General features: G+C 71.5%; 51 protein-coding genes, 1 tRNA gene and 1 pseudogene. 13 read left to right on the top strand and 40 right to left on the bottom strand.

All coding sequences use genetic code 11. The annotated features are described in order from the left end of the window. Window positions 1-182: 182 nt before the first annotated feature. The 7 genes from KUM38_RS19855 to clpS all read right to left on the bottom strand — a co-directional run bounded on the left by KUM38_RS19855 (window position 183) and on the right by clpS (window position 5,099). Window positions 183-1,133: a PLP-dependent cysteine synthase family protein gene (locus KUM38_RS19855; protein WP_217130745.1), complete on the bottom strand. Its 951-nt coding sequence runs from the start codon at window positions 1,131-1,133 to the stop codon at window positions 183-185. 6 nt (window positions 1,134-1,139) lie between these two features. After that, entirely contained in the window at window positions 1,140-1,418 is a 279-nt protein-coding gene (locus tag KUM38_RS19860; protein WP_073931626.1) for a MoaD/ThiS family protein, read from the bottom strand. Between the two features lie 102 nt (window positions 1,419-1,520). After that, window positions 1,521-1,616: a putative leader peptide gene (locus KUM38_RS43615; protein WP_366814419.1), complete on the bottom strand. Its 96-nt coding sequence runs from the start codon at window positions 1,614-1,616 to the stop codon at window positions 1,521-1,523. 98 nt (window positions 1,617-1,714) lie between these two features. After that, window positions 1,715-2,137, bottom strand: coding sequence for a Mov34/MPN/PAD-1 family protein (locus tag KUM38_RS19865; protein ID WP_217130746.1), 423 nt, complete (start codon window positions 2,135-2,137; stop codon window positions 1,715-1,717). A gap of 144 nt (window positions 2,138-2,281) precedes the next feature. Next, entirely contained in the window at window positions 2,282-3,706 is a 1,425-nt protein-coding gene (locus tag KUM38_RS19870; RefSeq protein ID WP_217130747.1) for an amino acid permease, read from the bottom strand. Window positions 3,707-4,095: 389 nt separating this feature from the next. Next, a complete protein-coding gene (locus KUM38_RS19875; protein ID WP_217130786.1) occupies window positions 4,096-4,698 on the bottom strand; it encodes a DUF2017 domain-containing protein in 603 nt (200 codons plus the stop codon). A gap of 83 nt (window positions 4,699-4,781) precedes the next feature. Next, window positions 4,782-5,099: an ATP-dependent Clp protease adapter ClpS gene (gene clpS, locus KUM38_RS19880; protein WP_073931623.1), complete on the bottom strand. Its 318-nt coding sequence runs from the start codon at window positions 5,097-5,099 to the stop codon at window positions 4,782-4,784. 98 nt (window positions 5,100-5,197) lie between these two features. Here clpS and KUM38_RS19885 point away from each other — a divergent pair, with 98 nt between their 5' ends. Then, window positions 5,198-6,544, top strand: a complete 1,347-nt coding sequence (locus tag KUM38_RS19885) for a nicotinate phosphoribosyltransferase (protein ID WP_217130748.1) — start codon at window positions 5,198-5,200, stop codon at window positions 6,542-6,544. Between the two features lie 160 nt (window positions 6,545-6,704). Next, window positions 6,705-7,292, top strand: coding sequence for a nicotinamidase (locus KUM38_RS19890; RefSeq protein WP_217130749.1), 588 nt, complete (start codon window positions 6,705-6,707; stop codon window positions 7,290-7,292). Window positions 7,293-7,406: 114 nt separating this feature from the next. On the opposite strand, the gene KUM38_RS19895 is transcribed toward KUM38_RS19890, so the two are convergent. Next, on the bottom strand, window positions 7,407-7,724 hold the full coding sequence (locus tag KUM38_RS19895; RefSeq protein ID WP_217130750.1) for a hypothetical protein: 318 nt from the start codon (window positions 7,722-7,724) through the stop codon (window positions 7,407-7,409). 122 nt (window positions 7,725-7,846) lie between these two features. Then, window positions 7,847-10,204: an immune inhibitor A domain-containing protein gene (locus tag KUM38_RS19900; RefSeq protein ID WP_217130751.1), complete on the bottom strand. Its 2,358-nt coding sequence runs from the start codon at window positions 10,202-10,204 to the stop codon at window positions 7,847-7,849. A gap of 389 nt (window positions 10,205-10,593) precedes the next feature. Between KUM38_RS19900 and KUM38_RS19905 the strand changes: the two genes are divergently transcribed. Continuing rightward, window positions 10,594-10,893, top strand: coding sequence for a hypothetical protein (locus KUM38_RS19905; protein WP_374227061.1), 300 nt, complete (start codon window positions 10,594-10,596; stop codon window positions 10,891-10,893). A 13-nt stretch (window positions 10,894-10,906) separates the two neighbouring features. On the opposite strand, the gene KUM38_RS19910 is transcribed toward KUM38_RS19905, so the two are convergent. From KUM38_RS19910 to KUM38_RS19920, 3 genes are all read right to left on the bottom strand, one after another. Continuing rightward, complete coding sequence (locus KUM38_RS19910; RefSeq protein ID WP_217130753.1) at window positions 10,907-11,599, bottom strand: RDD family protein; 693 nt, start codon at window positions 11,597-11,599, stop codon at window positions 10,907-10,909. A gap of 100 nt (window positions 11,600-11,699) precedes the next feature. Then, on the bottom strand, window positions 11,700-13,130 hold the full coding sequence (locus KUM38_RS19915; protein WP_217130754.1) for an RDD family protein: 1,431 nt from the start codon (window positions 13,128-13,130) through the stop codon (window positions 11,700-11,702). Window positions 13,131-13,245: 115 nt separating this feature from the next. Then, a complete protein-coding gene (locus tag KUM38_RS19920; protein WP_217130755.1) occupies window positions 13,246-14,661 on the bottom strand; it encodes an FAD-binding oxidoreductase in 1,416 nt (471 codons plus the stop codon). A 104-nt stretch (window positions 14,662-14,765) separates the two neighbouring features. Here KUM38_RS19920 and KUM38_RS19925 point away from each other — a divergent pair, with 104 nt between their 5' ends. Continuing rightward, window positions 14,766-16,178 carry a lipopolysaccharide assembly protein LapB gene (locus tag KUM38_RS19925; RefSeq protein ID WP_217130756.1) on the top strand — a complete coding sequence of 471 codons (1,413 nt, stop codon included), beginning with the start codon at window positions 14,766-14,768 and terminating at the stop codon, window positions 16,176-16,178. A gap of 11 nt (window positions 16,179-16,189) precedes the next feature. Here KUM38_RS19925 and hppD read toward each other — a convergent pair whose 3' ends face one another. After that, entirely contained in the window at window positions 16,190-17,335 is a 1,146-nt protein-coding gene (gene hppD, locus KUM38_RS19930) for a 4-hydroxyphenylpyruvate dioxygenase (RefSeq protein ID WP_217130757.1), read from the bottom strand. Window positions 17,336-17,457: 122 nt separating this feature from the next. On the opposite strand from hppD, the gene KUM38_RS19935 reads away from it, so the two are divergent. The 5 genes from KUM38_RS19935 to KUM38_RS19955 all read left to right on the top strand — a co-directional run bounded on the left by KUM38_RS19935 (window position 17,458) and on the right by KUM38_RS19955 (window position 21,776). Then, window positions 17,458-17,928, top strand: coding sequence for an Lrp/AsnC family transcriptional regulator (locus KUM38_RS19935; RefSeq protein WP_217130758.1), 471 nt, complete (start codon window positions 17,458-17,460; stop codon window positions 17,926-17,928). Between the two features lie 30 nt (window positions 17,929-17,958). Further along, window positions 17,959-18,606 carry an ABC transporter permease gene (locus KUM38_RS19940; protein WP_217130759.1) on the top strand — a complete coding sequence of 216 codons (648 nt, stop codon included), beginning with the start codon at window positions 17,959-17,961 and terminating at the stop codon, window positions 18,604-18,606. Window positions 18,607-18,625: 19 nt separating this feature from the next. Then, window positions 18,626-19,894, top strand: coding sequence for a betaine/proline/choline family ABC transporter ATP-binding protein (locus tag KUM38_RS19945; RefSeq protein ID WP_217130787.1), 1,269 nt, complete (start codon window positions 18,626-18,628; stop codon window positions 19,892-19,894). 95 nt (window positions 19,895-19,989) lie between these two features. Further along, window positions 19,990-20,811, top strand: coding sequence for an ABC transporter permease (locus KUM38_RS19950; protein WP_217130760.1), 822 nt, complete (start codon window positions 19,990-19,992; stop codon window positions 20,809-20,811). After that, window positions 20,808-21,776 carry a glycine betaine ABC transporter substrate-binding protein gene (locus KUM38_RS19955; RefSeq protein WP_217130761.1) on the top strand — a complete coding sequence of 323 codons (969 nt, stop codon included), beginning with the start codon at window positions 20,808-20,810 and terminating at the stop codon, window positions 21,774-21,776. Before KUM38_RS19950 ends, KUM38_RS19955 begins: the two co-directional genes overlap by 4 nt. On the opposite strand, the gene KUM38_RS19960 is transcribed toward KUM38_RS19955, so the two are convergent. From KUM38_RS19960 to KUM38_RS19985, 6 genes are all read right to left on the bottom strand, one after another. After that, complete coding sequence (locus KUM38_RS19960) at window positions 21,773-22,564, bottom strand: S16 family serine protease (RefSeq protein ID WP_217130762.1); 792 nt, start codon at window positions 22,562-22,564, stop codon at window positions 21,773-21,775. The two genes, KUM38_RS19955 and KUM38_RS19960, sit on opposite strands and share 4 nt — an antisense overlap. 107 nt (window positions 22,565-22,671) lie before the next feature. After that, on the bottom strand, window positions 22,672-23,313 hold the full coding sequence (locus KUM38_RS19965; RefSeq protein ID WP_217130763.1) for an IclR family transcriptional regulator: 642 nt from the start codon (window positions 23,311-23,313) through the stop codon (window positions 22,672-22,674). A 276-nt stretch (window positions 23,314-23,589) separates the two neighbouring features. After that, window positions 23,590-25,386, bottom strand: coding sequence for a DEAD/DEAH box helicase (locus KUM38_RS19970; protein WP_217130788.1), 1,797 nt, complete (start codon window positions 25,384-25,386; stop codon window positions 23,590-23,592). Window positions 25,387-25,492: 106 nt separating this feature from the next. Further along, entirely contained in the window at window positions 25,493-25,867 is a 375-nt protein-coding gene (locus KUM38_RS19975; protein WP_217130764.1) for a type II toxin-antitoxin system death-on-curing family toxin, read from the bottom strand. Continuing rightward, window positions 25,864-26,064: a hypothetical protein gene (locus KUM38_RS19980; protein WP_217130765.1), complete on the bottom strand. Its 201-nt coding sequence runs from the start codon at window positions 26,062-26,064 to the stop codon at window positions 25,864-25,866. The genes KUM38_RS19975 and KUM38_RS19980 overlap by 4 nt, the downstream gene beginning before the upstream one ends. A 41-nt stretch (window positions 26,065-26,105) precedes the next feature. Next, a complete protein-coding gene (locus KUM38_RS19985) occupies window positions 26,106-27,566 on the bottom strand; it encodes an MFS transporter (RefSeq protein ID WP_217130766.1) in 1,461 nt (486 codons plus the stop codon). A 220-nt stretch (window positions 27,567-27,786) separates the two neighbouring features. Between KUM38_RS19985 and KUM38_RS19990 the strand changes: the two genes are divergently transcribed. Further along, window positions 27,787-27,858, top strand: a tRNA-Cys gene (locus KUM38_RS19990). A 104-nt stretch (window positions 27,859-27,962) separates the two neighbouring features. On the opposite strand, the gene KUM38_RS19995 is transcribed toward KUM38_RS19990, so the two are convergent. The 10 genes from KUM38_RS19995 to KUM38_RS20040 form a co-directional block, all read right to left on the bottom strand. Then, a complete protein-coding gene (locus KUM38_RS19995) occupies window positions 27,963-29,138 on the bottom strand; it encodes an SUKH-4 family immunity protein (RefSeq protein ID WP_217130767.1) in 1,176 nt (391 codons plus the stop codon). 228 nt (window positions 29,139-29,366) lie between these two features. Then, window positions 29,367-31,682, bottom strand: a complete 2,316-nt coding sequence (locus KUM38_RS20000; RefSeq protein WP_217130768.1) for a molybdopterin cofactor-binding domain-containing protein — start codon at window positions 31,680-31,682, stop codon at window positions 29,367-29,369. Continuing rightward, window positions 31,679-33,859 (bottom strand): 2Fe-2S iron-sulfur cluster-binding protein, encoded by a 2,181-nt coding sequence (locus tag KUM38_RS20005; protein WP_217130769.1) that lies wholly within the window; start codon window positions 33,857-33,859, stop codon window positions 31,679-31,681. Before KUM38_RS20005 ends, KUM38_RS20000 begins: the two co-directional genes overlap by 4 nt. Continuing rightward, complete coding sequence (locus KUM38_RS20010; RefSeq protein ID WP_217130770.1) at window positions 33,856-34,749, bottom strand: xanthine dehydrogenase family protein subunit M; 894 nt, start codon at window positions 34,747-34,749, stop codon at window positions 33,856-33,858. Before KUM38_RS20010 ends, KUM38_RS20005 begins: the two co-directional genes overlap by 4 nt. A gap of 322 nt (window positions 34,750-35,071) precedes the next feature. Then, window positions 35,072-36,715, bottom strand: a complete 1,644-nt coding sequence (locus tag KUM38_RS20015) for a beta-N-acetylhexosaminidase (protein WP_217130771.1) — start codon at window positions 36,713-36,715, stop codon at window positions 35,072-35,074. Between the two features lies 1 nt (window position 36,716). Further along, entirely contained in the window at window positions 36,717-37,565 is an 849-nt protein-coding gene (locus tag KUM38_RS20020) for a carbohydrate ABC transporter permease (RefSeq protein ID WP_217130789.1), read from the bottom strand. A gap of 38 nt (window positions 37,566-37,603) precedes the next feature. Next, entirely contained in the window at window positions 37,604-38,590 is a 987-nt protein-coding gene (locus KUM38_RS20025; protein WP_217130772.1) for a carbohydrate ABC transporter permease, read from the bottom strand. Continuing rightward, window positions 38,587-39,879, bottom strand: a complete 1,293-nt coding sequence (locus KUM38_RS20030) for an extracellular solute-binding protein (protein WP_217130773.1) — start codon at window positions 39,877-39,879, stop codon at window positions 38,587-38,589. The genes KUM38_RS20025 and KUM38_RS20030 overlap by 4 nt, the downstream gene beginning before the upstream one ends. A 225-nt stretch (window positions 39,880-40,104) precedes the next feature. Beyond that, window positions 40,105-40,386 carry a DUF3039 domain-containing protein gene (locus KUM38_RS20035; protein WP_073931595.1) on the bottom strand — a complete coding sequence of 94 codons (282 nt, stop codon included), beginning with the start codon at window positions 40,384-40,386 and terminating at the stop codon, window positions 40,105-40,107. A 30-nt stretch (window positions 40,387-40,416) separates the two neighbouring features. Next, on the bottom strand, window positions 40,417-40,989 hold the full coding sequence (locus KUM38_RS20040) for a YqgE/AlgH family protein (RefSeq protein WP_217130774.1): 573 nt from the start codon (window positions 40,987-40,989) through the stop codon (window positions 40,417-40,419). Between the two features lie 254 nt (window positions 40,990-41,243). On the opposite strand from KUM38_RS20040, the gene murA reads away from it, so the two are divergent. Next, window positions 41,244-42,590: a UDP-N-acetylglucosamine 1-carboxyvinyltransferase gene (murA, locus tag KUM38_RS20045; protein ID WP_217130775.1), complete on the top strand. Its 1,347-nt coding sequence runs from the start codon at window positions 41,244-41,246 to the stop codon at window positions 42,588-42,590. A gap of 295 nt (window positions 42,591-42,885) precedes the next feature. On the opposite strand, the gene KUM38_RS20050 is transcribed toward murA, so the two are convergent. The 10 genes and pseudogenes from KUM38_RS20050 to KUM38_RS20095 all read right to left on the bottom strand — a co-directional run bounded on the left by KUM38_RS20050 (window position 42,886) and on the right by KUM38_RS20095 (window position 54,408). Then, entirely contained in the window at window positions 42,886-43,167 is a 282-nt protein-coding gene (locus tag KUM38_RS20050; RefSeq protein WP_004987462.1) for an HU family DNA-binding protein, read from the bottom strand. 336 nt (window positions 43,168-43,503) lie between these two features. After that, window positions 43,504-44,922: an NAD-dependent malic enzyme gene (locus KUM38_RS20055; RefSeq protein ID WP_217130776.1), complete on the bottom strand. Its 1,419-nt coding sequence runs from the start codon at window positions 44,920-44,922 to the stop codon at window positions 43,504-43,506. 367 nt (window positions 44,923-45,289) lie between these two features. Beyond that, window positions 45,290-47,587 (bottom strand): UvrD-helicase domain-containing protein, encoded by a 2,298-nt coding sequence (locus tag KUM38_RS20060; protein ID WP_217130777.1) that lies wholly within the window; start codon window positions 47,585-47,587, stop codon window positions 45,290-45,292. 60 nt (window positions 47,588-47,647) lie between these two features. Next, window positions 47,648-48,409 (bottom strand): zf-HC2 domain-containing protein, encoded by a 762-nt coding sequence (locus KUM38_RS20065; RefSeq protein WP_308408998.1) that lies wholly within the window; start codon window positions 48,407-48,409, stop codon window positions 47,648-47,650. Window positions 48,410-48,474: 65 nt separating this feature from the next. Continuing rightward, a complete protein-coding gene (locus KUM38_RS20070) occupies window positions 48,475-49,059 on the bottom strand; it encodes a sigma-70 family RNA polymerase sigma factor (RefSeq protein WP_004930798.1) in 585 nt (194 codons plus the stop codon). Between the two features lie 278 nt (window positions 49,060-49,337). Then, on the bottom strand, window positions 49,338-49,931 hold the full coding sequence (locus tag KUM38_RS20075; RefSeq protein WP_217130779.1) for an ABATE domain-containing protein: 594 nt from the start codon (window positions 49,929-49,931) through the stop codon (window positions 49,338-49,340). A gap of 288 nt (window positions 49,932-50,219) precedes the next feature. Beyond that, on the bottom strand, window positions 50,220-51,377 hold the full coding sequence (locus KUM38_RS20080; protein WP_217130780.1) for a uroporphyrinogen-III synthase: 1,158 nt from the start codon (window positions 51,375-51,377) through the stop codon (window positions 50,220-50,222). A gap of 129 nt (window positions 51,378-51,506) precedes the next feature. Further along, window positions 51,507-52,865: a NarK/NasA family nitrate transporter gene (locus KUM38_RS20085; protein ID WP_217130781.1), complete on the bottom strand. Its 1,359-nt coding sequence runs from the start codon at window positions 52,863-52,865 to the stop codon at window positions 51,507-51,509. Between the two features lie 175 nt (window positions 52,866-53,040). After that, window positions 53,041-53,911: pseudogene (locus KUM38_RS20090) on the bottom strand (hypothetical protein). Window positions 53,912-53,937: 26 nt separating this feature from the next. Continuing rightward, complete coding sequence (locus KUM38_RS20095) at window positions 53,938-54,408, bottom strand: ATP-binding protein (RefSeq protein ID WP_217130782.1); 471 nt, start codon at window positions 54,406-54,408, stop codon at window positions 53,938-53,940. A gap of 225 nt (window positions 54,409-54,633) precedes the next feature. On the opposite strand from KUM38_RS20095, the gene KUM38_RS20100 reads away from it, so the two are divergent. Further along, window positions 54,634-55,488, top strand: coding sequence for a helix-turn-helix transcriptional regulator (locus KUM38_RS20100; protein WP_217130783.1), 855 nt, complete (start codon window positions 54,634-54,636; stop codon window positions 55,486-55,488). 11 nt (window positions 55,489-55,499) lie between these two features. Further along, window positions 55,500-55,673 (top strand): DUF397 domain-containing protein, encoded by a 174-nt coding sequence (locus KUM38_RS20105; RefSeq protein ID WP_217130784.1) that lies wholly within the window; start codon window positions 55,500-55,502, stop codon window positions 55,671-55,673. Between the two features lie 370 nt (window positions 55,674-56,043). On the opposite strand, the gene KUM38_RS20110 is transcribed toward KUM38_RS20105, so the two are convergent. Beyond that, on the bottom strand, window positions 56,044-56,349 hold the full coding sequence (locus KUM38_RS20110) for a hypothetical protein (protein ID WP_217130785.1): 306 nt from the start codon (window positions 56,347-56,349) through the stop codon (window positions 56,044-56,046). Window positions 56,350-56,688: the final 339 nt, after the last annotated feature.

The following is a 56,688-nucleotide window of genomic DNA, read 5'->3' on the forward strand; positions in this document are numbered from 1 at the left end:
GAGCGTTACGGGGCCTCCGCTCTGGACGGCTGTGGATACTCGCCGGTACCTTTGATCTGAGCAAGCGCTTAGACATGCCCAGGTTCTGGAGGTGGCGGGGTGGCGAGCGGGGTGGCTCCGGGAACGCGTGAGGGCCGGAGACGCTGGTCTCCGGCCCCTTGTCGTGCGTGTGGCGTGACGCGTCACGCCCAGAGCTGGCCCTGGAGGGTGTCGATGGCCTCTTCCGTCGTCGCGGCGGTGTAGACGCCGGTCGACAGGTACTTCCAGCCGCCGTCGGCGACGACGAAGACGACGTCGGCGGAGTCACCGGCCTTCTGCGCCTTGGTCGCGACGCCGATCGCCGCGTGCAGGGCGGCGCCGGTGGAGACGCCGGCGAAGATGCCCTCCTGCTGGAGGAGTTCGCGGGTGCGGGTGACGGCGTCGGCGGAGCCGACGGAGAAGCGGGTGGTGAGGACGGAGGCGTCGTACAGCTCGGGGACGAAGCCCTCGTCGAGGTTGCGCAGACCGTAGACGAGGTCGTCGTACCGCGGTTCGGCGGCGACGATCTTGACGTCGGGCTTGTTCTCGCGCAGGTAGCGGCCGACGCCCATGAGGGTGCCGGTGGTGCCGAGGCCGGCCACGAAGTGGGTGATGGACGGCAGGTCGGCGAGGATCTCGGGGCCGGTGGTCGCGTAGTGGGCGCCGGCGTTGTCCGGGTTACCGTACTGGTAGAGCATCACCCAGTCGGGGTGCTCGACGGAGAGTTCCTTGGCGACGCGTACGGCGGTGTTGGAGCCGCCGGCGGCCGGGGAGGAGATGATCTCCGCGCCCCACATGCCGAGCAGGTCACGGCGTTCCTGCGAGGTGTTCTCGGGCATCACGCAGACCATGCGGTAGCCCTTGAGCTTGGCGGCCATGGCGAGGGAGATGCCGGTGTTGCCGCTGGTCGGCTCGAGGATGGTGCAGCCGGGGGTGAGGCGGCCGTCCTTCTCCGCCTGTTCGATCATGAACAGGGCGGGGCGGTCCTTGACCGAGCCGGTGGGGTTGCGGTCCTCCAGCTTCGCCCAGATCCGGACGTCGGCGGACGGCGACAGCCGCGGCAGGCGCACCAGGGGGGTGTTGCCCACCGCGGCCAGTGGGGAGTCGTAGCGCATCGCCGATCAGGCCATACCGCCGGCCACGGCCGGCAGGATCGTGACGTTGTCGCCGTCGGACAGCTTGGTGTTGATGCCGTCCAGGAAGCGGACGTCCTCGTCGTTGAGGTAGACGTTGACGAAGCGGCGCAGCTGCTCGCCGTCCACGATGCGGGCATGGATGCCCGTGTGCCGGGTCTCGAGGTCGGTGAAGAGCTCGGCGAGGGTGTCCCCGGTGCCCTCCACCGCCTTCTGACCGTCGGTGTACTGGCGGAGGATGGTCGGGATGCGGACCTCGATGGCCATGGCTGAGGGCTCCTGTCGGAAGTGTCTGTCGTGGGTTCGTCAGGGCGCGCGGCGGCGCGCGGCAGTTCGCCGCGGCTCACGGCCCACGGCGGCAGCGGAAGATCAACAGATGGCGCTGTTCAGCCTGCACAGGTCGACGTGCAACCGCGCCACGAGCAGGGCGCCCGGCGCTGTTTCGCTCACGTCTGGAAGAACCATGGGGTCATCGTATCGATTCCCGGACCGGCCTCCGGAGTGTGATCTCACCCTTCGGACATCTTTCTTCCGCCATACGGGACCGGGGTCTGTTCGCCCGGTCAGTAGGCCTCGACGACCTCGACCTCCTCCTCGGTGACCTCGCCCTCCAGGATGCGGAAGGAGCGGAACTGGAACTCGCCGGCGCCGTCGGTGTCGGCGGTGGAGACCAGGACGTAGTGGGCGCCGGGCTCGTTGGCGTAGGAGATGTCGGTGCGGGAGGGGTAGGCCTCGGTCGCGGTGTGGGAGTGGTAGATGACCACCGGCTCCTCGTCGTTGTCGTCCATCTCGCGGTACAGCTTCAGCAGGTCCTGGGAGTCGAACTCGTAGAAGGTGGGCGAGCGGGCCGCGTTCAGCATGGGGATGAAGCGCTCGGGGCGGCCGGCGCCCACCGGGCCCGCCACCACGCCGCACGCCTCGTCGGGGTGGTCCTCGCGGGCGTGGGCGACGATTCTGTCGTACAGGGCCTGGGTGATGGTCAGCATGGGGCTCAGGATAAGCAGACGGGCCGTTCCGTACCGAGGGGTGGTACGGAACGGCCCGTATGCCGGACGCCTTGAGCGGAGGGGCGCAGGGGGTGCCACGAGTACCCCCTGCGGCCCGGCGTCCCGGGGTGAGGTCTGCGGTGGTCAGCCGACCTTTTCGAACCGGCTGTCGTCGCGCCGGGTGACCTGCGGGTTGCGGCGCCTGAGGAAGAACCAGCCGATCCCCAGGGCGAGGGCCCAGCCGGCCATCACGTACAGGCAGATCCTGGAGTCCGCGTCGATTGCGATCAGGGCGGTGACGAAGAGCAGGAACGCGATGGCGATGTAGGAGCAGACCGAGCCGCCGGGCGCCGGGAAGGACGAGGCGGGCAGCCGGCCCGCGACGACCTTGCGGCGGTAGAGGACGTGGCTGATCAGGATCATCAGCCAGGTCCAGATGCCGGCCGCGGTGGCGACGGAGGTGACGTAGCCGAAGGCCTTCTCCGGGACGGTGTAGTTCAGGACGACGCCGATGCCCATGAAGATCACCGAGGTGAAGATGCCGAGCGCCGGGGTCTTGGTGGACGACAGCCGCTGGAAGACCTTCGGGGCCTCGCCGTTGTCGGCGAGGTTGCGCAGCATGCGGCCGGTGGAGTACATGCCGGAGTTGCAGGACGACAGGGCGGCGGTGAGGACGACGAAGTTGACGATGCCGGCGCCGGCCGGGATGCCGATGACCGCGAACGCCTTCACGAAGGGGCTGACCCCCTCGGAGAACTCGGTCCACTTGACCACGCACAGGATGACGGTGAGGGCGCCGACGTAGAAGAGGGCGATGCGCCAGGGCAGGGTGTTGATCGCCTTGGGCAGGGTCTTCTCGGGGTTCTCGGACTCGCCGGCCGTGACGCCGACGAGCTCGACGGCGAGGTAGGCGAACATGACGCCCTGCAGGGTCATCAGGGACGAGCCGATGCCCTTGGGGAAGAAGCCGTCGAAGGCCCAGAGGTTGGAGACGGCGGCGGTGTCACCGGCCTGGCTGAAGCCGAGGGTGAGCACGCCGAGACCGATCACGATCATGCCGATGATGGCGGTGACCTTGACCATGGAGAACCAGAACTCGATCTCGCCGAAGAGCTTCACCGAGATCAGGTTGGCGCCGAACAGGATGACCAGGAAGACCAGGGCCGAGGTCCACTGCGGGATCGCCGGGAACCAGTAGTTGATGTAGATGGCGGCGGCGGTGAGTTCCGCCATGCCGGTGACCACCCACATCAGCCAATACGTCCAGCCGGTGAAGTAGCCGAAGAACGGGCCGAGGAACTCGCGCGAGTATTCGGCGAACGAGCCCGAGACGGGACGGTAGAGCAGGAGCTCGCCGAGGGCCCGCATGATGAAGAAGATGATGACGCCGGCGAGGGCGTACATGACGATCAGGCTGGGGCCGGCCTTGGCGATGTTCGCCCCGGCTCCCAGGAAGAGCCCGACGCCGATGGCGCCGCCGATCGCGATCATCTGGACTTGGCGGCTGTTGAGGCCGCGCTCGTACCCCTCTTCGGGTACGGACTCCGTGTCGACCTGCGGTGAGGCCATGTGTGGTGCGCCTTTCTCCATGCCGACCCGGGCCGCTGTCGGCCTCGGATCGGGTCTCGATCCCCCCGGACTGATGGAGCTGGGCGGGCTCTGGGAGTCCGCCCGTGCCTGGCCGGCGGTCGCCGGCTCGGTGGCGCACCCGGCGGAACATACGGGTGGTGTTCGCCGGGCGGTCGTGAAGATTTATCACGGCCGCCATACTGATCACACGGACGGTTTGTGGTGTGCTTCACAAGGAGAAGCGGACAAAAGGCACCTGAAGAGCCCATAGGCGGCGGGCTCTTTGACGCGATCGTTATCCGGATTTGAGTGTCCTCTGAGCGAACGCGTCAGCGAACTTTTCCGGACATTCGACGCCGACTCATGGCATGAGGGTCACGGTGTGCGGGTCACGGCATGAGCGTCGAGACGAGGGTCTCCTGGAGTCCGCCGAGCCACAGGTACGCCATCACCATCGGCTTGCGCGGGTCCTCGGCGGGGAGGTGGAAGAGGAGGTCGCTGTCGTCCTCGTCGCTGATCTCCAGGCGGGAGCCGATCGCGAGGCGCAGGTCGTTGAGGGTGCCGAGCCACCGGCGGGACTCGTCCGGCGACAGTTCCAGCACCGCGCCGCCCTCGCCGGCCGGGGTGAGCGCGTCCAGGGAGCGGATCACCGCGAGGGCGTTGTCGCGCTTGCCGGCCCGCAGGTCGTTCTCGGTGTAGCGGCGGAACTCGGCGGAGTGGGCCCGCTGCTCCTCGGCCTCCTCGGCGCGCGGGGTGGCCTCGGGGTCGCCGTAGGCGTCCGGGAAGAGGCGGCGCAGCACGGGGTCGGAGGGGGGTTCGCTCGGCCCCTCGGTGAAGAGGCCGGCGAACGGGTCGCCGGAGGCGTCCTCGGCGGGTCCGGGGCCGATGAGCTCCGTCAGTTGTACGGCGAGGGACCGGATGATGGAGATCTCGACCTCGTCGAGGGCGACGGCCGCGCCGCCGCCGGGGAGCGGTTCGAAGGTTCCTGGCATGGCGGCGATTGGCTGCTTCCGGTCCTGCGGGCGGGGGCGGGGGTGGGGGCGGGTCATGTCCGGTTCGGTCATGTCCGGATCGGTCACTTCCGGTCGTGCTGGAGGGTGGCCCACAGTCCGTAGCCGTGCATGGCCTGGACGTCGCGTTCCATCTCCTCGCGGGTGCCGCTGGAGACGACCGCCCGGCCCTTGTGGTGGACGTCGAGCATGAGCTTGGTGGCCTTGTCCTTGCTGTAGCCGAAGTACGACTGGAAGACGTACGTCACGTAGCTCATGAGGTTGACCGGGTCGTTGTGGACGATGGTCACCCACGGGACGTCGGGCTCGGGTACGGCGAAGGCCTCCTCCGCCGATTCGGTGCGTTCGATCTCCAGGGGCGCGGGTGACGTCACACAGCCCATGCTGCCACCGCAGGGGGGTGGTCGCACAAACCGGCCCGCTGTTCCGGTACCCGGACCCGAAATCGTCAAAGTGACGAAATGGGGGTAGCATCCCTGCCATGAACACAGCGGACCTTGGGCTGCCGGTGGATGTCCCCTCGACGGCGCTCTTCACTGACCAGTACGAGCTGACGATGCTGCGGGCCGCGCTGAAGGCCGGCACGGCCGGGCGGCGCAGCGTGTTCGAGGTCTTCACCCGGCGGCTGCCCGACGGCCGCCGCTACGGCGTGGTGGCCGGCACCGGGCGGGTGCTGGACGCGGTGGAGAACTTCCGCTTCGACCCGGGCGTCCTCGGGTTCCTGCGCGAGAAGGACATCGTCGACGAGGAGACCCTGGACTGGCTGGCCGGCTACCGCTTCTCCGGTGACATCTGGGGCTACCCCGAGGGAGAGGTGTACTTCCCGGGCTCGCCGATCATGCGGGTCGAGGGCAGCTTCGCGGAGTGCGTGCTCCTGGAGACGGTGATCCTGTCGATCCTCAACCACGACTCCGCGATCGCCGCCGCGGCCTCCCGGATGTCGTCCGCCGCCGGCGACCGGCCGCTGATCGAGATGGGCGCCCGGCGCACCCACGAGCTGGCCGCGGTGGCCGCCGCCCGGGCCGCGTACGTCGGCGGCTTCGCCTCCACCTCCGACCTGGCGGCCGGCTTCCGCTACGGCATCCCCACCGTGGGCACCTCCGCCCACGCCTTCACCCTGCTGCACGACAGCGAGCGGGACGCCTTCCGAGCCCAGGTGGACTCCCTCGGCGGCGGTACGACGCTGCTGGTGGACACCTACGACGTGGCCGAGGCGGTCCGCACGGCCGTGGAGATCGCCGGTCCTGAGCTGGGCGCCGTACGGATCGACTCCGGGGACCTGCTGCTGGTGGCGCACCGGGTGCGGCAGCAGCTGGACGAGCTGGGCGCCACCGACACGAAGATCATCGTGACCTCGGACCTGGACGAGTACGCCATCGCCTCGCTGGCGGCGGCGCCCGTGGACGCGTACGGGGTGGGCACCCAGCTGGTGACCGGCTCGGGACACCCGACGGCCTCCATGGTGTACAAGCTGGTCGCCCGCGCGGAGTCCGCCGACCCGAAGGCGCCGCTGGTGCCGGTGGCGAAGAAGTCCACCGGCGGCAAGACCTCCGTCGGCGGCCGCAAGTGGGCCGCGCGGCGGCTGGACGAGCACGGGGTCGCCGAGGCCGAGGTGGTCGGCACCGGTGCGGTGCCGGGCGACCTGGCCGACCGGCAGCTCCTGGTGAAGCTGGTCGAGGGCGGCGGGGTGATCGCCCGGGAGCCGCTGGACGTGGTCCGCGACCGGCACGCGGCGGCCCGCGCGGGTCTGCCGCTGTCCGCCACACAGCTCTCCCGCGGGGAACCCGTCCTTCCGACGGAGTACGCGCACGGGCCGTCGGGTAGCTGAAAACGTGCCCCCCGTGCGCGGGGCGGGGCTTCCGGTACGCGGGTGGGGGCTCCCGCCCGCCCTGCCGTGCCCCTGTCCGCGTCGTCCGTAATTCAATAGGCTCGGAGGTTCACCCGGCCGGGCCGTCCCCACCCGACCCCATAGCCGAAGGACACCGACCATGCGCCGCGCACTGATCGTCGTCGACGTGCAGAACGACTTCTGCGAGGGGGGCAGCCTCGCCGTGGCCGGCGGTGCGGATGTGGCTGCCGCCATCACCGAGCTGATCGGGCAGGCCCCCGCCGGTTACCGGCATGTGGTGGCCACCCGGGACCACCACATCGCGCCCGGCGGACACTTCGCCGACAACCCCGACTACGTCCGGTCCTGGCCCGCGCACTGTGTCGCCGGGACGGAGGGGGTCGGGTTCCATCCGAACTTCGCCCCCGCGGTGACGTCGGGCGCGATCGACGCCGTGTTCGACAAGGGGGCGTACTCGGCCGCTTACAGCGGGTTCGAGGGGGCCGACGAGAACGGGACGTCGCTGGCGGAGTGGCTGCGGGAGCGGGGGGTCGACGAGGTGGACGTGGTGGGGATCGCCACGGATCACTGTGTGCGGGCCACTGCGCTGGACGCGGCGCGGGAGGGTTTCCGCACCCAGGTGCTGCTCGATCTCACGGCGGGGGTGGCGGCGGAGACCACTGAGCGGGCGCTGGAGGAGCTGCGCTCGGCGGGGGTGGAGTTGTCGGGGAAGCCGGTTGTGCAGTGAGCCCTGTGGGGGTGGCCCGGGGGGTGGTCAGCTCGCGGCGCTGAGCCGGTGCCGCTGCGCCCACCCGTGCCGCCCTGCGGCACGATTGCCCGCAGCTGCGCCGGCGGCTGCGTGTTACGCCCGCGTGGGGGGTCTGAGCAGGGCTCTTATGGGGTGCCAGAGTTCCAGGGTCAGGGTGTCGGTGGTGCGCCATATGAGGCCGTCGGGGTGGTGGAGGACCGCCGTGATCTCGTCGGGGGTGGGTGGGGCGGCGTTGCCCCGTAGGTAGATCGCTCGCAGGCCCAGGTTGCGGAGCCTGGTCAGGGCTCGGGCGCGGTTCTGGGCGTGGACGAGGACGCGGACTCCGGCCGGTGCGTCGGCGGCGGGGCTGGGCAGGTTCAGCGCCACCACCACCGTGCCGTTCGGCAGCTTGCAGAAACCTCCTGCGGCCATGTGGTCATACCCCCGTGTCAGCCGGTGTCAATAAGCGGGTCACAGGAGGCACCTAAACACGGATCGGCGGTGACCCGCCAGGGGGTCACCGCCGATCATGCTCTGACCTGCGAAGATGCTATTTACCTGCCCGCAGGGCCGACCTCGAGCTCGATCGTCGAGCCGTCCCTGGCCTCCTTGAGGATCTTGATCTTCGTGTTGGTGTCAGTGACCTTGACACCGGCGGTCGGGTTCGACTCGTCGTAGTAGGTGCTGGTGCGGTCGTTGAAGACCGACACGCCCTTCGACGACGGGATCCAGGTCGCCACGTCCGCCTTGTGCAGCGTCATGCCGTCGGTGCGGTACTTGCTGAACGGCGCGTCGTAGGTCTGGATGCGGTTGCGCATCAGCGTGCCGTCGGACCACTTCAGCGCGGTCGGGTGGGAGTCGACCGGGAGGACCAGACCGGTGCCCGGGTGCTGGCTGGTGTTGTTGTCCGCCTGGGAGGTGTCCCACTTCCAGATCAGCAGGCCGTTCTGGTACGCGTAGTGCTCGACCCAGTCCGGGCGGGACGTGAAGCCGAAGTTGTACGGGCCGACCTCGAGGGTCTTGTCGTACGACACGTACTGGCGGTTCTCGGCGATGTAGTACTGCGCGTAGTCCTTGGTGAAGGACGCGCCGACGCGGGAGAAGCCGGTCGCCGTCCAGGCGGCGTCCGCGCTCTCGGCGTTGTCCGAGAAGACCGGGGCGCCGTCCGCCGTCACGGTGATCGCGTCGGCCGTGAAGCCCTTGAGGGCCACGCCGCCGTCGCTCTGGTAGCGGAAGCGCAGGTCGATCTTCTGACCGGCGTAGGCGTCGAGGGAGTACGCGAACTTCTTGTAGCCGTCGAGCGTGCCGTGCAGGGCGGGCTTGTCGCTGCCGTCGCGCGGGACCGGCTGGCCGTCGACCGTGCCGTCGATGGCGGTCCAGTTGGCGCCGCCGTCGGTGGACACCTCGGTGTAGAGGTAGTCGTAGTTGGCCTCGATGTCGTACCAGCCGTCGAAGGTGAGGGCGGCGGACGTCTTGCCGGTCAGGTCGACCGAACGGCTCAGGGTGTTCTTGAGGTTGTCACCGCTGCCGCTCCACCACTGGGTGCTGCCCTCGGCCGGCGGGACGATCTCGGTGGTCACGGCCTTCTTCGGCAGCGTGACGACCAGCGCCTGCTTGTTCTTGGTGTTGTACTCGGCGACGCCCAGCTTGTGCCAGGAGTTGACGCCGGCCTTGGCCGTGTCGTAGTTCAGCCAGCCGAGCTGCAGCTTGTCCCAGGCGGTCATGTCGCCGGGCAGGTCACCGATCTCCTTCTTCCCGGTGCCGAGCCAGGAACCGGAGGACATCAGCGTCCAGAAGCCGGTGGAGTTCTCGCCGCCGGCGGTGTCGTAGTGGTCCGGCAGACCGAGGTCGTGGCCGTACTCGTGGGCGAAGACGCCGAGTCCGCCGTTCTCCGGCTGGACGGTGTAGTCGCCGACCCAGATGCCGGTGGAGCCGATCTGGGTGCCGCCGAGCTTGTTCTGCTCGGGGCCGGTGGCGCCGGCGTCGGTGCCGAAGGCGTACCAGCGGTGGGCCCAGATCGCGTCCTCGCCCTGGGCGCCGCCGCCGGCGGACTCGTCCTCGCCGGCGTGCACGATCTGGAAGTGGTCGATGTAGCCGTCGGGCTCGTTGAAGTCGCCGTCGCCGTCGAAGTCGTAGCGGTCCCACTCGTCGAACCGGGCCGCGTCCGCCTTGATCTGGGCGTCGGTGCGGCCGGCCGCCTTCTGCTGGGCGACCCAGGCGTTCAGGCCGTCGCTGACGACGTTCCACACGCTGGGGCAGTTGGTGTCGCCGCAGGCGTTGTTGCCGTAACGGGCCTCGTTGTACGGGACCTTGACCCAGTCGGAGACCTCGCCCTCGACCGAGTAACGGCCGGAGGACTGCTTCTCGTAGTAGGTCTTGACCGAGTCGACGCCCTTGCCGGACCCGAAGTACAGGTCCTCGAAGTGCTGCTGGTCGCAGTCCTCCTGCCAGGCCGTGGAGTTGTCCGTCGCACGGTCCGGCTCGGCTATCTGGTTGTGCAGCGGGCCGGCGTCGCCGCCGTAGCGGCTGTCGACCTTGTCGCCGAACTCGACCAGGATCGTGAAGATCTTGTCGGTCTTCTCGCGGCCGAGCTCTACGTACTTGCTGTCGCCCTTCTTGCTCTTCAGCTGGACGACCTTCGAACCCTCACGGTCCTTGACCGATGCCTTACCGGATATGACCTGGTTGAGGGCTTCCTCGCGCTGGGCCTCCTGCGTCTTGGTGAGCGGGCCCGCGAGGTCGTGCTCGACGTGGTCGTGCTCGGCCGGGTCGTGCCGGTCCACGGCGCCGGGGCGGTCGGCCTTGTCAGCCGGGTCGGCCTGGGCCACGGTGAACGCAGAGCAGGTGGCGGTGACCGCCGCGAGGGCCACGCCTGTCGCGGCCGCTCTGAACGTCCAGGGTCTACTGGTCACTTGAGATCCCCTCCCGCGTGCGTGCGCGCGGCCGAAGGAGGTTCCGTCTATGGAAGGTCCCGCACGCACGTGATCAACGCGTGTAGTCAAGTGACGACATTTGACTAGAGGTTCGCAAGAAAAAACAGTCCTTGACTTGAACAGTTCAATTGCATTATGCGGAGCCGACGTCCGCTTACCGGACACACCCGGGCGAAACCCCGCGGGCGCGCACGACCGTCCACTTGATGGACGCCATGAATCCGTGCGCCCCCTGTGCACCGGCCCTGTCGGTCAGGTCACGCTTACTGTCCGTTCCACTCGGGCACGCTCGCGGTTAGAGTCGTTTGGTAAAACCGCCCTGAACCGGTGGAAAGCCAGGCGGACAGCTCCCGACTCCCGAGGACACGATGGCCATGCCCCGTCCGACTGTCGCTCAGCTCGCTTACGGTTCGTGCACCGTGATCTTCTCGACGTTCGCCATGCTGCTGTTGTCCGGAGCGAGTTCGGGCGTGGGCGTCGCGATCGTCGCCGTCTCGGCGCTCGCCCTCGGACTGCTGGTGGCCATGACGGTTCCGTCCTCCGGGCCCCGGCGGCCCGCCGTGGCGGAACGGCCCGCGGCCCCGGAGCCGGTCCAGCCGGCACAGCCGGTACGGGCCACCGTCCCCCCTCCGGCCCGCGAGCCGGTGCGGGAGCGCGCGGCGTCCTGACAGTGCGTCGCTCTCATCCGGTGCTGACCACCACGGTCTTGGCCGCCTTGTCGTGCAGGCCCTGCTTGTAGGGCCGGTCGAAGAAGCTCCAGCCGCCCGCGATCACGGTCCACACGCAGGCGCAGCAGAACGCGAACGGCAGCCACAGCACGAGGGCGCGGATCAGCGCGGTCTGCACGGAGGGGGTGGAGCCGTCGGCGAGGTCGGCCACCCGCATGCGCAGCCATTTCTTGCCCAGGGTCTGGCCGCCTCGGGCGGTCATGAAGGTGTCGTAGGCGATGTAGAGGACCGCGGCGACGACGGACTGCGCGAAGGAGTTGCCGACGTTGATGTCGTTGCCGTCGACGTCGTACTCGCTGACCCCGAACGGCCAGGTGAGCAGCCAGACGACGATGCCGACGAGGACCATGTCGATGACGCGGGCGAGCGTGCGCCTGCCGCTGTCGGCGAGCGGGGGCATGCCGGCGAGGGGATCGGAGGGGCCGGGGGGACCTCCGTAGGGGCCACCGCCGCCACCGCCGTAGGGGCCACCGCCGCCACCGCCGTACGGCCCGTCACCGCCTCCGGGTGGCGGGGGCGGGCCGCCGGGGGTGTCGTACGGGGAGCCCGGCCCCGGGGTCTCGGGGCCGCCCGGCGGGGGGTGCTTCTTGAACGGGTCGTCGTCCGGCGGCTGCCGACCGGAGCCGGGGGGCGGTTCGGTGGTCATGCCCCCGAGTCGACCGTGAACCCTCCGGCCCCGCATCCGGCGAGCGGCCGTCCGGAGTAGCGGCGGTGGCGGCAGCAGCGGCGGTGCGGGTGACGCGGACTCAGCCGGCGGCGACGAACGTGTGCGCGGCCTTGTCGTGCCAGCACTGGCGCCAGGGCTTGTCGAACAGGCACCACAGGACGCCGACGACACCGACGACGAGCAGCCCGGGCACGCTGTAGACGAGCCAGCGGCGCAGGGCCGCGCCGAAGGACGGCGCCTCGTGCCCCTCGATGTCCCGCACCTCGATGCCCAGCAGCCTCTTGCCCAGGGTGCGGCCCCACTTGACGGTCGGCAGCACCTCGAGGAGGACACCGGCGAGGAGGAGGACGGCCAGGACGATGCCCAGGTGCACGGAGGTGGTGCCGTCGAGCAGCCAGACGGTGACGGTCTCGCCGGACAGCTTGGCCGCGTCGATCTTCGCGTCGATGTGGTCCATGGCCTTGATGCCGAGCGGCACGGCGGCCACCGCGGTGACGGCGCCGAGGACGACGGTGTCCAGCAGCCGGGCGGCCAGCCGCCTGCCGAGCGCGGCGGGGCGGGCCGCGGCCTGACGCCGGGCGGCGGCCTGGAACACGTCCTCGACCGGCGGCTTCCAGGGCGCGACGGGCGGCTCCTCGCCGCCGGCCAGCCGGTGCACCTGCTGCGCCCAGGAGGACTGGCCCCCGCCGGCACCGCTCGTCAGGGGCGCGGAGGCGGCAGCGGCCGGCGGGGGCACCGCGCCCGCCGCGTGCCCCGTCCCCGCCGGGCCCGCGGTCTGCGGGGGCACGGCCGGGGCGGCGGCCTGCTGGGGTCCGGACGGCGCCGTGGCGGCAGCCGCGGCGGCACGGGCGGCCGCCGCCTTGCCGGCCCCGAACCCGGGCCGCCCGGAGGCGGTGGAGCCCGCCTGCTGCCCCGCGGGGTCCTGTCCCGCGCGCGGGGTGACGGCGCGGAAGGTCATCGTGCCCTCGTCCGCGCGTTCCCCGTCGGGGGCCCCGGCCTCCTGCCGCGGCGTCGGCGCCGGCCTGCGGAACACGAAGGTGTTGCCCGAACCGGCCGCGGTCCGCTCGTCCGGGGCGTCCGCGCCCGCGGGCCCGCCCTCCGGCGCGGAGGGTGCGGAGGGCGCGGACGGCGGGGCCGTGTGCGGCACCCTCGGGTCGGCGCCCCAGGACACCTTGCGGTCCTGGTCGCCGCCGAAGCCGGTCTGGTGGGAGCGGTCGGCGCCCCACGCCGAGGCGGGCTCGGGCCGGCTGCCGTGCTGGGACTCGGCCTGGGACTGCTCCTCGAGGGGGTCCTCGTCGAAGAAGTGCGGTCCGGTCTCCTCGACGGAGGGCCGCGCCGGGCCCGCGCCGGGCGGTGGTGCGAGCGACTCGCCCTCCTTGGGCGCCGGACGGCTCGTGCCCGGTACCCAGGAGGCACCGTTCCAGTACCGGACATATCCGGGAATGGACGGGTCCGGGTAGTACCCTTCGCGGGGCCTGTCGTCGCCGGGGGCCGGGGTTGGGGCACTCATTCCGTCGTCCCGTATCTGCTCGGTGGGGTGGGTCGGGGGGAACCACATCTATCAGACGGGCGGGGACCTGACCGCCCGTCCGGTCCGACCCCACCCCTTTCGGGCATCTTCTCGTTCAGAAGAGCTTGCCCGGGTTGAGAATGCCCAGCGGGTCGAAGACCTGCTTGACGGCCCGCTGCATCTCCAGTCCCACGGGGCCGATCTCGCGCGCCAGCCACTCCTTCTTCAGCACGCCGACTCCGTGTTCGCCGGTGATGGTGCCGCCGAGTTCCAGGCCGAGCGCCATGATCTCGTCGAAGGACTCCCTCGCCCGCCGCGACTCCTCGGGGTCGGACGCGTCGAAGCAGACCGTCGGGTGGGTGTTGCCGTCGCCGGCGTGGGCGACGACGCCGATGGTGAGCCGGTGCTTCTCGGAGATCCGTTCGACGCCGTCGATGAGCTCGCCGAGCCGGGAGCGGGGCACGCACACGTCGTCGATCATCGTCGTGCCCTTGACCGCCTCGAGGGCGACCAGGGACGACCGCCGTGCCTGGAGCAGCAGTTCGGACTCGGCGGCGTCCTCGGCCGGCACGACCTGGGTGGCGCCGGCGGCCTCGCACAGCGCGCCGACGGCGGCGAGGTCGGCGGCCGGGTCGGTGGTGTCGAAGGCGGCGAGCAGCAGGGCCTCGGTGGACTCCGGGAGGCCCATGCGGGTCATGTCGTTGACGGCCTTGACCGTCGTACGGTCCATCAGTTCGAGGAGTGAGGGGACGTGCCCGCCGGCCATGATGCGGCACACGGCGTCGCAGGCGGCGGCGCCGGAGGAGAACTCGGCGGCCAGCACCAGCTGCCCGGGCGGTTTGGGCCGCAGGGCGAGGACCGCGCGGACGACGATGCCGAGGGAGCCCTCGGAGCCGACGAAGAGGCGGGTCAGGTCGTATCCGGCGACGCCCTTGGCGGTGCGGCGGCCGGTGGACATCAGGCGGCCGTCGGCCAGGACGACGTCCAGACCGAGGACGTACTCGGCCGTCACCCCGTACTTCACGCAGCACAGCCCGCCCGACGCGGTGCCGATGTTGCCGCCGATGGTGCACATCTCCCAGCTGGAGGGGTCCGGCGGGTAGGAGAGGCCGTGTTCGCCGACGGCGCGGGAGAGCGTGGCGTTGACGACGCCGGGTTCGACGACGGCGATCCGGTCGACCGGGTTGATCTCCAGGACGCGGTCCATCCTGGTCAGGGAGAGGACGATGCAGCCGTCGGTGGCGTTGGCGGCGCCGGACAGCCCGGTGCGGGCGCCCTGCGGGACGACGGGGACGCGCAGCTCGGTGGCGGTGCGCATGACGTGCTGGACCTGCTCGACCGTGCGCGGCAGGACCACCACCGCGGGGCTGCCGGCCGGGCAGAAGCTCGCCATGTCGGTGGCGTAGGAGGCCGTGACGTCGGGGTCGGTGAGGACGGCCTCGGGGGGCAGGCCGCCGAGCAGCCGGTCGACGAGGGGGCCGGCCGCCACCGTGTCTTCATCGCGTCGCGCTTCGATACGGCTCATGATCACAGCGTGACACCGGGGGCCATCGGTGTGAACCCCGCGTACGGCAGCCGCGTCACATCGGGGTGTGATCATCGTACGGACGTGGGGTGGGGCGCACAGTGTGCGCCATGACTGTGTGCGCCACGGACGACAAGCCACATGAGCCCCGGCGGCGGGTCCGCCGTCGGGCGCTGCTCGCCTCGGCCACCGCGTGTGCGGTGCTGGGCGGGGTGCTGGTGCTGCTGCCCCGGTGGCAGCAGGCACCGCCCGCACCGGATCCGGGGGCGCGGGCGCTGGTGGCGGTCACCAGCGGGGTGCCGGCCGCGCTGCCCGACCTGCAGGCGCTGGTCGAGGAGCGCGAGCGGCGGGTGCGGAGGCATCCGGGGGACGCGGAGTCCTGGGCGGTGCTCGGGGCGGCCCTGGTGGAGCAGGGGCTGCGGCTGGCGGACCCGACGTACTGGCCGCGGGCCGAGAAGGCGCTGCGCGCCTCGCTGAAGGTGCGGACGAAGGGGAACGCCCCGGCGCTGCGGGGGCTGGCCGCGCTGGCGAACGCGCGGCGGGACTTCGCCGGGGCGCGGAAGTGGGGTGAGGCGGCGCGGAGGCTGGAGCCGGAACGGTGGACGACGTATCCGCTGCTGCTCGAGGCGTCCGCCGGGCTCGGTGACGACGAGGAGACGGGGAAGCTGCTGGAGAAGCTGCAGGACCTGCGCTCCGGTCCCGCCGTGATGGCGCGGGCGGCGGCCGTGTACCGGGACCGGGGCTGGCGGGAGGACGCGGCGGCGAAGCTCGCCGACGCGGTGTCGGCCGCCGGGGAGCCGGCCGAGCGGGCGGCGTACCTGGAGCGGGCCGGGCAGCTCGCCTGGGAGCGCGGCGACCGTCAGGACGCGCTGCGGCACTTCCAGGAGGCGGTGCGGATCGACCCCGATCAGCGGGCGGCGCAGGCCGGGCAGGGCAGGGCGCTGGCGGCGCTGGGGCGGATGACGGAGGCGCTGAGCGCGTACCGGATGGCGCTGGCGAAGCAGCCCCGGCCGGAGTACGCGCTGGAGCTGGGGGAGCTGTACGAGTCGCTGGGGCTGGAGCGGGCGGCGGGGGTGCAGTACGGGGTGCTGCGGGAGCGGGTGCGGCTGGCCGCGGCGCACGGGGGTGACGAGGGGGTGGTGCTGGGGCGGTTCGAGGCGGATCACGGGGATGCGGAGAGTGCCGTGCGGCGGCTTCGGGCGGAGTGGGAGCGGCAGCCGTCGACGGAGGTGGCGGACGCGCTGGGGTGGGCGTTGCACCGGGCCGGGGAGGACGAGGAGGCGCTGCCCTTCGCGGTACGGGCGACCGAGGGGACGGAGGGGGGTGGGGTGCGCAGTGCGCTGTACGTGTTCCACCGGGGGGTGATCGAGCGGTCGCTGGAGCGGTACGGGGCGGCGCGGCGGCACTTGAAGGAGGCGCTTCGGATCAACCCGTGGTTCTCGCCGTTGTGGGTGCCGCGGGCGAAAGCGGCGCTGGCCCGCCTGGGTGAGCCTTCCGTCCAGGCGGGGCCTGAGTCCCGCTAGTCGCGGGGGACCTACAGGTTGCCGCGCTTGGCCTGCTCTCGTTCGATCGCCTCGAAGAGGGCCTTGAAGTTGCCCTTGCCGAAGCCCATCGAGCCGTGGCGTTCGATGAGTTCGAAGAAGACCGTCGGGCGGTCCTGGACCGGCTTGGTGAAGATCTGGAGCAGGTAGCCGTCCTCGTCGCGGTCGACGAGGATCTTCAGCTCGCGCAGCGTCTCGACCGGCACCCGGGTCTCGCCCGCCCACTCGCCGAGGGTGTCGTAGTACGAGTCGGGGGTGTCCAGGAACCGGACGCCGGACGCGCGCATCTGGCGGACCGTCTGCACGATGTCGTTGGTGTTCAGCGCGATGTGCTGGACGCCGGCGCCGCCGTAGAACTCCAGGTACTCGTCGATCTGGGACTTCTTCTTGGCGATGGCGGGCTCGTTGATCGGGAACTTGACCTTGAGCGTGCCGTCGGCCACCACCTTCGACATCAGCGCGCTGTACTCGGTGGCGATGTCGTCGCCCACGAACTCCTTCATGTTCGTGAAGCCCATGACCTTGTTGTAGAACTCCACCCACTCGTTCATCCGGCCGAGTTCGACGTTGCCGACGCAGTGGTCGATCGCCTGGAAGGTGCGCCGGGCCGGCGGCTCGACGATCGGGTCGGCGGCGACGTACCCGGGCAGGTAGGGGCCGTCGTAGCCGGAGCGCTCGACCAGCGTGTGGCGGGTCTTGCCGTAGGTGGCGATCGCGGCCAGGACGACGGTGCCGTGCTCGTCCTTGAGCTCGTACGGCTCGGCGACGGAGCGGGCGCCGTGCTCGACGGCGTAGGCGTACGCGGCGCGCGCGTCCGGGACCTCGATGGCGAGGTCGACGACGCCGTCGCCGTGCGCGGCCACGTGGTCGGCGAGGAAGGCGCCCCACTCGGTGGACTGCTTGATCACCGAGGTGAGGACGAAGCGGGCGGAGCCGCTCTCCAGGACGTACGCAGCGGTCTCGCGGTTGCCGTTCTCCGGTCCGGAGTAGGCGACCAGCTTCATGCCGAAGGCGGTGGAGTAGTAGTGCGCCGCCTGCTTGGCGTTGCCCACGGCGAAGACGACCGCGTCCATTCCCTTGACCGGGAAGGGGTCGGCCTGCCGGGCGGTGTCGGGAGCGTGGTGTGTGGTCTGCGTCATAGGGGCAGGGTGGTGCAGCCCTGCAAGGTGCGCAATAGTTCGCCTGTTCACTGGGCAATGTGTTCAGCCGTACGCCCGTACCGTCGGGCTTTCTGTACAGGATGACCACCGGGGAGGCCGGTATGGCGATCGATCATCTGGACGGGCGGATCATCCTGCTGCTGGCGCGGGAGCCGCGGATCGGGGTGCTGGAGATGTCGCGGCGGCTCGGGGTGGCGCGCGGGACCGCGCAGGCCCGCCTGGACCGGCTTCAGTCGAACGGAGTCATCCGCGGATTCGGCCCCCAGGTGGATCCGGCGGCCCTCGGCTACCCGGTCACGGCGTTCGCCACGCTGCAGATCCGGCAGGGTCAAGGAGCCGACGTACGGGCCCACTTGGCGACCGTGCCGGAGGTGCTGGAGCTGCACACCACCACCGGCACCGGGGACATGCTGTGCCGCCTCGTGGCGCGCTCCAACGCCGATCTCCAGCGGGTGATCGACCGCGTCGTCGGTTTTGATGGCATCGTCCGGGCCTCCACGGCGATCGTCATGGAGAACCCCGTTCCGCTGCGGATCATCCCGCTGGTGGAGCAGGCCGCGCTCGGCGAGTGAACCGACCTGGCCGAGCTGGGGTGAGCCGCTGTGAACTTCTGGGAGTACCTGGGGAGCCGGCACCAGCAGCTGCTCACCGACGCGTACCAGCACGCCAGTGTGGTCTTCCAGTGCATGGTGGTGGCGGCCCTGCTCGGTGTGCTGATCGGGGTGGCCACCTACCGCAGTGACTGGGCGGGCAGCCTGGCCACGACCGCCACCGCCACCCTGCTGACCATTCCGGCGCTGGCCATGATCGGTCTGCTGATCCCGGTCGTGGGGCTCGGGGTGCCGCCGACGGTGATCGCGCTGACGCTGTACGGGCTGCTGCCGATCGTGCGGAACGCGATCGTGGGGCTGCGCGGGGTCGACCCGTCGCTGGTGGACGCGGCCAAGGGGATCGGCATGTCGCGCGCGGCGCGGCTGGCGCGGGTGGAGCTGCCGCTGGCCTGGCCGCCGATCCTGACCGGGATCCGGGTCTCCACACAGATGCTGATGGGCATCGCCGCCATCGCCGCGTACGCCTCCGGTCCCGGCCTGGGCAACCTGATCTTCCGCGGGATCGCCTCACTGGGCAGCAAGAACGCGCTGAACCAGGTGCTCGCGGGCACCCTCGGGATCATCGTCCTGGCCCTGCTGTTCGACGCCGCGTACGTGCTGATCGGGCGGCTGACCATTCCCAGGGGGATCCGTGCCTGATCTGTCCGGTCTGCCTGACCTGCCTGATCCCGAGAGGCCCGAGACGGAGTCCGGGTCGGTCGGGGCGGCCATCGAGCTGGAGGGCCTGACCAAGCGGTACCCGGGCAGTGCGCTGCCGGCCGTCGACAACGTCACCATGGACATCAGGGCGGGCGAGACGGTGATCTTCGTCGGCCCGTCGGGCTGCGGGAAGTCCACCACCCTGAAGATGATCAACCGGCTGATCGAGCCGACGGGAGGCCGGATCCGCATCGGCGGCGAGGACGTCACCGACATGGACCCGGTGCGGCTGCGCCGCAAGATCGGGTACGCGATCCAGGCGAGCGGGCTGTTCCCGCACATGACGGTGGCGCAGAACATCGCGCTGGTGCCGAGGATGCTGCGCTGGCCGGCGGCCCGGGTGCGGGACCGGGTGGAGGAGATGCTGGACCTGGTCGGTCTGGACCCCGGCGAGTTCTACGGCCGCTATCCGCGTCAGCTCTCCGGCGGTCAGCAGCAGCGGGTGGGCGTGGCGCGGGCGCTGGCGGCGGACCCGCCGGTGCTGCTGATGGACGAGCCGTTCGGCGCGGTCGACCCGATCACCCGGGACCACCTCCAGGACGAGCTGATCCGGCTCCAGCGGGAGCTGCACAAGACGATCGTCTTCGTCACCCACGACTTCGACGAGGCGATCAAGATCGGCGACCGGATCGCGGTGCTGCGCGAACGCTCCCACATCGCCCAGTTCGACACCCCGGAGGCGATCCTCACCAACCCCGCCGACGACTTCGTGTCGGGCTTCGTCGGCGCCGGGGCCGCGCTGAAGCGGCTCAACCTCACCCGGGTGCGGGACGTGGAGATCACCGACTATCCGACGGTGAGCGTCGACGACCCGCTCCAGGAGATCTTCGACCGGCTCCGTTCCAGCGGCTTCAACGAGATCCTGCTGCTCGACAAGCGGGGCCGCCCCTACAAGTGGCTCAGGCGCGGCGACATGACGCTCGCCAAGGGGTCGCTGGCCCGCGCGGGCACGCTGGTGCACGACACGGTGACCCGGGACGCGACGCTGCGGGACGCGCTGGAGGCGGTGCTCACCGACAACACGGGGCGGGTCGCGGTCACCGGGCGGCGCGGCGCGTACGAGGGTGTCGTGGACGTGGAGACGCTGATGAACTCCGTGCACGAACTGCTGGAGGCGGACCGTCTGGAGGCGATGGACGCCCAGCACGAGCTCGAGGAGCAGCGGGCCGCGCAGACGCACGCCGAGCAGGAGGGCTTCGGAGGCTTCGGCGGGGAGGCGAAGGCGTGAGGGCCTCCGCTTCTGGCCCTTCCGGCCCTTTCGGCTCTTCCGGCTCTTCCGGCTCCTCCGGCTCTTTTGGGTGGCGGCCCGAGGGCGAGCACGAGGTGCGGGGGCTCGCGTTCCGGGACGAGGGCGGCGGGCCGCCGGACGAGGAGGAGGCCGCTCCCCCGCCCCCGGCCGCGAAGCCGCCCCGGGTGACCTGGCAGAAGCTGACGCTCCTGCCGGCGGTGCTGATCGCCGTGCTGCTCGCGACCTGGCTGTGGTTCGAGCAGGCGGACCTCGACGCGCTCACCCGCAACGCGCTGTCGAACGGGCAGGTGTCCAAGGCGCTGTGGCAGCACATCGAACTCACCGTGATCTCGACGTTCTTCGTGCTGGTCATCGCGATCCCGCTAGGCGTCCTGCTGACCCGCCGCATGTTCCGCAGGGCCACCCCGGCGGCGATGACGCTGGCCAACATGGGCCAGGCCACCCCGGCGATCGGTCTGCTGGCGCTGCTGGTGATCTGGCTGGGCATCGGCCGCAAGGCCGCCCTGATCGGCATCATCGCCTACGCCGTGCTGCCGGTGCTGTCCAACACCATCGCCGGTCTGAAGGCCAACGACCCGACGCTGCTGGAGGCGGCGCGCGGCATCGGCATGTCCCCGCTGGGCGTGCTCACGCGGGTGGAGCTGCCGCTGGCCGTCCCCCTCATCCTCGCCGGTGTGCGGACGGCGCTCGTCCTGAACGTCGGCACGGCGACGCTGGCGACCTTCGGCGGGGGCGGAGGGCTGGGCGTGCTGATCACCACCGGGATCACCAGCCAGCGGATGCCGGTGCTGGTGGTGGGCTCGGTCCTCACCGTCGTCCTCGCGCTGCTGGTGGACTGGCTGGCCTCCCTGGTGGAGCTGCTGCTGCGGCCGCGGGGCCTGGAGGCGGGCCCATGAGACGACGTATGTGTCTGCTCCTGGCCGGGGCGTTGCTGGCGGCGGCCTCGGGCTGCGGGCTGACCAGCGGCTCCCCCATGGTCGACGACGTGGAACCGGGCTCCATCGGCAGGGGGAGGCCGCTGGAGGGCGCGAAACTCACCGTCACCTCGAAGGAGTTCACCGAGCAGCTGATCCTCGGCGCGATCATGGGCATCGCCTTCCAGGCGGCGGGCGCGGAGGTCGTCGACCGGACCGGCATCCAGGGCTCGGTCGGCTCCCGGGAGGCGGTCGTCAAGGGCGAGGCGGACGCCGGGTTCGAGTACACGGGCACGGCCTGGATCACGTACCAGGGCAACAGCAGGCCGATCCCGGACCCGCGCGAGCAGTGGGAGGCGGTGCGGGACGCGGACGTGAGGAACGGGGTGACCTGGCTGGAGCCGTCGGAGCTGAACAACACCTACGCCCTCGCCATGAGCCAGGCGAACTACGAGAGGTACCGCACCCGGACCCTGTCCGAGGTGGCGGAGCTGGCGAAGTCCGACCCGGGTGCGGTGACGCTGTGCGTGGAGGGCGAGTTCGCCAACCGCGCGGACGGACTGCCGGGCATGGAGAAGGCGTACGACATGGACGTCCCGGCGCGCAACGTCACGCAGATGGACACCGGGATCATCTACACCCAGACGGCCGAGGGCTCCTGCACCTACGGCGAGGTCTTCACGACCGACGGGCGCATCAAGTCCATGAACCTGGTGGTGCTGGAGGACGACAGGAAGTTCTTCCCCAACTACAACGCGGCGCCGACGGTCAACTCCGGCACCTTCGAGAAGTGGCCGGCCATCGCGGAGGTCCTCGCCCCGGTGACGGCGAAGCTCGACAACATCGTGGCGCAGGAACTCAACGCGAAGGTGGACGTCGACGGGGAGGACCCGCACGAGGTGGCGCTGGACTGGATGGTGGAGGAAGGGTTCGTCAAGGAGGGCTAGCAGGCGGGGACTTTCCCGGTGCCCTTCTCCAGGGCGACCAGCGCGTCGACGGCGCTCTTGAGGGTGGTGACCGGGATGAGGCGCAGGCCCTCGGGGAGTTCCGTCTGGGCGTCGGAGCACTCGTCCTTCGGCACCAGGAAGACGGTGGCGCCGTCCCGCTTGGCCGCCTGCGTCTTCAGGGGTACGCCGCCGACCGCGCCGACGGTGCCGTCCGCGTCGATCGTGCCGGTACCGGCGATGACCCGGCCGCCGGTGAGGTCGCCGCCGCTGCCGTCGCCGTTCAGCTTGTCGACGATGCCGAGGGAGAACAGCAGGCCGGCGCTGGGGCCGCCGACGTCGGCGAGCTTCAGGGCGACCTCGATGTCGTCGTCCTCGCGGTTCAGGTGGTTCAGGGCGGCCCGGGTGGCCTCGTCCTGGGACTCCTCCATCTGCTCGCGGTTGTACTGCCTGATCTCCTCGACGCTGTCCCCGCTGGGGTAGACGGAGTCACGGGGCATGACCGCCCGGTCCGTGCCGAACCAGCTGTCGATCACGTCCGGGAGGTCGACGCGGGTGTCCGGGGAGGTCGCCACGATGGTGGTCATCCGCAGCTGTCCGCTGGTTTCGCGGACGGGTGCGCCGGTGATCGTGATGACCGGGGTGCCCTTGTTCTCGCCGAGCACGTCCGCGGTCATGCCGGGCTGCGCGATGGAGAAGGGGAGTGGCGCGAACGCGGCCGTGGCCAGCAGGGCCACGACGGGGGCGGCCAGTACGGCGAGGGCTTGGGGACGCGTGAGGCGGGAGAGCACGGGATCAATCTAACGTGCCACCACCGCGGGCAGTCGTGCCGCCTGACACACCACCGCCGCGGGCAGTCGTGCCGCAGAGCGGCACGACTGCCCGCGGGACGGGCGGCTCAGCGCAACGCCTCCGCGACCTCGCGGGCCGCGTCCATCACCCTCGTGCCGACCCGTTCCGGTACGACCTCCGCCAGCATGACCACGCCCACGCTGCCCTCGACCCCGGTCACCCCGAGCAGCGGCGCGGCCGCCCCGCACGCGCCCGCCTCCAACTCCCCGTGCGTCAGCGTGTATCCGGGATCGTCCGCCCGCCGCTGCCGGGCCGACAGGATCGCCTTCCCCGCGGCACCCCGCTCCAGCGGGTGCCGGAACCCCGCCCGGTACGCCACGTGGTAGTCCGTCCACGACGGCTCCACCACGGCCACCGCCAACGCCTCCGCCCCGTCCACCAGCGTCAGGTGCGCGGTCGCCCCGATGTCCTCCGCCAGCGACCGCAGCGCCGGCATCGCCGCCTCCCGCACCAGCGGGTGCACCTGCCGGCCCAGCCTCAGCACGCCCAGCCCGACCCGGGCCCGTCCGCCCAGATCACGGCGTACGAGAGCGTGCTGCTCCAGCGTGGCGAGCAACCGGTATACAACAGTCCGGTTCACGCCCAGTTTGTGGGAAAGCTCGGTGACGGTCAGCCCGTGGTCCGTATCGGCCAGCAGCTTGAGGACACGCAGTCCCCTGTCGAGCGTCTGAGAGGTCTCCGCGGTCACGACGCCCACTCCTTAGTGGTGAGGTCGGCGGCCCCCTCGCGGCAGATGCGTCACCGAGTCCCGTCGGTCACGCGCTTCAGAGGCCGCCGATCGGCCGGCGGCCCGGCCGTGATCCGGGCACAGTCGCTTCACGGCTGCGCTCCGCGGCGGCGCTGCCACGGGGCGTGTGCGTAGCGGGACAGTAGCGAGCCGGTCCGGTCAGCGGAAGCCTCCGTCCAGAATCCGGGCACTCTCACAGGGAAGTCGTTCCGTTTGTCCTCATACGTACACGCAGCGTCACCGCATGCGCGTGGCCCACTCCTGCACCTTCTCGATCCGCTGGCGCAGCTGTCCCGCCGTGGCCTCGGCCGAGGGCGGGCCGCCGCAGACCCGGCGCAGCTCGGTGTGGATGACGCCGTGCGGTTTGCCGCTCTGGTGGACGTACGCGCCGACGAGGTTGTTGAGCCGCTTGCGCAGCTCCATCATCTCCTTGTGGGAGACCACGGGCCGCCGCTCGGCGGGCAGTTCGAGCAGATCGGCCTCGGTGTCCGGCTTCTTGCGGCTGTGCGCGATCTGCCGGGCCTGCCGCTTCTGGAGCAGCATCTGCACCTGGTCGGGTTCGAGGAGTCCGGGGATGCCGAGGTAGTCCTGCTCCTCCTCGCTGCCGGGGTGGGCCTGCATGCCGAACTCGGCGCCGTTGTACATCACCCGGTCGAAGACGGCGTCGGACTCCAGCGCCTCGAAGGGCAGCATGTCCTGCTCGCCGGTGTCCTCGTCCTGCTCCCGGTTCGCCTCCTCCATCTCCTTCTCGGACTCGGCGTACGGGTCCTCCTCGCCCTCCTTCTTGGGCTTGTCGAGGACGTGGTCGCGCTCGCGCTCCATCTCGTTGGCGAAGCCGAGCAGGTCCGGGATGGTCGGCAGGAACACGGACGCGGTCTCGCCGCGCCGCCGGGACCGCACGAAACGGCCGACGGCCTGGGCGAAGAACAGCGGGGTGGAGATGGTGGTGGCGTACACGCCGACCGCGAGGCGGGGGACGTCGACGCCCTCGGACACCATGCGGACGGCGACCATCCAGCGGTCGTCGCCGGCGCTGAAGTCGTCGATCCGCTTCGAGGCGCCGGTGTCGTCGGACAGGACGACGGTGGCCTTGTGGCCGGTGATCTCGCGGATCAGCTTGGCGTAGGCCCGCGCGGAGTCCTGGTCGGCGGCGATGACGAGGGCGCCGGCGTCCGGGATGGCCTTGCGGACCTCGGTGAGCCGCTGGTCGGCGGCGCGCAGCACGGCCGGCATCCACTCACCGCGCGGGTCCAGCGCGGTGCGCCAGGCCTGGCTGACGGCGTCCTTGGTCATGGGCTCGCCGAGGCGCGCCTCGATCTCGTCCCCGGCCTTGGTGCGCCAGCGCATGTTGCCGCTGTACGACATGAAGATGACGGGGCGGACGACGTTGTCGGCGAGGGCGGAGCCGTACCCGTAGGTGTAGTCGGCGGACGACCGCCGGATGCCGTCGTCGCCCTCCTCGTACGTCACGAAGGGGATGGGGTTGGTGTCGGAGCGGAACGGCGTACCGGTGAGCGCGAGCCGCCGGGTGGCCGGCTCGAACGCCTCCAGACATGCCTCGCCCCAGGACTTGGAGTCACCGGCGTGGTGGATCTCGTCGAGGATGACGAGGGTCTTGCGCTGCTCGACGCGGTTGCGGTGCAGCATGGGGCGCACGCCGACACCGGCGTACGTGACGGCGACGCCGTCGTACTCCTTGCCGAGCGGGCCCGCGCTGTACTCGGGGTCGAGCTTGATGCCTATCCGTGCGGCGGCCTCGGCCCACTGCTTCTTCAGGTGCTCGGTGGGCGCGACGACGGTCACCTGCTGCACGACGTGGTGGTGCAGCAGCCAGGAGGCCAGCGTCAGCGCGAACGTCGTCTTGCCGGCGCCGGGCGTGGCGACCGCCAGGAAGTCCCGGGGCTGCGTCTGGATGTACTTCTCCATCGCCCCCTGCTGCCAGGCGCGCAGCTTGCCGGCGGTGCCCCAGGGGGCACGTCCGGGAAAGGCCGGGGACAGGTGGTGCGAGGCGGAGCTGGCGGTGGTAGTCACGATCTCCGGTCGGGTGGCTCGGCTGCGTATGACAACCGGGCCACCCTACCGATGGCCCGGAGGTGTCAACGCCGCTACGCGGCCGCACCACCCGAGGGTGGGACCCACATCACAACCGCCTCAGCCGCTCCGCGATCCCCCTCACATCACTTTCCGTCCCGGAGGCCACGTCGACGACCAGCGTGTACGCCGTGTCCTGGTCCACGCCGGCGAGGTCGACGCCGTTCACCGCGAGGAAGGTGGCGGTGGCCGGCCAGGCGGTGCGCTTGTTGCCGTCGACGAACGGGTGGTTCGTCGCGACGGCGTGGAGGAGCGCGGCGGCCTGCTCGTGCAGATCCTCGTACGCCGCGGTGCCGAACATGCGGGCGCGCGGACGGTGCACGGCCGAGGCCGGCAGCCCCGGCGCCCGCGTCTCGGGCGGCTGCCCGCCGAAGGCGACCTCGGCGATGGCCGTGACCTCGTCGACGGTGAGGTGCCGGGTCATTCGCCGAGCCTCCTCAGCAGCTCGGCGTGCTCCCGCGCGATGCGCTCGGCGACGGCACGTACCGCCATGCCCTCAGCGTGCAGGTGGCGGCACAGTGCTTCCCGCGCGACCTCCTCCGGAGCGCGGTCCTGCGCGTCAGCAAGGTCGTGGAGGGCCTGCCGTACGGCGGGGTCGAGGCGAAGAACGAGTTCGGACATGACGGAAGGCTACTGTCCGCGATCACATGGCGACGAAAGGTTTACGATGCGCGCTCCCGCACCCGCGTGGCCACCCACGCCCCCGCCAGCGCCACCGCCGCCATCGGCAGGAACACCGCCGCGAAGGCGGCCGGGTGGGAGCCGGTGGCCTCCGTGGCCGCGTGGCCGGCCGTGCCGCCGCCCAGGGCCGCGAAGGCCGCTCCCCCGGCGGCCAGCAGGATGACGTTGGACAGGCCGTCGGAGATCTGCAGGGCGGCGGAGTTGGCGCCGGCCTCCTCGGGGGCGGAGAGCTGGAGCAGCAGCACGCTGGTGGAGGAGATCACCAGGCCCATGCCGAGGCAGCCGAACGCCCAGGCGACCGCCACCGTCCAGGCCGGCACGGCGTCGACCAGCACGCTGGGCGCCGCGGCGATGGCCGCCGCCACCAGCACCATCCCGAGGGTCATCAGACGCTCCCGGTACGGCTCCAGGCGGGGCCGGGACTGCACCCAGGAGCCCAGGGCCCAGGTGCCGCCGCCGGCCGCGAGGGAGAAGCCGGCGAGGGTGGGGCTGAGCCCGCGCTGGGTGACCAGCATCAGCGGGACGAAGGACTCCGCCGCGATGAAGGAGCCGGCGGCGACTCCGCGCAGCAGGACGACCGAGGGCAGTCCGCGCGCCGCCCGGTACGTGCCGCGCGGGAGCAGGCCGAGCACGGCCGGGACGAGCAGGGCCACGCCCAGCGCGCCCGGCAGCAGCGACATCCAGCGCAGGTCCTGGGCGGCGTACTGGAGCAGGCCCGCGCCGAGGGAGATCGCCAGGGCCAGGCGGATGCGGCGGCCGTCGAAGGAGGCGGGCGCGTCCGCGTCCCCGTTCACCGGGCCGGACGCCAGGCGCCGTATCTGCGGCAGCGCGAGCGCCAGCGGGAACACCACGAGCACCGGGATGCCGAGGAACACCCAGCGCCAGCCGATGTGCTCCGTCACCGCGCCGGAGGCCAGCGGGCCGACGATCGACGGCACCACCCAGCTCGCCGCGAACGCCGCCATGATCGCCGGCCGCAGCCGCTCCGGGTAGGCCCGCCCGACGATGACGTACAGCGCGACGATCACCAGTCCGCCGCCGAGTCCCTGCACGGCCCGCCCCAGGATGAACAGCCACATCGCCCCGGCCGTCCCGGCGAGCAGCAGTCCGGCTCCGAAGGAGGCGATGCCCCAGGTCAGCGGCGCGAGCGGGCCCCGCCGGTCCGACCACTGGCCGGACAGCACCATGCCGAACAGGCTGGTCGTGAAGTACCCCGAGAACGCGAACGCGTACAACGACACCCCGTCCAGCTCGCGCGCCGCCACCGGCATCGCCGTACCGACCGCCGTCGCCTCGAAGGCGATCAGCAGCACCACGGAGACGACGCCGATGCTCAGCGCCCGGTAGGGGCCGCTCAGCACGGTCTCGTCGGGGGTGACGGCCGGCGAGGGGGCGTCGGCGGGCTCGGCGACATCGGTGTCACGCGGGTTCGGGGCGGTCATGGTCGCCAGCGTAAGGGCCACGGCCCGGTTTGACCCCTGTCGGGGGTCGGGACCGGCACCGGGACCTTGGTCGTAGGACCGGGACCCTTCGTCCATGAACGGCGTGTGGCAGTCGTATTGCGGCCCCCGGCGTTTCCTTGAGCACCGCCTCCGGCCCACCGTACGGTCGTTCCACCGGTTCGGAACGGCGAGGCGCCCCACGGTGCTTCGCCCCCGACACGGCCGTGTGCCCGAGTGGCCCAGGGGTTCGACTGCAAATCGAATAACGCGGGTTCGATTCCCGCCACGGCCTCCGCACGGGCGGGGTGCTCTCCGGAGCGCCCCGCCCGCCCCGTCGGCACCCCGAAGAAGCGCGGAGAACCACGCGCCGTCCGCATCGGCACCCCCAGCGGAGCGCTACAGCACCCCGCCCGCCTCGTCCTGGAAGAGCTCCGTCCAGTAGTGCCAGTCCGCGTCGCTGGTGGTGCCCGTCGGGTCGATGGAGGACAGGACCTGGATCATCGTCAGCGCCAGCTGGTCGTAGGTGTCGCTGGTCAGCGCGTGGCCCGACGCCTCGTCGATGGCGTGCTCGCGGTGGAGCAGCCAGAGGGTGAAGGCGAGCGTGGAGATGTCCGTGTTCAGCGGGTAGAGGACGCCTTCCGGTTCGCTCCAGTTGAGCACCGCGCCCGTGGTGCCGTCGACGACCAGGCTGTTGTCCTCGATCAGGTACCCCAGGCGTATCAGGTGCTCGGCGCGGGCGGGGAGGCGGGCGTCGGGGAGCTCGCGTTCGTCGGCGTAGTACTCCGCGAGGGTGCGCAGCGGCAGGTCGGTGTCCAGCTGGAAGAGGAAGCCGTCCTCCGGCAGGCCCGTCTCGCGCAGGAAGCGGCGGGTCGGCTCGTGGTCGAGCGTCGCGGGGAAGTCGACCTCCTCGAAGCGGACCACTCCGCCCCGGCCGAACTCCTCGTCCAGCAGGCGGACGGGGAGGTCCAGGGCCAGCCCCGAGGCCGTACCGGGACCCGCCACCAGGGCCAGCGGCCTGATCAGCGCGGCCATCTGCCAGAACGGCGCCGGTTCCCCGTCCGCGCCCTCCTCGAAGACCGCCAGCAGCTGCCGGGAGGCCTCCGCGACCGCCTTGGTGCCGTACCGGCCCGCGTACGCGGCGAACTGACCGCGCAGGCCCGCCAGTTCGTCCGTCGCCGCCGCGAACCGCACCAGCGTCGGCAGGGACGGGGCGAGCGGGCGGCGGTCCATCAGGTCGGGGCGGTCGTGGAAGAAGAACGTCGTGGACACCTCGCCGGTCGCCCCGTCGAGCAACACCGACTCCGTCTCCAGACCGGCCGGGCCCAGCAATCCGCCGATGACCAGCTGGTCGCGCAGCTCCGCGGGGAGCCGGTCGCCGGGATCGCCCGTCGAGTCGCCCACCGTGCGCGGGCCGCCGGGCCGGGTCAGCTCCGCGAAGCTGACCAGGCCACTGTCGGCGGGCAGTCCGGGACCGGTCAGCCAGCCGCGCGTGGACGCGTGCGTGACAAAGGGATCGAGGTCGGCGTCGGTCAGCGTGATCGTCGCCGTGGCAACGGTGTCGGTCGTGCTCATGATTCCCCCGCGATACGTGTGCTCGGTCCCGGGCCCGCGAACGTCCCGCCCCGGGCAGGACGGCCCGGACCCTCCCGGACCCGGCAGCCGTCCCCCACTGCTCGGAACACTACGCGGCACCACTGACAACGCCCCGGACCGAGGGCGGAGCGTGCAACGCCCCCGTCACAGAAGACGCCTGAACAACCGTTTGCGTTGCCTTCCCGCGGGAATCGCCCGGAACGACGCTCAGCCCCCGGTCACCACCGCGGCCTGCGGACGGATCGGCAGACGGTTCACCGGACGGCCCGTGGCGGCCCGTACGGCGGAGGCGATCGCCGCCGGCGAGGTCACCACCGGCACCGCGCTGACCGCCTTCGCGCCGAACGGCGCGACCACGTCCCGCTCCTCGACCAGCTTCACGATGTGGATGTCCGGAGCGTCCAGCGCCGTCGGGAGGGCGTACCCGGTCAGGTCGGGGTGGCGGACCAGTCCGCGCGGCGTGCGCAGGTTCTCGGTGAGCGCCGCGCCCAGGCCCTGGGTCACGCCCGCCTCGATCCGGGCGGCCAGCTGCGCCGGGTTCAGCACCCGGCCCACGTCCTGGGCGACCGCCAGCTCCACGACCCGTACGGAGCCGAGCTCGATGTCGACGTCGACCACCGCGCGGATCGCGCAGAAGGCCATGCCGACGAAGGCGTCGCCCTGGCCGGCCCCGTCCAGCGGCTCCGTCGGGTGCGGACGGCACTGGGCGGTGGCCCACAGCTCCTTGCCGTGCAGCTCCTCGGCCACGGTCGTGGACAGCACGCCGTCGTACGAGGTGATCTTGCCGTCGGTGATCTGGAGCAGCTCGGTGGACATGCCGAACTTGTGCGCGAGGGGCTGGAGGAGCTGGGTGCGGACCATCTTCGCCGCGCGCTCCACCGCGCCGCCCGACACCCACGTGTGCCGGCCCCGGCAGCCCGGGCCGGCCGGGGGCTGGTCGGTGTCGACGGGCACCACGTGCACCTCGTCGACGCCGAGGGTCTCCTGGACGATCTGCCGGGCCAGGGTGGAGAAGCCCTGGCCGCTCTCCACGGCCGCGCACAGCACCGTCGCCACACCGTCCTGGACCCGCACGGTGGCCGTGGACACCTCGTCCGCGCCCTCCGCGCCGAGCATGTGCACCATGCCGAGGCCGTAGCCCACGCCCCGGCGGACCGCGCCCGGTTCGCCCGCGCCCTCGGGGCCGCCGGGCAGCAGCCACTCGTCCTCGGGGGTGTCCTTGGGCAGCGGCGGCAGCGGGAAGTCCCGCACCGCCTCGAGGAGTTCCGCGACCGGGGCCGGGCAGGTCACCGTCTGGCCGGTGGGCAGGACGTCGCCGGTGGCCATCACGTTGCGCATCCGCACGTCCGCCGGGTCGACGCCGAGCTTCTTGGCCAGCTTGTCCATCTGCGCCTCGTAGGCGGCGCACACCTGCATCGCGCCCTCGCCGCGCACGTGGCCGGAGGGCGGGTTGTTGGTGCGGACGGCCCAGCCCTCGATGAAGGCGTTGGGGACGGCGTACGGGCCGCAGGCGAAGGCGACGGCGGCGGCGAGGGCGTCGGAGGAGGTGTCGGCGTAGGCGCCCGCGTCGAGCAGGATCTGCGCCTCGACCTTCACCAGTCTGCCCTCGGCGTCGGCGTGGTGGCGGTAGCGCAGCAGCGTGGGGTGGCGGTGGGTGTGGCCGAGGAAGGACTCCTCGCGCGTGGCGGTGAGTTTCACCGGGCAGCCGGTCCTCAGCGCCAGCAGGCCGAGCGGGAGCTGGAAGCTCCGGTCCTCGCGGTCGGCGGTGGCGCCGGGCACCCCGGTGACGACGACCTTCACCCGTTCGGGTGCCAGGCCGAACGCGGCGGCGGCGGTGTCCCGGTCACCGTGCGGGTCGGTGGAGGCCAGGTACAGCTCGACGCCGCCGTCCGGGCGGGGCACGGCGAGTCCGGCCTCGGCGCCGATGGGGGCGGGGTCCTGGCGGCCGATGCGGTACAGGCCCTCGACGACGATCTCGCCGGCCGCGTCGGGGTCGCCGTGGCGCAGCGGGATGTGCCGGATCAGGTTGCCGTCGGGGTGCAGCGGTTCGGCCTCGAAGGCCTGCTCGGGGTCGGTCACCGGGTCGAGCACCTCGTACTCGACGATGACGGCGGCGGCGGCCATCCGCGCGGTGTCCGGGTGGTCGGCCGCGACGGCCGCGATGGGCTCGCCGTGGTGGCGCACGACCTCGGAGGCGAAGACCGGGCGGTCGGCCGTGCCGCGGCCGTGCAGCGGGTCGCCGGGGACGTCCTCGTGCGTGACCACCGCGCGGACGCCGGGCATCTCCCGCGCGTGGGTGGTGTCGATGGACACGATGCGCGCGTGCGGGTGCGGCGAGCGCAGCACGGCCGCCCACAGCAGGCCCTCGGCCCACAGGTCGGCGGCGTACGGGAAGGTTCCCTCGGTCTTGGCGCGGGCGTCGGCGGCCGGGAGGGAGACGCCGAGTCCGTGCGGGAGCGGTTCCGGCTCGGGGGCGGCCTCCGCGGCCTGTACGGCCTGCGCGGTGGCTGCTTCGTTGGTCACGCCTGGCCTCCGTCCTGGCCGTAGGGCTGGTCATGGGGCTGCTCGTCGGGTCCGGGGGTGCCGAGCGCCGAGGGGTTGACGCCGCCGGCGCCGGGGCCCGCCTGGTGCGGGATGCGGGGCGGGTCCGCCTCGCCGTCGGAGTCGTCCTCGGTGGCCGCGGCGTGCGCCTCGCGCTCGGCGACGACCTCCTTGACGGCGTTCACCACGCCCCGGTAGCCGGAGCAGCGGCAGAGGTTGCCGCACAGGGCCTGGCGGGTCTCCAGCTCGGTGGGCGCGGGGTTGCCCTCGAGGAGGTCGTGCACGGTCATCGCCATGCCCGGCACGCAGAAGCCGCACTGCACGGCGCCGCACCGCGCGAGCGCCCGCTGCACGTCGGAGGGCCGGCCGTCCTGCGCCAGTCCTTCGACGGTACGGACCTCGCTGCCGGCCGCGGTGACGGCCGGGACCAGGCAGGACGCCACGAGCCGGCCGTCGACCTGCACGTTGCAGGCCCCGCACTCGCCCTGCGAGCAGCCGTCCTTGGCACCGGCGAGACCGAGCCGCTCGCGCAGCACGTAGAGCAGCGACTCGCCGATCCAGGCGTCGGTGACGGGCCGGTCGGTGCCGTTGACGCGGAGCACGTAGGAGGCGAGGGGGTGGTCGTCGTGCGGTGGCGGCGCGTCGTCCGCCGCGTGCGGTGCACCCGGTTCGCCCTGGTCGTCCGAGATGTCCGGGGTGTCCGGAGCGCCGGGTGCCGTGTCGGCGTTCGGGGGCTCGGCGTCGGCGGGCCCCGTCGTCGGCTCCGCGTCCGGAGCGGGCCCGGCGGGGGCCGCGGAGGGCTCTGACGGGCCCTCGGCGGCCTCGGGGGCCCCGTGGGCGTCCGCGGCGTCCGCGGGCGCCTCACCGGCCCCGGACGCGGGCTCCGGGGCGTCCTGGCCGCCGGGGTGCGGGTGCTCCCGGAGTCCGGCCGGGGCGTCCTCGGCGGCCTCCGCCCCGGACCGCCACTGCGGCTCCGGGTACCCCTCGGCGGCGAACGGCTGGGGAACACCGGTCGACCGGGGCCCGGCGTGCCCGGACTCCCCGCCGTACCCGGCCTCGCCGGACGGCTGCCGGGGTGCGGTGCCGTCGCCCGGACCGGGCTCGCCGTGGGGTTCCGGGGCGTGCGCGGACGGGGCGAAGGACTCCGGCGCGGGACCGGCGTCCGGCCCTCCCTGCGCATGCTCACCGGCCGGCGGTACGGGCGTGCCCTGGGCGGGCGTCCCGCCGTACACGTCCTGACCGGGCGGGAGGCCCGCTCCGGGCTGCCCCGGCGCCCGTTCGGGCGCGGGACCGGCGTCCGGCCCTCCCTGCGCGTGCTCGTCGACAGGCCGTACGGGCGTGCCCTGGGCGGGCGTCCCGCCGTACACGTCCTGGCCGGGCACGGGACCCGCGTCCCGGCCGCCGGGCTCGGCGTACGGCAGTGGTGCGGCGGGAGGCAGGGGCTGCCCGCCGTACGTGCCCGCGCCGGGCGGCTGCCGGTGCGCGGGGACGTCGGTGTGGGGCCGGGGGCCGGGCTCCTGCCGGTCCTGCGCGGGGCCGTGTTCGCCGCCCCGCGGCTCCTGGTCCCCGTCCTGCGGGACCCCGGGCACGCCGGGCCCCCACGGGCTGCCGATGGCCTGAGCGGGCGCCCAGGGGGCGGGGGCGCCGCCCGGGAGGGTGGCCGGCGGGGTGCCGCCCCACTGCTCGACCAGGGCGGACGTGGTGAACTCGCCCGACTCGTCCGGCAGGTCGCCGTCGGCCACGGGGATCGACCACTGGCCGGTGACGTCGTGCCCCGGCGCCGGGTTCTCCGCGGCCCGCTCCTCGAAGGCCCACTGCCCGGTCGCGCCGGGGGTGTACGTGAACCGGTCCCCCGGCGCCGCACCCGCCTCGGGCTCGTGCCACTGGGCGCCGTCGACGGGCGCGCCGGGCACCCCCCAGGAACCGGTGGCCGCCGGGTCGGTGCCCGCGGCGGCCACCGGGTCGACCGTGATCTGCGGCGGCACATAGCCGTGGCCGGGCGCGGCGAGCGGGCTCTCCATGGAGTCCAGCAGGGCGTCGATGCCGCCCTCGGGGAGGTTCACGAAGGCCGTGGCGCCGTCGTCGTAGTCGCCCTGGGGCAGCGGGTCCCAGCGGCTGCCGCCCGGGGGCGTGCCCTGTCCGTGCTGGTCGTCGGTCACGACAGCGCCCTCCCCAGTGCTCGTCGGGCCAGCGCGGCGACGGTGCGCCGCAGGTGCAGTACCGCGGGCGGAAGCGGTGGGACGGTGCCGTCCTCGCCGGGTGCGGCGTCGGGGATGCAGGCCGCGGCGACGTACTCCCCGAACGCGTTCAGTGCCTCGGGCACGATCGCGCGGTCGTTGTCCCAGTCGATGAGCTGCGCGACCCACTGCTCGGCGTCCAGGGGCCTGAGCGGCATCGGCGCTATGGCGCCCACCGCGCAGCGCACCCCGCGCCGCGCGGGGTCGAGCACGAGGGCGACGGAGGCGACCGCGCGGCCGGGGCCGGTGCGGCCGGTCGCCTTGAGGAAGACCTGGGGGGCGTGCAGCAGCGGCACGCGCACGTAGCCGATGAGTTCGCCGGGGCGCAACAGGTCCATCCCGGCCAGCAGGTGCGACACCGGGAGTTCGCGGCGGGCGCCGCCCGGGCCCGCGATGATCAGCGTCGCCTCCAGCGCGGCCAGCACGGGCAGCGCGTCCCCGGTGGGGGCGGCGGAGGCGATGTTGCCGCCCAGGGTGCCCGCGTTGCGGATGTGCGGCGGTCCGGCGGCCCGCGCGGAGGCGGCGAGCGCCGGGATGAGGGCGGCGAAGTCGGGGCGGCCCATGCGGGCGTGGGTGAGACCGGCGCCGAGCAGCGCGTGTCCGTCCAGGTACTGCCAGCCGCGGATCTCGCTGATCTTGCCGAGGCCGACCAGCGCGGCGGGCCTGAGCTGCCCGGAGTTGACGGCGGCCATCAGGTCGGTGCCGCCCGCGACGGGCACGGCGGCGGGCATCGCCGTGAGGGCCGCCACGGCCTCGTCGAGCGTCGTGGGCAGTGTCACGGCCTGCGCCGCCTGCGGTGCGTGCGTGCTCAAGTCCGGCTGCCCCTTCCCGCTGCCCCACCTGGTCCCACCTGTGCTGCCGTACCGTACGGCCTGACAGGGCGGACGTGGCAACTCTGGCACATCTTGGCAGGTGCCGAGGACGGGGGTCCGCTAGGAGGCGTTCGCCCACCTCACCCCGGGCGCGGCCGGTTTCCCCCCGCGCCACCGGTACGCTTCCGATTGTCACTTTTCGGTGACCTTTGCGCCCGTTTCGCATGACCCGTTCGACGCGGGACGAACAGATGCGCGCACCCCGTTCGGGTTCCCGGCGCGGGGGCGGACCGCCCGCGCGCCGGGAACCCGGACGGACGGGCTACCGGTTCGGCGGCGGGCCGTCGATCGGGCGCCCCAGGACGCCCGGGCGCCGCTGCCAGGGCAGCGGTCCGGTGGGCGGCCGGTAGGCGACCCCGAGGGCGTCCAGGCGCCGGTAGTGGGCGGTCATCCGCCGTTCGAAGCCGGCGAAGTCCCGGTCGGCGGGGGCGGGCAGGTCGCTCCAGGCGACCTCGGAGAGCGCGGCGAGCCGGGGGAACGTCTGGTAGTCGACGCGCCCCTGGTCCTCCATCACCTCGGTCCACACGTTGGCCTGGGTGCCCAGCACCCGCGCGGCCTCCTCGCCCGTCAGCTCCGACGGCACGGGCTCGAACCGGTAGACGTCCTCCAGGGTGCGCACGTACCCGATCGGCACCGGCTCGTCGGGGCCCGCGTCCTGACGGTAGTCCAGGTACACCTGCTGCTGGGGGCACATGACCACGTCGTGCCCCGCGCGGGCGGCGGTGACCCCGCCCTCGTAGCCGCGCCAGGAGGACACCGCGGCGCCGGGGGCCAGGCCGCCCTCCAGGATCTCGTCCCAGCCGATCAGCCGGCGTCCCCGCGCGGCGAGCCACTTGTCGAAGTGCCCGATGAACCAGGACTGGAGCGCGTCCTCGTCGGCCAGTCCGAGGTTGCCGATCTGTTTCTGCGCGGTGTCCGACGCGCGCCACTGGTCCTTGGGGCATTCGTCGCCGCCGATGTGCACGAACGGCGAGAAGGGGCCCGCGTCCGCGGGGAAGAGTTCCAGGACTTCCTCGAGCACCCCTTCGTAGAAGCGCAGGGTGTTGTCAGTGGGGGCGAGTACGTTCGGATTGATCCCCCAGGTGTCCCAGACGGTCAGGGAGGCGGTGTCGATGACATCGGAGTTGCCGAGTTCCGGATACGCGGCGATGGCGGCCTGCGAGTGGCCGGGGACGTCGATTTCCGGGACGACACCGATATGCCGCTCGGCGGCGTAGGCGACGATCTCGCGGATGTCGTCCTGGGTGTAGTGACCGCCGTGCGGCCTGTCGTCCCACAGCGGTGACGCGCGGTGCCCGATTTTCGTCCGGGCGCGCCAGGATCCGGTCTCGGTGAGCTTCGGATACCGCTGGATCTCGATGCGCCAGCCCTGATCGTCCGTCAGGTGGAAGTGGAGGACGTTGAGTTTGTGCGCCGCCATCAGATCGAGATAGCGCAGCACGCCTTCCTTGGGCATGAAGTGCCGGGCGACGTCGAGCATCAGTCCGCGCCAGCGGAAGCGGGGGGAGTCCTCGATCGTCACGTGGGGCACCGCCCACGCCCGGTCGCGGCGGACCGGGGCCCTGCGGAACGCGTCGGGGCCGAGGAGCTGCCGCAGCGTCTGGGCGCCCAGGAAGACACCGGCCGCGCCGCCGCCCGCGATGAGGACCCCGCCCCTGTCGCTGACGAGGCGGTACTCCTCCGGGCCCAGCCCGGGGTCGAGCCGGAGTGCTATGCCGTCGCCCTCCGCCCCGTCGGGCTCCCGCCCCTCGCGCAGCGGCAGGCCGGTCGCCTGCCGGAGGACGGTGCGCAGCCAATGACCGGCGCCCTCCGTCCCGTCACCGGCGTACACCTGGGAGTGCGCCGTCAGCCGCACCTCGCCGGAACCGGCGACGACACTGCGGGGCGCTGGAATCAAGTCAGTCACGTCAGTCCTTTACCGCGCCGCCCAGTCCGGAGACCAGACGCCGCTGTACGAGTACGAAGAAGACCAGTACCGGAATCGTCATCACCGTGGACGCCGCCATGACCCCGCCCCAGTCCGGCTCGTCGGGTTTGTAGAAGACCAGCAGCGCCATCGGCAGGGTCGACTGCGAGATGTCGCTGATGATGAAGGACTTGGCGAACAGGAAGTCGTTCCAGGTGGAGATGAAGGAAAACACGCTGGTGGCCACCAGGCCCGGCAGGACGAGCGGGAAAAGGATCTGCCACAGAAAGCGCGCGCGGCTCGCCCCGTCGATGTAGGCGGCCTCCTCCAGCGCCTCCGGAACGGCCTTCACGAACCCCCGGAGCATCCAGATCGCGAACGGCAGGGAGAACGCGATGTGCGGCAGGATCAGCGACCACAGCGTGTTCAGCTGACCGAAGTCCCGCATGACGAAGAACAGCGGGATGGTCAGCGCCTCCACGGGCACCATCTGGGCCACCAGAAACATGATCAGCAAGGTGGTCCGCAGCCGGAACCGGAATCGCGTCACGGCGGTCGCGGCGAGAAAGGCGATCAGCGCGGAGGCGACCACCACGGCGAGGGCGACGACGACGCTGTTGAGGAAGTAGCGGCCGAATTCCTGCTGCCCGAACACCCGCCGGAAGGAGTCCAGCGTGGGCGCGAGCGTCCAGGGGCGCGGCTCGGTCGACTCGATCTCCCCGGCCGGTTTGAAGGCGCTCAGCACCATCCAGTACAGCGGGAAGGCCACCACGGCGGCGGTCAGCAGCGCCGCCGACTCGGCCGCCAGTCGCCCCGGACGGCGCACGAACCGGCGCACGAACCGGCGCACAAGATTCACCCGAGGTTTCCCGTCCTGGCTCACAAGGCTCACAACTCCTCCCCCTGGCGGCGCAACAGTCGCAGGTACACCAGCGTCACGGCGAGGAGGATCAGCAGCATCACCACACCGATCGCCGCGCCGAGGCTGTACTGCGAGGACGCGAACGCCTGCTGGTAGGCGTAGACGTTCAGGACCAGGTTCTGGCCGGCGATGCCGCCGCCGCCCGTCATGACGTAGATCTGGGTGAAGACCTTGAAGTCCCAGATGACCGACTGGATGGTGACCACCACCAGGATCGGCCGGAGCATCGGCGCGAGCACCGAGCGCCAGATCCGCCACTGCGAGGCCCCGTCCAGGGACGCGGCCTCCAGCACCTCGGACGGCACGGCGCGGATCCCGGCGTAGACCGTCACCATCACGAACGGGAAGGAGCACCAGACCACTTCGAGCAGGACGAGGAAGAAGGCGCTGAACCTCCCGTACGTCCACACGTGGTCGCCGAGCCCCAGCACCCGGTTGACCGGCCCGAAGTCGGCGTCGAAGAGGAACAGCCAGACCGTGGACCCGGTGATCGCGGGGGTCGCCCACGCGCCGAGCGCGGCCAGCATCAGCGCGAGCCGCGGCACGGCCCGCACCCGCGTCAGCAGCACGGCGAGCGCGCACCCCACGGCCAGCGTGCACACCACACACGCCGCCGCGAACACCACGGTGGCCAGCAGCACCTGCCAGAACTGCTCGTCGCCGAAGAGCTCGGCGTAGTTCCCGAACCCTTCGAAGGTGGTGGGCTCGCCTCCGCTGACCTGGGCCTGGGTGTAGTGGAAGAGCGAGATCAGCCCGAGCTGGTAGACGGGGTAGGCGAGCAGCCCTCCCAGGACGACGAGAGCCGGCGCGAGATAGAGCCAAGGGGTGCTGGAACCCACCCAGGGGCGCGGGGCTGTATTGAATGTGCGGCTACCGCCGCGTGGGCGCGGCCGGCCCGAACCGGCCCGCACCCGCCGACGCTCCAGAGCCTCCGAGCTCTTGGGCCCTGTCATCCGGCGGAGCCAAACGCCTCGTTCATCTTCTTCGCCGCGTCCGCCGAGGCGGCGGCCACGCTCTTCCTGCCGGAGACGATCTCCTGGAACATCGTCGGCAGCACCGCCGACGCATCGATCCGCGCCCACGCCGGCGAAGCCGGAACGAACTTCGTGTCGGCCGCCAGCGTCTCGACGAACGGCTTCACGAAGGCCTCCTTCGCGGCCACCTGCTCCCGCACGTCGGAGAAGGTGGGCAGAAAGCCCATGCCCTCGAAGAGGGCCCCCTGCGCCTTCTTCGACGCGAGCCGCTTCATCAGGTCGACGGCGAGGGTGCGGTGCGAGGTGGACCTGAGCACGCCGAGGTTGTTCCCGCCGGCGAACGCGGGCGCGATGGACCCGGCCTCCACACCCGGCAGCGGCACGACGGCGTACTTGCCCCCGGCCTTCCCGGCCTCCACGGCCGCGTGGCTGAAGTCGCCGCCGATCGCCATGGCCGCCTTGCCCGAGGCGAAGGCGGTCACCGTGTCGTTGCCGCCCATCCCGGCGCACTTGGCGGCCGGGCAGTTGTCGTCGCCGAAGAGCGAGGTGTACGCCTCGATGCCCTTGCGGGCGGCGGCGCTGTCGATGGCGGAGGCGTACGAGCCCCCCTTGCCGGTGGCGAGTTCGCCGCCGTGGGCCCAGATGAAGGGCATCGCGCCGTAGGTGTAGGCGCCGCCGACCGCGATGCCGTACATCTCCGGTTTCGCGGTGTGGATCTCCTTCGCGGTGGAGATCAACTCGGCCTGGGTCCTCGGGACGTCGAGGCCGAGCTCGTCGAAGACGTCCGTGCGGTAGTAGAGCGCGCGGACGCCGACGAAGTACGGGGCCCCGTAGACCTTGCCGTCGACGGTGACCGACTGCCTGGCGGTCGGGTCGGTGTCCTCGGCCTCGTCCCAGGCCCCGAACTCCTCGGTGATGTCGGCGAGTCCGCCGTCCTTCACGTAGCCCGCGGTGTCGGTGTTGCCGTACTCGATGAGGTCGGGCGCGGACCCGGGGTCGTTGAAGGCGGCCTTGATGCGCTGGGCGCGGGTCTCCACGGGGATGTACTCGACGGTGACGTCGGTGTCCTCGTGCGCCTTCTCGAACGCGGCGAGGACGGAGTCGACGACCTGTTCCTTGGGCTTGTTGTTGACCTCCTGGAAGAGCCAGACGCGGAGGGTGCCGGTCTTCTCGTCCTTGTCGGAGGAGGAGGTGCCGGAGGTCTGGGGCGCGCAGGCGGCGGTGGCGAGGACGGCCGCTACGGCGACCAGGCGGGCGGACAGCTTCATGGAGTTGCTCCTCCGAGCGCGTTGCAACATATGCAATGGCGGTTTCGCTGTGCACAACACACCGGAGGCTAAGGACTGGGTGAACCGCGCCACAAGAGGTCTCCACCACTCTGTGACCGGCGGACGCACCCTGTGCAACGCGCGGACAGCACAAAGGCCCCCAGGGCACGCGAAGCGCACCCCGGAGGCCTTGAGAAGATCGGACCGACGGAGGGAGGGGACGGACTACTTGTCGCCCTTGCCCTTGTCGTCGCCGCCGGCGCCCATGGACTCGTAGATCTCCTTGCACATGGGACACACCGGGTACTTCTTCGGGTCGCGGCCGGGCACCCACACCTTGCCGCACAGCGCCACGACGGGGGTGCCGTCGAGGGCGCTCGCCATGATCTTGTCCTTCTGGACGTAGTGGGCGAAGCGCTCGTGGTCACCGTCGCCGTGGGAGGTCTGCGGCGTCGGCTCGACGAGGGTCCCCGTACCAGTCCCGCGCTCGGGCTCAAGAGTGCTCATAACAGCCAAGGGTACTGAAGCTCACACGCATCAGTTGAGCGAAGGGTCGTCCGGGTACGTGGCCACCATCGCCAGCTCGTTGCGCTGGCGGCGCAGCACCTCGCGCCAGAGCCGCTCCGGGGACGGGGAGGAGACGTCGCCGGGCTCCGACTCGACGACGTACCAGGCGCCGTCCACCAGCTCGTCCTCCAGCTGTCCGGGGCCCCAGCCGGCGTATCCGGCGAAGATGCGCAGCGAGCCGAGGACGGAGGCGAGCAGCTCCGGCGGGGCCTCCAGATCGACCAGCCCGATCGCGCCGTGCACCCGGCGCCAGCCCAGCGGCGCGGCCTCGCCGCCCGTCCCGCCGGGGACGACGGCGACGCCGAGGGCCGAGTCCAGCGACACCGGACCGCCCTGGAAGACGACACCCGGCTCGCCGGCCAGGTCCGCCCAGCCCTCCAGGATGTCGCCCACGTCCACCGGCGTCGGACGGTTGAGGACGACACCGAGGGAGCCCTCCTCGTCGTGGTCGAGGAGGAGCACCACCGCGCGGTCGAAGTTCGGGTCCGCCAGGGCGGGAGTGGCCACGAGCAGCCGCCCTGTGAGCGAGGACACCTCGGTCATGCCAGACATGATCCCGCATCTCGCTCCCGCGTGGGGAGGCAACGGGGGTACGGGAGTGAACGCAGCTCAGGGCGGACTGGAGCACGCCCGGCGCACGACGGGGGCGGTGACCCCGCGTGCCCGGTGCCGAACCCTCCGTACTGTGACAGACCCATGACGTTCCGGAGCCCTCCTCGGGCTTACGGAAGGGGGGCCGGGGGCGACTACCCTTTCCCTTCTGGCCCCTGCCCCACTCCCCACGGAACGCGAGATTCATGACCGTCAACGACGTCGATGACGTACTGCTTGTCCACGGCGGAACCCCGCTGGAGGGCGAGATCCGTGTCCGCGGTGCGAAGAACCTCGTACCGAAGGCCATGGTCGCCGCGCTGCTGGGCAGCGCACCGAGCCGTCTGGGCAACGTCCCGGACATCCGTGACGTCCGGGTCGTACGGGGTCTGCTGCAACTGCACGGCGTGACGGTCCGTCCGGGCGAGGAGCCCGGCGAACTGGTGCTCGACCCCACGCGCGTGGAGAGCGCCAACGTCGCTGACATCGATGCCCACGCCGGGTCCTCGCGGATCCCGATCCTGTTCTGCGGCCCGCTGCTGCACCGGCTCGGGCACGCGTTCATCCCGGGGCTCGGCGGCTGCGACATCGGCGGCCGGCCCATCGACTTCCACTTCGACGTGCTGCGGCAGTTCGGCGCGACCATCGAGAAGCGGGCGGACGGCCAGTACCTGGAGGCCCCGCAGCGGCTGCGCGGCACCAAGATCCGGCTGCCGTACCCCTCGGTCGGCGCGACCGAGCAGGTGCTGCTGACGGCGGTCCTCGCGGAGGGCGTCACCGTCCTGTCCAACGCGGCGGTGGAGCCGGAGATCGAGGACCTGATCTGCGTCCTGCAGAAGATGGGCGCGATCATCGCGATGGACACCGACCGGACCATCCGCGTCACCGGTGTGGACAAGCTCGGCGGCTACACCCACCGCGCCCTGCCCGACCGCCTGGAGGCCGCCTCCTGGGCGTCCGCCGCGCTGGCGACCGAGGGCAACATCTACGTCCGCGGCGCCCAGCAGCGCTCGATGATGACGTTCCTGAACACCTTCCGGAAGGTCGGCGGCGCCTTCGAGATCGACGACGAGGGCATCCGCTTCTGGCACCCCGGCGGCCAGCTGAAGTCCATCGCGCTGGAGACGGACGTGCACCCGGGCTTCCAGACGGACTGGCAGCAGCCGCTGGTGGTCGCCCTGACCCAGGCGACGGGCCTGTCCATCGTCCACGAGACGGTCTACGAGTCCCGGCTCGGCTTCACCTCCGCGCTCAACCAGATGGGCGCGCACATCCAGCTGTACCGCGAGTGCCTGGGCGGCTCCGACTGCCGCTTCGGCCAGCGCAACTTCCTCCACTCGGCGGTCGTCTCGGGCCCGACGAAGCTCCAGGGCGCGGATCTCGTCATCCCCGACCTGCGCGGCGGCTTCTCCTACCTCATCGCCGCCCTCGCCGCCCAGGGCACCTCCCGGGTCCACGGCATCGGCCTGATCAACCGCGGCTACGAGAACTTCATGGAGAAGCTCGTGGAGCTGGGCGCGAAGGTGGAGCTCCCGGGCAAGGCCCTCGGCTGACCCCGCCCACCCCACCACCCCGGCCCCGGCGACACCGCCCCGGCCGGGGGTCCGGGGGTCGCCCCCCGGGAAGACACAGCACGGAGAAGCTCGTGGAGCCGGGCGCGAGGACGGAACCTCCCGGCGAGGCGCCGGGGTAACGGAAACCTTCACGCTTACGCCGATGGGGCGGTCACCACAATCTGGGTGACCGCCCCATCGGCGTAAGCGAAAGCGCCCCTCCAGGGGCGCGGGGAACTGCGCGACCAGCCACAACCGGCCTGCAGTTGCCCACGACGCTCTCAAAAATGCAAGGCTACTTGCCCTTGGCGGCTTCCTTGAGCTTCGAGCCCGCCGAAACCTTCACGCTGTACCCCGCCGGAATCTGGATCGGCTCTCCGGTCTGCGGGTTGCGCGCGGTGCGCGCGGCCCGGTGGGTGCGCTCGAAGGTCAGGAAGCCGGGGACGGTGACCTTCTCGTCGCCCTTGGAGACGATGTCGCCGACGACCTCGGCGAACGCGGCCAGCACGGCGTCGGCGTCCTTGCGGGTCACCTCGGCGCGGTCGGCCAGCGCGGCCACCAGCTCACTGCGGTTCATGTTGTTACTCCCGTGTTCTTCTTGCCGTTGAGGCGTGCCACGCGGCGGAGCCGCATGTCGGGCACGGCCAAGCCGATGCTGCCAGGTTCCTCGGTGGGTCCCCGGACCCGGGTCCCTCGTCAGACCCTCGCGCCCAGGGACGCATCCTGCCTCTACCTGCGGCGGTAATGCCAATCCGGCACCCGCAGGAGTCGTGAGAACACCCCAGGGAGTCACACGAAGAGCGCCACGGCCCGGCCGCCACCATAAAGGGCGGCCAGGATCTCCGGGTGCCCCGACGCGCCGTTTCCAACCGGCCGTGGCGATCCTCACAGCCCGCTCGGTGTCCGGGTCCCCCTAGGAGACCGACGCCCCCGCCGCCTTCGCCGCGTCGCGCACCGCGCCGGCGACGGCACCGGCGACCTTGTCGTTGAAGACGCTGGGGATGATGTAGTTCGGGTTCAGCTCGTCCTCGGTGACCACGTCGGCGAGGGCCTGCGCGGCGGCCAGCATCATCTCGGTGTTGACGGTGCGGGACTGGGCGTCGAGCAGGCCGCGGAAGACGCCCGGGAACACCAGCACGTTGTTGATCTGGTTGGGGAAGTCGGAGCGGCCGGTGGCCACAACCGCCGCCGTCTGGCGGGCGATCGCGGGGTCCACCTCGGGGTCGGGGTTCGCGAGCGCGAACACGATGGCGCCCTCGGCCATCGCGGACACGTCGTCGCCGTCGAGGACGTTCGGGGCGGAGACGCCGATGAAGACGTCCGCGCCGCGCACCGCCTCCTTCAGGGTGCCGGTGAGGTTCTCGGGGTTGGTGTTGTCGGCGATCCAGCGCAGGGCGGAGTCGGGGGCGGCGTCCACGAGGTCGGCGCGGCCGGCGTGCACGACGCCGTGGATGTCGGCCACCACGGCGTTCTTCACCCCGGCGGCGAGCAGCAGCTTCAGGATGGCCGTACCGGCGGCGCCGGCGCCGGACATCACGACGCGGATGTTCTCGATCGCCCTGCCGGTGACCCGCAGGGCGTTGGTCAGGGCGGCGAGGACGACGATCGCGGTGCCGTGCTGGTCGTCGTGGAAGACGGGGATGTCCAGGGCCTCGCGCAGCCGGGCCTCGATCTCGAAGCAGCGGGGGGCGGAGATGTCCTCCAGGTTGATGCCGGCGAAGCCCGGGGCGATGGCCTTGACGATCTCGACGATCGCGTCGGTGTCCTGGGTGTCCAGGCAGATCGGCCAGGCGTCGATGCCCGCGAACCGCTTGAACAGGGCCGCCTTGCCCTCCATCACCGGCAGCGCGGCCTTCGGGCCGATGTTGCCCAGGCCCAGCACGGCCGAGCCGTCCGTCACGACCGCAACGGAGTTGCGCTTGATGGTCAGACGGCGGGCGTCCTCGGGGTTCTCCGCGATCGCCATGCACACGCGGGCCACTCCGGGCGTGTAGACCATGGACAGGTCGTCACGGTTGCGGATGGGGTGCTTCGACGCCATCTCGATCTTGCCGCCGAGGTGCATCAGGAACGTACGGTCGGAGACCTTGCCCAGGGTGACGCCCTCGATGCCGCGCAGCTGCTCGACGATCTCGTCGGCGTGGGCGGTGGAGGAGGCCGCGATGGTGACGTCGATACGGAGCTTCTCGTGGCCCGACGCGGTGACGTCGAGGCCGGTCACCGAGCCTCCGGAGGACTCCACGGCCGTGGTGAGCTGCGATACGGCGGTTCCGCTCGCGGGCACCTCCAGCCGGATCGTCATCGAGTAGGAGACGCTGGGCGCCGTTGCCATGGCCGACTTCCTCTGCTTTTACCGTGCCGCTGAGTGTGCCGTCCGATCGTCGCACCTACCCCTGAGTACGCGGTAGCCGCCCCGGATTGCGGACGTTTTGTTCATCGGCACGTACCGTATCGTGGAAGGAAGTTTCCATCACGCGGAGATGTCCGGGCAAGAAAAGAGGCCCACATCACGTCCTGTGATGTGGGCCTCTCCCATGTCTGAGTGACACCGACCCGCCATGCTCGCCTCGCGGCAAGTGGTCGCTCGAAGCGACTAAGGTTGGGCCCGGGGGCTTGGATCGGGCCGGTGCCACACCAAGGCTAACAAACGGATCCGGTAAGACCATTCCCGTGGCGCAACCGGTTTTTCCGGGCGGCCTTCAGTCCCTCAGCAGATCCGGCACCCCGGCCGCGTCCGGCTCGTCGCGGTCCGCCGAGACCACCGTCAGCTGCTGCGTGGCCCGGGTCAGGGCGACGTACAGCACCCGCAGGCCGGCCGGGGACTCGTCGGCGATCTCCGCCGGGGAGACGACGATCGTCGCGTCGTACTCCAGGCCCTTGGCCTCCAGGCTGCCGAGCGCCACCACACGGTCGCCGAGCCCGTCGAGCCAGCGCCGGGCCTCCTCGCGGCGCTGCATGGCGACGACCACGCCGACGGTGCCGTCCACCCGCTCCAGCAGCCGGGCCGCCTCCGCGCGCACGGTCTCGCCCAGCGGGCCCTCCGCGACGGCGAAACGCGGCTCGACACCGGTGGAGCGCACCGCCCTCGGTGCCTGCGACCCCGGCATGGCGAGCGCGAGCACCTTCGACGCCAGCTCGGCGATCTCGGCCGGGTTGCGGTAGTTCACGGTGAGCTCGAAGCGGCGGCGCGGGCGGGTACCGAGGGCCTCGTCGCGGGCCTGGGCGGCCTCGTCGGGGTCGGACCAGGAGGACTGCGCCGGGTCTCCCACGACCGTCCAGGTGGCGTGCCGGCCGCGGCGGCCGACCATGCGCCACTGCATCGGGGTGAGGTCCTGGGCCTCGTCGACGATGACGTGCGCGTACTCGACGCGCTCCTGGGCGAGCCGCTCGGCCCGCTCGCGCTGGCTCTCCTCGCGCACCGGCATCAGCTCCTCCAGGCCGGTGAGCTGGTCCAGCGGGTCGAGCTCGCGCTTCTTGCGGGGGCGGGCCGGGGCGCCGAGGATCGCCTGGAGCTCGTCGAGCATCGCGATGTCGTGCACGGAGCGGCCGTCCCGCTTCAGCGCACGGGCGACCTTGCGGACCTCGCCCGGGTTGAGGATCCGCCGGGCCCAGCGGCCGAGGCGCCGCTCGTCGGCCATGGCGTCCAGGACGGCCGCCGGGGTCAGCTCGGGCCACCAGGCGTCGAGGAAGGCGATGAAGTCGTCCTCGGTGGTGACGTCCTCGTCGAAGGAGGAGCGCAGCTCGGCGGCGAGCTCCGGGTCGGTGTGCCGGTTCCCGGCGCCGGAGCGCTCCCACAGGGCGTCGAGGAGCAGCTTGCGGGCGCGGGGGCGCAGCAGGTTCACCGGGGCGGTGCCGCCGAGGGCGGTGCGGCGGACGCCCTCCAGCTCCTCCGCCTCCAGTTCCAGGCGCCGTCCGAAGGCGACGACCCGCAGCCGTTGCGGTGCGTCGTGTCGCTCCAGCGCTCCGCGCGCGGCCTTCCGCAGCACCTTCAGCATGCGGTACGAGCCCTTGGCGCGGGCCACCGACGGGGAGTCGTACAGCGTGGCCTCGGCGCCGTCGACCAGCGAGCCGATGGCGCGGATGGCGACCTGGCCCTCCTCGCCGAGGGAGGGCAGCACGCCCTCGGTGTAGGCGACGAGGAGCGGGGTGGGCGAGACGATGAGGATGCCGCCCGCGTACCGGCGCCGGTCCTGGTAGAGGAGGTAGGCCGCGCGGTGCAGGGCGACGGCGGTCTTGCCGGTGCCGGGGCCGCCCTCGACGTACGTGACGGAGGCGGCGGGGGCACGGATCACCAGGTCCTGCTCGGCCTGGATGGACGCCACGATGTCCCGCATGGTGTGCGTACGGGCCTGGCCGAGCGCGGCCATCAGGGCGCCGTCGCCGATCACGGGCAGCTCGTGGCCGTCCAGGGACGCCGTCAGCTCGGGGCGCATCAGGTCGTCCTCGACGCTCTGGACACGGCGGCCCTTGGAGCGGATGACGCGGCGGCGCACGACCCGGCCGGGGTCGACCGGGGTGGAGCGGTAGAAGGGGGCGGCGGCCGGCGCCCGCCAGTCGATGACCAGCGGGGCGTAGTCCTCGTCCAGGACGCCGATGCGGCCGATGTGCAGGGTCTCGGCGATGTCGGCGGTGTTGTCCGGACGTACGGCGCCCTCGGCGGGCTCGACGGCGGTGTACGCGCCGTCGGGGCCCTTCTTGCCGTCCTTGCCGAGCAGCAGGTCGATCCGGCCGAAGAGGAAGTCCTCGTACTCGTTGTTCAGCCGGTTGAGATGGATGCCGGCGCGGAAGACCTGGGCGTCCCGCTCGGCGAGGGCGCCGGGCGTGCCGACCTGGCCGCGCCGGGCGGCGTCGCGCATGAGGAACTCGGCCTCGTGGATCTTCTCCTCGAGGCGCAGGTACACCCGGTCGAGGTGTTCCTGTTCGACTCTGATCTCCCGGTCGCGAACGGAGTCGTGAACCGGATCGACCGCGGTTTCCTGTTGAGCCTGAGCGGCCACCGGGCCCCCTTCTGACGTGCTGGGCAGCCGTCAACCGTACGCGAAGGGGGCCCCGTAAGGCTACGCGTCGACCTCGACGAGCAGCTCGCCGTCGAAGGTCATGATCTGGAAGTGGTCGATCTCGTTCGGCTGGAAGGCGGCGCCGCCCTGGACGTACAGCGGCTGCCTGGCCTTCTCCGTCCTGGCGTCCGGCAGTCCGTACCCCTCGCCGGGCACGGACCAGGAGTTGACCGTCTCGCGCTCGCCGTTCTTGCCGACGGCGATCAGCGAGCACTTCTGCTCGCCCTTGACGTTCTTCAGCTCCGTGACGATCTCGGTGCCCCAGAGCTTCTCCTCCAGGGCCACGGTCGCGGTCACCTGGGTGCCGGGATCGGTCGCCATGATCTTGTCGGAGCTCTTGTCGAAGGCCTCCTTGGCGGGGTTGGCCGCGAGCGTCCGGTTGGTACCGCCCCCGCCCCCGCCCTCGTCGCCCCCGCCGCTGGCCGCCACGGCCACGAACGGCCCGCTGACGATCAGCGCGCCGGCGGCGGCGACCATGTAGAAGTTGCGGCGGCGCTTCCTCGCGCGGCGCTCGGCCACCTCGTCGACCAGCTTCTCCACCACGCGCGGGGAGGGCTTGGCGGACAGCGACTCGCCCAGCGCGGGCGTCCCGGTGCCGGGCAGGTCCGCGAGCGCGGCCAGCATCGGTTCCATGCCGGCGAGCTCGTCGAGCTGCTGGGCGCACCACTCGCAGGTCGCGAGGTGCGCCTCGAAAGCGGTTGCCTCGGCGTCGTCGAGGATGCCGAGGGCGTAGGCGCCGACGGTCTCGTGTTCGTTCGGCACCGGTGATCCCTGCATGGGACCAGACATACCCGTACCGCCCTCTCCGTATCCCCCGTAGACCCTCGTCACGCCGTCACCCCCCGCTCCTCCAGAGCCAGCTTCATCGACCGCAGGGCGTAGAACACCCGGGAGCGGACGGTGCCGCTGGGTATGCCGAGTGTCTGGGCCGCCTCATTGACGGTACGCCCCTTGAAGTACGTCTCGACGAGTACCTCCCGGTGAGCCGGGGTCAGGTCGTCGAGCGCGTCCGACAGCGTCATCAGCCACAGCGCCTTGTCGATCTCGTCCTCCGCGGGGATGACCTCCAGCGGCGACGGATCGACCTCCTGCGGCCGGGCCTGCCGGCTGCGGTGGCCGTCGATGACGATGCGCCGGGCGACCGTCACCAGCCAGGGGCGTACCGAACCGGTCGCCCGATTGAGCTGACCGGCGTTCTTCCAGGCACGGATGAGCGTTTCCTGAACGACGTCCTCGGCGCGCTGCCGGTCTCCGGCGACCAGCCGCAGGACGTAGGCCAGCAGAGGTCCGGCGTGCTCGCGGTACAGCGCACGCATCAGCTCCTCGTCGGGTTCCGAGGGCTGTGAGGACATGCGATGTCGGGCCCTCGCTCCACGTTCATTGGCCACGGCCGCATCCTTGCGCACGCCCACCTCCGGTGTCCGGGGGATCCCCCAGTCGGTCGCTCGACAACCGGTACGGACGGCGGGGGGCGGGTGTTCAAAGAGAGGTGACAGTTTTCTGCGAGGCCGTGTGACGACCGGGACATGAACCCACAATCCCCCCGCCACTTCTTTACATTTCCGACACGACGACAGGGGGGTGACGCTGATCACACCGCGAGAACGGTGAACGGGTGTGCAACCGACGCCACTTGGGCGCCTCGTGGCGGTCGGCGCACAGAAGCCGCAAAGAGGGCACCCGAGTCGGGCTAGGCCCGCGCGAGTGCCGCGCGCCGGCGGTGGCGGGCCACGCGCTCCCGGTTGCCGCAGATCTCGCTGGAGCACCAGCGCCGCCTGCGCCCCCGGGAGGTGTCGAGGTACACGATCGGGCAGTTGTCGCCCTCGCACTGCCGCAGGCTCCCGCGTGCGACGGGGTCGGTGAGCAGGTCCACCGCGTCCCGCGCGACGGCCGCGAGCAGCGCCGCGCGACCGGGCGGGCCGTCGAGGCGGCGCACCAGCACACCGTCCTCACCGGGCACCGCGCGGGGCGCCGGGGGCGCCGCGCGGGCGAGCTCGTTCACCCGGGCGAGCGCGAGGTCGTACGAGCGGACACCGGGCGTCGGCCGGCCGCGCACCAACGGGACGAGCTGCCCGCGCAGTTCGCGGAAGGCCGGCAGCCAGGAGGGGTCGGCGTGGGCGAGCACGGTGCCCGCGGGCACGAGTCCGGAACCGGTGATCCAGGCGCGCAGCACCTCCACGGAGCCGAGCCGTTCCACGGGATGGGTGGTCGCGAGCAGATCCAGGCAGACCCGCCCGGTGTCGAACCGCAGCTCGTGGGGCGCCGTGACCGTACCCATTGCCATGTTCCTGCCACCGCCTAGGTTGGCCCCGCGCGTGGGGGGGGCCGGTGAGCGATCCGGGAAGCCGTTCCCCTCCCACAGTGCCCGCCCGTCCCGGTCGCCGGAACCCCTCCGCCGCCCGGTTGTCCGACGTGACGGTCAACGCGCGCCGCGAGCGGTTCGAGGAGTGCGTCATCGAGGCCGGAGTGCCGCAGCGGCCGGGACGAGCCGGAGTCCCGTACGGCGGTGACCGGACTCCGCGCCGTGGAGGCCGAATCCCGGCAGGCGGTGTCCGCGTGACCTGGCGTCGCCCTACCCGTCCGCGTCGTACTTCGACTCCGCCGCCGGGTCCAGGGCGAGGCGGTAGCCGCGCTTGACGACCGTCTGGATCAGCTTCGGGGCGCCCAGGGCGGAGCGGAGACGGGCCATGGCGGTCTCCACCGCGTGCTCGTCGCGGCCCGCGCCCGGAAGGGCGCGCAGCAGCTCCGCGCGGGAGACGACCCAGCCGGGCCGCCGGGACAGCGCCCGCAGCAGCGACATCCCGGCCGGCGGCACGGGTTTGAGCGCGCCGTCCACCAGGACCGCGTGCCCCCGGATCTCCACCCGGTGCCCGGCGACGGGCAACGCCCGGGCACGGCCGGGCAGTTCCCGGCAGAGCAGCTGGACCAGCGGGCCGAGCCGGAAGCGTTCGGGCTGCACCGTGTCGATGCCGCGGGCCTGCAACGGCAGCGCGGTGACCGGGCCGACGCAGGCGGACAGCACGTCGTGGCCGAGCGCGGCGAGCAGGTCGTCGAGCAGTCCGCGCTCCTCCGCGCGGGACAGCAGCGACGCGGCGGCGGGCGCGCTGGTGAAGGTGACCGCGTCCAGGGTCCGGGCGACGCATCCGTCGATGAGGCGGTCCACGGGACCGAGGTCCTCCGGCGGCAGCCACCGGTACACCGGCACCCCCACCACCTCCGCTCCCCCGGCCCGCAACGACTCCACGAACCCGGGCAGCGGCTCGCCGTGCAGCTGTACGGCGATCCGCAGTCCGTCGACGCCCTCCTCCAGGAGCCGGTCGAGCACCTCCGCCAGGGACTCCGACGCCGGTGACCACTCCTCGGTCAGCCCGGCGGCCCGGATCGCGCCCTTCACCTTGGGTCCGCGCGCCAGGATCCGCACCTCGCGCAGCCGCGCCAGCAGGTCCTCGCCCAGCCCCCAGCCGTCGGCGGCCTCCACCCATCCCCGGAACCCGATCGCCGTCGTGGCGACCGCGATGTCCGGCGCCTGACCGATGATCTCCTTGGTGGCGGCCAGCAGCTCGCTGTCGTCGGCGAGCGGCACGATCCGCAGGGCCGGGGCGTGCAGCACGGCGGCTCCACGGCGCTCCAGCAGCGCGCCCAGCTCGTCGGCCCGGCGCGCCGCGGTCACCCCCACGGTGAACCCGGCGAGGGGCCCGTGCTCCGGTGGCTGCTCTTGTTCGTCGTACATGGCTCTCGTCCCGGCTCGAGTCGGTGTACTGCGGGGAGGTGCGGCTCCACCTCCCTGCCGATCGAGCCTGTCAACGATCCGTGACAGGCTCGGTTCGGCTTCATGTCACCAGTGTTACGTCACTTCGCGTCACACGTCGGCGTAACTGAGCTGCGGCTTCTCCTCCGGGGCCGGGCTCGTGTCACTTGAGCGGACCGCCGGGCGGCGGAGGTACACCGCCCAGGTGACCGCGAAGCAGACCGCGTAGCAGGCGAGGAAGGCGACGAACGCGCCGGTGCCGGAGCCGTAGGAGAGGAAGGACTGGCGGAAGGCCAGGTTGATGCCGACCCCGCCGAGCGCGCCCACCGCGCCGATCAGCCCCATGGACGCCCCCGACAGCCGCCGCCCGTACGCGGCCGCCGCCTCACCCGCGAGCCCCAGGGCCCGGGCCTTCGCCTGGAAGATGCCGGGGATCATCTTGTACGTCGACCCGTTGCCGAGGCCGGTCAGCACGAACAGCACCACGAAGGCGACGGTGAACAGCACCAGCGACTTCTGCATGGAGGCGACGATCAGCACCGCCGTCGCCGCGCCCATCGCGACGAAGTTCCACAGCGTGATCCGCGCGCCGCCGTACCGGTCGGCGAGCGATCCGCCCACCGGACGGATCAGCGATCCGAGCAGCGGGCCGATGAAGGTGACGTACGCGGCCTCGAGCGGTGTGCGGTCGAACTGGTTCTGCAGCACCTGCCCGAAGGCGAAGCTGTAGCCGATGAACGAGCCGAAGGTGCCGATGTAGAGGAACGCCATGATCCAGGTGTGCGCGTCCCGCGCGGCGTCCTTGGCGGCACCGGTGTCGTTCCTCACCGAGGCGAGGTTGTCCATGTAGAGCGCGGCGAGCACGGCGGCGACGACGATCAGCGGGATGTAGATGCCGAGCAGCACGCGCGGTCCGCCGCTCGCGCCGATGATCGCGAGGGCGGCGAGCTGGATCACCGGGACGCCGATGTTGCCGCCGCCGGCGTTCAGGCCGAGCGCCCAGCCCTTCTTCCGCAGCGGGAAGAAGGCGTTGATGTTGGTCATGGAGGAGGCGAAGTTGCCGCCGCCGATCCCGGCCAGCAGGCCGACCAGCAGGAACGTGGAGAAGGACGTCCCCGGCTCCATCACGGCGAACGCGGCGACGGTGGGCACGAGCAGCAGCCCCGCGCTGATCACCGTCCAGTTCCGCCCGCCGAAGACGGCGACGGCGAAGGTGTACGGCACCCGGACCACGGCGCCGACCAGCGTGACCATCGACGTCAGCAGGAACTTGTCGGCGGGCGTCAGCCCGTACTCCGGGCCCATGAAGAGCACCAGCACGGACCACATCGTCCAGACGGAGAACCCGATGTGTTCGGACAGCACGGAGAAGAGCAGATTGCGCCGGGCGATCTTCTCTCCGGTCCGGTTCCAGAAGGTCTCGTCCTCCGGGTCCCATTCCTGAATCCAGCGGCCACTGCGGGCTGTCATGAGGCCTCCACTGCTCTCCGGGGCGCGGACGGTGCCGCGAGGGGCTGATCCCGAAGGTAGGGAGGGGTCGTTTCGTGGCTGTGGCGGGCGGTGACCGCTGGGGAACGTTGCTCTCACCCGTGGCGGGGGCCGGGTGAGAGGTGTCCGGCAGGGGGCGCGGGCGGTGCCGTGAGGTTCAGCGCCGCGGGGGCTGCCAGTGGGGGTTCTGCTGGGCGGGGTACCCGTACGGGGGCTGGGGCTGGGCGTAGGGACCGGGCGCCTGGACGTAAGGACTGGGGGCCTGGGGCGGGGTGCCGTAGGCGGCCGGGGGCTGCTGGTCGTACGGCATCGGGGCCTGCTGGGGCGGGTGACCGTAACCAGGTACCGGCGCGGATTCCATGCCCCGGGACCGGCATCCCCGGGCCCTGGGCCCCGTACGGACCGACCCCGAAGGGGTTGCCGTGCCCCGGCATCTGCCCGCTCGGGGGCAGATAGCGCACCCGGCCCGTCTCGTCCGCCACCGGGGCGAAGCCGGCCGCCTGCAGCCGGGCCGCGAACTTGGCGTTGCGCTTGCGGGTGACGACGAAGCCGATGCCGAAAACGGCCATGAGCGCCAGCCAGATGACGGCCGCGATGACGAAGTCGTCGGACGTGCCCCCGAACCGGTAGGCGAGGACCACGCAGCCGATGGACACACCGAGGGCGCCGTACCCCATCCGCTTCTCGGCGCTCTTTCCGGTGAGGTCGAAGTTGATGCGGGCCTTGAGGAGTTCGAAGGCGTCCGGCACGAGCGGCGGCACCGACACGCCATCGCCGGCGTTCGGGTACTGCGCCCAGTTCTGCGCGGCGCGGGCGCGGGCCTGCGGACTGTGATCGGGCACGATCAGCATCTTCAGCTGGCTGTTGTTCCCGCCGCCCTGCCGCACGTCCGCGTACTCGTAGCCGAACTGCTGGGCAACGAACGCAAGTCGGGCGAGCTTCTTCACGGACGCCATCGCACTGGTGAGCTCGACCGGCTCCCCGCTCGCCATCAGCCGCAGCATCTTCCGCGTCTGCCGCTTGCTCATCGTCCCCCGCCCCCTGGCCACACCGTTCACTTCCGCAACAGGGGCAGTGTGGCACGCCCGCCCACTTCGAACCACAGCAGCTTTCCGACCCCTCGCCCCAGCGCGCCGTCACCGAGGGCCCACCCTCCCCAGGAGTCGGCGTACTCCTGCACGAGACGCAGTCCGCGCCCGGCACCGGCGTCGGCCGGGGCGAGCGGGACGCAGTCGCCGCCGGTCCCGCCGAACGGGGCGGGGATGCACGGGTCGCTGTCCCACACCCCGACCCGCAGCCGACCGCCGCTCAGGCCCGTGAGCCGTAGGGAGGCGGGCCCCTCGGTGTGCAGGTAGGCGTTGGTGACCAACTCCGACGTCAGCAACTCCACGACGTCGACGGCGTCCTGCATGCCGTGCCCGTCGAGCGCCGCCCGCACCGTCATACGTGCGACGCGTACGGCGCGGGGGTCACGGGGGAGGCGAAGGGCGTACGTCCAGGAGTGGGGCGGGGCTACGGTGACCATGGTTGTCTCCGGGAGTTGGAGGGGACACGGGTTTCGCACGCACGGCCGCGCCGGGCGGTGGCAGTGCCTCGGTCGGTGCGCTTCCGGCTTACGAGCGCGGCGGATGAGCGATATCGCTACCGCAGAGCCGAGATGGAAGATAAATCTCCCAATCCCAGGAGATTTATCTCTGATTAGCTCGTGTGAGGGACATGAGAGCCGCTTCGCGGCCAGGAAGGACACACTGTGCCGCCCACGAACAATCCGACGCTGCGGCAACGGAGACTGGGCGCCGAGCTGCGCAAACTCCGCGAGAAGGCGGGATTCACGGTGACCCGGGCCGCCGAGCACCTGGGCGTCAACCAAGGGCGCGTGAGCATGATCGAGACCGGTCGCAGCCCTGTGAGCGCCGACCTCGTACGTGGGATGGCGTCCGCCTACGACTGCTCCGACAAGGCTCTGATCGACGCGCTGGCCGCCATGACCGGGCGCCGCCGCCGGGGCTGGTGGGACGAGTACCGCGAACACCTGCCCGCCGCACTGGTCGACCTGGCGGAGCTGGAACACCACACGACCGCACTACGCGTCGCCCTGGTGATCCACATCCCGGCGCTGCTGCAGACCACCGATCACGCCCGCGCCCTCTTCCGGACCGTGGTGCCGCCCCTGCGTCAGTACGAGATCGAGTACCGCCTCACCTACCGCATCAAACGGCAGGGCATCCTGCATCGAGAGGATCCGCCCTCCTACTCGGCGATCATTCACGAGTCGGCCCTCCGCATGGGCTTCGGCGGCCCTTCCGTGACGCGCGGCCAGCTCACACACCTGCTCGAGATGGGCGAGATGCCCCACGTCACCATCCGAGTGATCCCGTTCGGCACGGCCTTCTTCCCGAGCACCGGCCAGTCCTTCGACTACCTCGCGGGCGCTGTACCGCAGCTCGACACAGTCCAACTGGACACGCACCACGGGGGCTGCGGATTCCTCGACGCGGAGGCACAGTTGACCAAGTACCGAGCCGTACTGGACCACATGACGTCCTGCGCACTCGGTCCCGCCGAGTCTCGCGACTTCATCCACAACCTCATCCGGAAAGCCTGAGAAGGAACACCGTGCAGACCATCCGTTGGCGCAAGTCGTCCCACAGCGGCGACAGTTCGAACTGCGTGGAGATAGCCACCACTTCCGCCACCGTCCTCGTACGCGACTCGAAGGACGCGTCCGGACCTCGGCTCGGCCTCTCCCCCGCCACGTGGGACGTCTTCCTCACGCACATCACCAAGTGACCGTTGGGCCACTCGCTTCTTCGGCGGTCTCATGCTTCCACGACCCGAGTGAAGGGCGCTGCGTTCCGGGCCCTCCTTGGCTCGGCCCGCTCCGGCACCGAGAAGAAGCGAGCGGGTCGGGGTTGCGGCGCACACCCGTGCGGCGGTTGCCGTGTGCGGACGGCTGGCCGGCGGGACCCAGGATGTCGCAGTTTCCGAACTCACAGGGCCCCGGATGCCCGGTACCCAGACGTGCTCGGAGCGAATGTTCCACCAGACCCAGGATCTGTGCCGCACAAGAGACGGGTGGGTGGGACATTCGCTCCCATCAGTACATGGGGCGCTCCGGACAGACCGACGGAGCGGCCGGTTCAGGAAGCCGGCTTGTCCTTCACTTCGCCCAATAGACCATCCGCCCGTACGAATCGAGCATCCCCGGATCCGGCTCCCCCACGGTGATCCTCGACTCGATCAGGGGATGCTCTTCGGAGAAGAGCGCGTCCAACTCGAAAACCGCTTGATCCACATCCTCCTCGATCTCAGAGGTGTGACGGCGAACCCAGAAGGACAACTCCACGCGATGCGTCTCGACGAGGACCGCCACGGCAGTCACCTCCGAGGAAATAAGACCCAGCAGCGCCTGAACCGCGTTGAGAGCAATTTCGTTCTCCCGCTTCAGCACATCCGGACTGATCACGGCGCACCCGCATTGGGATTCATCGGCACCACACTCGGACTCTTCGTCCCCTTGATCATGAAAATGTTCGTGGGTACACCGAGTCGGCCCGCCCGCGGGTTGTTGTCATAGCCCGTGACGCTCGGAACTCTGATCTGAATGTTTCCGGTTTTGGTCAGCCCCATGACCTGGACCTTCCCTCCGTGGTAGGCATCCAGTACCGCCTGAGCATCAGCGTGCGAGTTGAAGTAGCCACCACCTCGGGAGTGTAAATCTAACGGCGGATCCGACGATCATGGGAGAGACGTCAAGTGACTGATACCGTCGTGGAGTTGGAGACCGTGGAACCTGTCGAGAGTG

Origin of the sequence: Streptomyces sp. AC558_RSS880, assembly GCF_019049255.1 — a bacterium.
In the GTDB taxonomy this organism is placed as follows: Bacteria; Actinomycetota; Actinomycetes; order Streptomycetales; family Streptomycetaceae; genus Streptomyces.

Bases quoted from the DNA above. Each gene is read 5' to 3' on its own strand.
- KUM38_RS19935 (WP_217130758.1), top strand. From the start codon at position 17,458: ATGGCGATCGATCATCTGGACGGGCGGATCATCCTGCTGCTGGCGCGG.
- clpS (WP_073931623.1), bottom strand. From the start codon at position 5,099: ATGGGCTGTGTGACGTCACCCGCGCCCCTGGAGATCGAACGCACCGAA.
- KUM38_RS19980 (WP_217130765.1), bottom strand. From the start codon at position 26,064: ATGTCCGAACTCGTTCTTCGCCTCGACCCCGCCGTACGGCAGGCCCTC.
- murA (WP_217130775.1), top strand. From the start codon at position 41,244: ATGACCGTCAACGACGTCGATGACGTACTGCTTGTCCACGGCGGAACC.
- KUM38_RS19910 (WP_217130753.1), bottom strand. From the start codon at position 11,599: ATGACCACCGAACCGCCCCCCGGCTCCGGTCGGCAGCCGCCGGACGAC.
- KUM38_RS20030 (WP_217130773.1), bottom strand. From the start codon at position 39,879: ATGAAGCTGTCCGCCCGCCTGGTCGCCGTAGCGGCCGTCCTCGCCACC.
- KUM38_RS19895 (WP_217130750.1), bottom strand. From the start codon at position 7,724: ATGGCCGCAGGAGGTTTCTGCAAGCTGCCGAACGGCACGGTGGTGGTG.
- KUM38_RS20095 (WP_217130782.1), bottom strand. From the start codon at position 54,408: ATGGTCACCGTAGCCCCGCCCCACTCCTGGACGTACGCCCTTCGCCTC.
- KUM38_RS19865 (WP_217130746.1), bottom strand. From the start codon at position 2,137: ATGCTGACCATCACCCAGGCCCTGTACGACAGAATCGTCGCCCACGCC.
- KUM38_RS19855 (WP_217130745.1), bottom strand. From the start codon at position 1,133: ATGCGCTACGACTCCCCACTGGCCGCGGTGGGCAACACCCCCCTGGTG.
- KUM38_RS20040 (WP_217130774.1), bottom strand. From the start codon at position 40,989: ATGACCGAGGTGTCCTCGCTCACAGGGCGGCTGCTCGTGGCCACTCCC.
- KUM38_RS19875 (WP_217130786.1), bottom strand. From the start codon at position 4,698: ATGCCAGGAACCTTCGAACCGCTCCCCGGCGGCGGCGCGGCCGTCGCC.
- KUM38_RS20035 (WP_073931595.1), bottom strand. From the start codon at position 40,386: ATGAGCACTCTTGAGCCCGAGCGCGGGACTGGTACGGGGACCCTCGTC.
- KUM38_RS19915 (WP_217130754.1), bottom strand. From the start codon at position 13,130: ATGAGTGCCCCAACCCCGGCCCCCGGCGACGACAGGCCCCGCGAAGGG.
- KUM38_RS20055 (WP_217130776.1), bottom strand. From the start codon at position 44,922: ATGGCAACGGCGCCCAGCGTCTCCTACTCGATGACGATCCGGCTGGAG.
- KUM38_RS43615 (WP_366814419.1), bottom strand. From the start codon at position 1,616: ATGGTTCTTCCAGACGTGAGCGAAACAGCGCCGGGCGCCCTGCTCGTG.
- KUM38_RS20025 (WP_217130772.1), bottom strand. From the start codon at position 38,590: ATGACAGGGCCCAAGAGCTCGGAGGCTCTGGAGCGTCGGCGGGTGCGG.
- KUM38_RS20075 (WP_217130779.1), bottom strand. From the start codon at position 49,931: ATGGCAATGGGTACGGTCACGGCGCCCCACGAGCTGCGGTTCGACACC.
- KUM38_RS19995 (WP_217130767.1), bottom strand. From the start codon at position 29,138: ATGAGCACGACCGACACCGTTGCCACGGCGACGATCACGCTGACCGAC.
- KUM38_RS19925 (WP_217130756.1), top strand. From the start codon at position 14,766: ATGACTGTGTGCGCCACGGACGACAAGCCACATGAGCCCCGGCGGCGG.
- KUM38_RS19985 (WP_217130766.1), bottom strand. From the start codon at position 27,566: ATGACCGCCCCGAACCCGCGTGACACCGATGTCGCCGAGCCCGCCGAC.
- KUM38_RS19885 (WP_217130748.1), top strand. From the start codon at position 5,198: ATGAACACAGCGGACCTTGGGCTGCCGGTGGATGTCCCCTCGACGGCG.
- KUM38_RS19860 (WP_073931626.1), bottom strand. From the start codon at position 1,418: ATGGCCATCGAGGTCCGCATCCCGACCATCCTCCGCCAGTACACCGAC.
- KUM38_RS20080 (WP_217130780.1), bottom strand. From the start codon at position 51,377: ATGTACGACGAACAAGAGCAGCCACCGGAGCACGGGCCCCTCGCCGGG.
- KUM38_RS19955 (WP_217130761.1), top strand. From the start codon at position 20,808: ATGAGACGACGTATGTGTCTGCTCCTGGCCGGGGCGTTGCTGGCGGCG.
- KUM38_RS19890 (WP_217130749.1), top strand. From the start codon at position 6,705: ATGCGCCGCGCACTGATCGTCGTCGACGTGCAGAACGACTTCTGCGAG.
- KUM38_RS19975 (WP_217130764.1), bottom strand. From the start codon at position 25,867: ATGACCCGGCACCTCACCGTCGACGAGGTCACGGCCATCGCCGAGGTC.
- KUM38_RS19905 (WP_374227061.1), top strand. From the start codon at position 10,594: ATGGCCATGCCCCGTCCGACTGTCGCTCAGCTCGCTTACGGTTCGTGC.
- hppD (WP_217130757.1), bottom strand. From the start codon at position 17,335: ATGACGCAGACCACACACCACGCTCCCGACACCGCCCGGCAGGCCGAC.
- KUM38_RS20085 (WP_217130781.1), bottom strand. From the start codon at position 52,865: ATGACAGCCCGCAGTGGCCGCTGGATTCAGGAATGGGACCCGGAGGAC.
- KUM38_RS19870 (WP_217130747.1), bottom strand. From the start codon at position 3,706: ATGGCCTCACCGCAGGTCGACACGGAGTCCGTACCCGAAGAGGGGTAC.
- KUM38_RS20050 (WP_004987462.1), bottom strand. From the start codon at position 43,167: ATGAACCGCAGTGAGCTGGTGGCCGCGCTGGCCGACCGCGCCGAGGTG.